The organism is Massilia sp. YIM B02769 (assembly GCF_030411995.1).
Taxonomy (GTDB): Bacteria; Pseudomonadota; Gammaproteobacteria; order Burkholderiales; family Burkholderiaceae_D; genus Telluria.
Map to the genome: position 1 here is coordinate 285,357 of NZ_JASNRC010000001.1, position 57,312 is coordinate 342,668.

At 63.6% G+C, this 57,312-nt stretch carries 53 protein-coding genes (1 of these 53 cut by a window edge); 44 read left to right on the plus strand and 9 right to left on the minus strand.

Translation table 11 applies throughout. From position 1 onward, the window contains the following. Window positions 1-1,656: the 5' portion of a glutamine--fructose-6-phosphate transaminase (isomerizing) gene (glmS, locus tag QPK31_RS01345; protein WP_290421142.1), read on the minus strand. It extends 174 nt beyond the left edge of the window; the window shows 1,656 of its 1,830 coding nt (coding positions 1-1,656); it begins with the start codon at window positions 1,654-1,656; its stop codon lies off the left edge, out of view. Between the two features lie 157 nt (window positions 1,657-1,813). Here glmS and QPK31_RS01350 point away from each other — a divergent pair, with 157 nt between their 5' ends. Continuing rightward, complete coding sequence (locus tag QPK31_RS01350) at window positions 1,814-2,284, plus strand: Lrp/AsnC family transcriptional regulator (RefSeq protein ID WP_290421143.1); 471 nt, start codon at window positions 1,814-1,816, stop codon at window positions 2,282-2,284. A 135-nt stretch (window positions 2,285-2,419) separates the two neighbouring features. On the opposite strand, the gene glmU is transcribed toward QPK31_RS01350, so the two are convergent. Then, complete coding sequence (gene glmU, locus QPK31_RS01355; RefSeq protein ID WP_290421144.1) at window positions 2,420-3,796, minus strand: bifunctional UDP-N-acetylglucosamine diphosphorylase/glucosamine-1-phosphate N-acetyltransferase GlmU; 1,377 nt, start codon at window positions 3,794-3,796, stop codon at window positions 2,420-2,422. A 27-nt stretch (window positions 3,797-3,823) separates the two neighbouring features. Between glmU and QPK31_RS01360 the strand changes: the two genes are divergently transcribed. The 6 genes from QPK31_RS01360 (at window position 3,824) to QPK31_RS01385 (ending at window position 7,690) form a co-directional block, all read left to right on the plus strand. Beyond that, window positions 3,824-4,720, plus strand: a complete 897-nt coding sequence (locus QPK31_RS01360; protein ID WP_290421145.1) for a DUF6279 family lipoprotein — start codon at window positions 3,824-3,826, stop codon at window positions 4,718-4,720. 31 nt (window positions 4,721-4,751) lie between these two features. Further along, window positions 4,752-5,393 carry a 16S rRNA (guanine(966)-N(2))-methyltransferase RsmD gene (gene rsmD, locus QPK31_RS01365; protein ID WP_290421146.1) on the plus strand — a complete coding sequence of 214 codons (642 nt, stop codon included), beginning with the start codon at window positions 4,752-4,754 and terminating at the stop codon, window positions 5,391-5,393. A gap of 112 nt (window positions 5,394-5,505) precedes the next feature. Beyond that, the gene (gene coaD, locus QPK31_RS01370; protein ID WP_229436264.1) at window positions 5,506-6,003 is read left to right on the plus strand and encodes a pantetheine-phosphate adenylyltransferase; all 498 of its coding nucleotides are present in this window, start codon (window positions 5,506-5,508) and stop codon (window positions 6,001-6,003) included. 45 nt (window positions 6,004-6,048) lie between these two features. Beyond that, window positions 6,049-6,309 (plus strand): YfhL family 4Fe-4S dicluster ferredoxin, encoded by a 261-nt coding sequence (locus QPK31_RS01375; protein ID WP_290421147.1) that lies wholly within the window; start codon window positions 6,049-6,051, stop codon window positions 6,307-6,309. Window positions 6,310-6,428: 119 nt separating this feature from the next. Then, window positions 6,429-6,965 carry a DUF1003 domain-containing protein gene (locus tag QPK31_RS01380; protein WP_290421148.1) on the plus strand — a complete coding sequence of 179 codons (537 nt, stop codon included), beginning with the start codon at window positions 6,429-6,431 and terminating at the stop codon, window positions 6,963-6,965. 137 nt (window positions 6,966-7,102) lie between these two features. Next, window positions 7,103-7,690, plus strand: coding sequence for a chalcone isomerase family protein (locus QPK31_RS01385; protein ID WP_290421149.1), 588 nt, complete (start codon window positions 7,103-7,105; stop codon window positions 7,688-7,690). A 79-nt stretch (window positions 7,691-7,769) separates the two neighbouring features. On the opposite strand, the gene QPK31_RS01390 is transcribed toward QPK31_RS01385, so the two are convergent. Further along, window positions 7,770-7,970, minus strand: a complete 201-nt coding sequence (locus QPK31_RS01390; protein WP_290421150.1) for a hypothetical protein — start codon at window positions 7,968-7,970, stop codon at window positions 7,770-7,772. Window positions 7,971-8,128: 158 nt separating this feature from the next. On the opposite strand from QPK31_RS01390, the gene QPK31_RS01395 reads away from it, so the two are divergent. Next, on the plus strand, window positions 8,129-9,085 hold the full coding sequence (locus QPK31_RS01395) for a LysR family transcriptional regulator (protein ID WP_290421151.1): 957 nt from the start codon (window positions 8,129-8,131) through the stop codon (window positions 9,083-9,085). A 274-nt stretch (window positions 9,086-9,359) separates the two neighbouring features. Here QPK31_RS01395 and QPK31_RS01400 read toward each other — a convergent pair whose 3' ends face one another. Beyond that, a complete protein-coding gene (locus QPK31_RS01400) occupies window positions 9,360-9,815 on the minus strand; it encodes an Lrp/AsnC ligand binding domain-containing protein (RefSeq protein WP_229436257.1) in 456 nt (151 codons plus the stop codon). Between the two features lie 211 nt (window positions 9,816-10,026). Between QPK31_RS01400 and putA the strand changes: the two genes are divergently transcribed. Together putA and ald are read left to right on the plus strand one after the other, a co-directional pair. Beyond that, window positions 10,027-13,671: a trifunctional transcriptional regulator/proline dehydrogenase/L-glutamate gamma-semialdehyde dehydrogenase gene (putA, locus tag QPK31_RS01405; protein WP_290421152.1), complete on the plus strand. Its 3,645-nt coding sequence runs from the start codon at window positions 10,027-10,029 to the stop codon at window positions 13,669-13,671. A 38-nt stretch (window positions 13,672-13,709) separates the two neighbouring features. Further along, entirely contained in the window at window positions 13,710-14,825 is a 1,116-nt protein-coding gene (gene ald / locus QPK31_RS01410; RefSeq protein ID WP_290421153.1) for an alanine dehydrogenase, read from the plus strand. Here the strand turns inward: ald and QPK31_RS01415 are convergent. Both QPK31_RS01415 and QPK31_RS01420 read right to left on the minus strand, forming a co-directional pair. Next, entirely contained in the window at window positions 14,795-15,589 is a 795-nt protein-coding gene (locus QPK31_RS01415; protein WP_290421154.1) for a 5'-methylthioadenosine/adenosylhomocysteine nucleosidase, read from the minus strand. The two genes, ald and QPK31_RS01415, sit on opposite strands and share 31 nt — an antisense overlap. Before the next feature lie 258 nt (window positions 15,590-15,847). Further along, window positions 15,848-16,036, minus strand: coding sequence for a hypothetical protein (locus tag QPK31_RS01420; protein WP_290421155.1), 189 nt, complete (start codon window positions 16,034-16,036; stop codon window positions 15,848-15,850). 299 nt (window positions 16,037-16,335) lie between these two features. Between QPK31_RS01420 and QPK31_RS01425 the strand changes: the two genes are divergently transcribed. Further along, window positions 16,336-16,941 (plus strand): hypothetical protein, encoded by a 606-nt coding sequence (locus QPK31_RS01425; protein ID WP_290421156.1) that lies wholly within the window; start codon window positions 16,336-16,338, stop codon window positions 16,939-16,941. 124 nt (window positions 16,942-17,065) lie between these two features. On the opposite strand, the gene QPK31_RS01430 is transcribed toward QPK31_RS01425, so the two are convergent. Next, window positions 17,066-17,284, minus strand: coding sequence for a hypothetical protein (locus QPK31_RS01430; protein ID WP_290421157.1), 219 nt, complete (start codon window positions 17,282-17,284; stop codon window positions 17,066-17,068). Between the two features lie 436 nt (window positions 17,285-17,720). On the opposite strand from QPK31_RS01430, the gene QPK31_RS01435 reads away from it, so the two are divergent. The 8 genes from QPK31_RS01435 to QPK31_RS01470 all read left to right on the plus strand — a co-directional run bounded on the left by QPK31_RS01435 (window position 17,721) and on the right by QPK31_RS01470 (window position 26,624). Next, window positions 17,721-18,755: a nitronate monooxygenase family protein gene (locus QPK31_RS01435; protein ID WP_290421158.1), complete on the plus strand. Its 1,035-nt coding sequence runs from the start codon at window positions 17,721-17,723 to the stop codon at window positions 18,753-18,755. A 13-nt stretch (window positions 18,756-18,768) separates the two neighbouring features. Then, the gene (locus tag QPK31_RS01440) at window positions 18,769-20,409 is read left to right on the plus strand and encodes a GMC family oxidoreductase N-terminal domain-containing protein (RefSeq protein ID WP_290421159.1); all 1,641 of its coding nucleotides are present in this window, start codon (window positions 18,769-18,771) and stop codon (window positions 20,407-20,409) included. A gap of 462 nt (window positions 20,410-20,871) precedes the next feature. After that, a complete protein-coding gene (locus QPK31_RS01445) occupies window positions 20,872-21,645 on the plus strand; it encodes an ABC transporter ATP-binding protein (RefSeq protein WP_290421160.1) in 774 nt (257 codons plus the stop codon). After that, the gene (locus tag QPK31_RS01450) at window positions 21,642-22,349 is read left to right on the plus strand and encodes an ABC transporter ATP-binding protein (protein ID WP_290421161.1); all 708 of its coding nucleotides are present in this window, start codon (window positions 21,642-21,644) and stop codon (window positions 22,347-22,349) included. The genes QPK31_RS01445 and QPK31_RS01450 overlap by 4 nt, the downstream gene beginning before the upstream one ends. Before the next feature lie 63 nt (window positions 22,350-22,412). Further along, window positions 22,413-23,624 (plus strand): ABC transporter substrate-binding protein, encoded by a 1,212-nt coding sequence (locus QPK31_RS01455; RefSeq protein WP_290421162.1) that lies wholly within the window; start codon window positions 22,413-22,415, stop codon window positions 23,622-23,624. A 226-nt stretch (window positions 23,625-23,850) separates the two neighbouring features. Continuing rightward, on the plus strand, window positions 23,851-24,735 hold the full coding sequence (locus QPK31_RS01460) for a branched-chain amino acid ABC transporter permease (RefSeq protein ID WP_290421163.1): 885 nt from the start codon (window positions 23,851-23,853) through the stop codon (window positions 24,733-24,735). 2 nt (window positions 24,736-24,737) lie between these two features. After that, window positions 24,738-25,760 (plus strand): branched-chain amino acid ABC transporter permease, encoded by a 1,023-nt coding sequence (locus tag QPK31_RS01465; protein ID WP_290421164.1) that lies wholly within the window; start codon window positions 24,738-24,740, stop codon window positions 25,758-25,760. Window positions 25,761-25,769: 9 nt separating this feature from the next. Next, the gene (locus QPK31_RS01470) at window positions 25,770-26,624 is read left to right on the plus strand and encodes an alpha/beta fold hydrolase (protein ID WP_290421165.1); all 855 of its coding nucleotides are present in this window, start codon (window positions 25,770-25,772) and stop codon (window positions 26,622-26,624) included. A 4-nt stretch (window positions 26,625-26,628) separates the two neighbouring features. Here the strand turns inward: QPK31_RS01470 and QPK31_RS01475 are convergent, their stop codons facing one another. Then, window positions 26,629-27,786 carry an iron-containing alcohol dehydrogenase gene (locus tag QPK31_RS01475; protein ID WP_290421166.1) on the minus strand — a complete coding sequence of 386 codons (1,158 nt, stop codon included), beginning with the start codon at window positions 27,784-27,786 and terminating at the stop codon, window positions 26,629-26,631. Between the two features lie 128 nt (window positions 27,787-27,914). Here QPK31_RS01475 and QPK31_RS01480 point away from each other — a divergent pair, with 128 nt between their 5' ends. The 23 genes from QPK31_RS01480 to QPK31_RS01590 all read left to right on the plus strand — a co-directional run bounded on the left by QPK31_RS01480 (window position 27,915) and on the right by QPK31_RS01590 (window position 55,391). Beyond that, window positions 27,915-28,685 (plus strand): TSUP family transporter, encoded by a 771-nt coding sequence (locus QPK31_RS01480; RefSeq protein WP_290421167.1) that lies wholly within the window; start codon window positions 27,915-27,917, stop codon window positions 28,683-28,685. A 251-nt stretch (window positions 28,686-28,936) separates the two neighbouring features. Then, a complete protein-coding gene (gene mnmG, locus QPK31_RS01485; RefSeq protein WP_290421168.1) occupies window positions 28,937-30,877 on the plus strand; it encodes a tRNA uridine-5-carboxymethylaminomethyl(34) synthesis enzyme MnmG in 1,941 nt (646 codons plus the stop codon). After that, window positions 30,874-31,530 carry a 16S rRNA (guanine(527)-N(7))-methyltransferase RsmG gene (gene rsmG, locus QPK31_RS01490; protein ID WP_290421169.1) on the plus strand — a complete coding sequence of 219 codons (657 nt, stop codon included), beginning with the start codon at window positions 30,874-30,876 and terminating at the stop codon, window positions 31,528-31,530. Before mnmG ends, rsmG begins: the two co-directional genes overlap by 4 nt. 97 nt (window positions 31,531-31,627) lie before the next feature. Then, window positions 31,628-32,398 (plus strand): ParA family protein, encoded by a 771-nt coding sequence (locus tag QPK31_RS01495; protein WP_290421170.1) that lies wholly within the window; start codon window positions 31,628-31,630, stop codon window positions 32,396-32,398. A 19-nt stretch (window positions 32,399-32,417) separates the two neighbouring features. Next, entirely contained in the window at window positions 32,418-33,287 is an 870-nt protein-coding gene (locus QPK31_RS01500) for a ParB/RepB/Spo0J family partition protein (protein ID WP_290421171.1), read from the plus strand. 543 nt (window positions 33,288-33,830) lie between these two features. Further along, window positions 33,831-34,169 (plus strand): ATP synthase subunit I, encoded by a 339-nt coding sequence (locus tag QPK31_RS01505; RefSeq protein WP_290421172.1) that lies wholly within the window; start codon window positions 33,831-33,833, stop codon window positions 34,167-34,169. A 2-nt stretch (window positions 34,170-34,171) separates the two neighbouring features. Next, entirely contained in the window at window positions 34,172-35,011 is an 840-nt protein-coding gene (gene atpB, locus QPK31_RS01510) for a F0F1 ATP synthase subunit A (RefSeq protein ID WP_290421173.1), read from the plus strand. Between the two features lie 86 nt (window positions 35,012-35,097). Further along, window positions 35,098-35,343, plus strand: a complete 246-nt coding sequence (gene atpE, locus QPK31_RS01515) for a F0F1 ATP synthase subunit C (protein WP_036253157.1) — start codon at window positions 35,098-35,100, stop codon at window positions 35,341-35,343. A gap of 73 nt (window positions 35,344-35,416) precedes the next feature. Beyond that, window positions 35,417-35,887, plus strand: coding sequence for a F0F1 ATP synthase subunit B (locus tag QPK31_RS01520; RefSeq protein WP_290421174.1), 471 nt, complete (start codon window positions 35,417-35,419; stop codon window positions 35,885-35,887). Between the two features lie 2 nt (window positions 35,888-35,889). Beyond that, a complete protein-coding gene (locus tag QPK31_RS01525; protein ID WP_290421175.1) occupies window positions 35,890-36,423 on the plus strand; it encodes a F0F1 ATP synthase subunit delta in 534 nt (177 codons plus the stop codon). 75 nt (window positions 36,424-36,498) lie between these two features. Next, entirely contained in the window at window positions 36,499-38,040 is a 1,542-nt protein-coding gene (gene atpA / locus QPK31_RS01530) for a F0F1 ATP synthase subunit alpha (RefSeq protein WP_290421176.1), read from the plus strand. A 65-nt stretch (window positions 38,041-38,105) separates the two neighbouring features. Continuing rightward, window positions 38,106-38,981: a F0F1 ATP synthase subunit gamma gene (gene atpG / locus QPK31_RS01535; RefSeq protein ID WP_290421177.1), complete on the plus strand. Its 876-nt coding sequence runs from the start codon at window positions 38,106-38,108 to the stop codon at window positions 38,979-38,981. A 33-nt stretch (window positions 38,982-39,014) separates the two neighbouring features. Continuing rightward, window positions 39,015-40,418, plus strand: coding sequence for a F0F1 ATP synthase subunit beta (gene atpD, locus QPK31_RS01540; protein WP_290421178.1), 1,404 nt, complete (start codon window positions 39,015-39,017; stop codon window positions 40,416-40,418). 27 nt (window positions 40,419-40,445) lie between these two features. Further along, window positions 40,446-40,868, plus strand: coding sequence for a F0F1 ATP synthase subunit epsilon (locus QPK31_RS01545; RefSeq protein ID WP_290421179.1), 423 nt, complete (start codon window positions 40,446-40,448; stop codon window positions 40,866-40,868). A gap of 279 nt (window positions 40,869-41,147) precedes the next feature. After that, complete coding sequence (locus QPK31_RS01550; protein WP_290421180.1) at window positions 41,148-41,441, plus strand: hypothetical protein; 294 nt, start codon at window positions 41,148-41,150, stop codon at window positions 41,439-41,441. 45 nt (window positions 41,442-41,486) lie between these two features. After that, window positions 41,487-41,996, plus strand: coding sequence for a phage tail protein (locus tag QPK31_RS01555; protein WP_290421181.1), 510 nt, complete (start codon window positions 41,487-41,489; stop codon window positions 41,994-41,996). A gap of 14 nt (window positions 41,997-42,010) precedes the next feature. Beyond that, window positions 42,011-42,532, plus strand: coding sequence for a phage tail protein (locus QPK31_RS01560; protein WP_290421182.1), 522 nt, complete (start codon window positions 42,011-42,013; stop codon window positions 42,530-42,532). Window positions 42,533-42,542: 10 nt separating this feature from the next. Further along, window positions 42,543-43,073: a phage tail protein gene (locus QPK31_RS01565; RefSeq protein ID WP_290421183.1), complete on the plus strand. Its 531-nt coding sequence runs from the start codon at window positions 42,543-42,545 to the stop codon at window positions 43,071-43,073. After that, the gene (locus tag QPK31_RS01570) at window positions 43,073-43,555 is read left to right on the plus strand and encodes a GNAT family N-acetyltransferase (RefSeq protein ID WP_290421184.1); all 483 of its coding nucleotides are present in this window, start codon (window positions 43,073-43,075) and stop codon (window positions 43,553-43,555) included. The genes QPK31_RS01565 and QPK31_RS01570 overlap by 1 nt, the downstream gene beginning before the upstream one ends. A 13-nt stretch (window positions 43,556-43,568) precedes the next feature. Continuing rightward, window positions 43,569-43,964 (plus strand): hypothetical protein, encoded by a 396-nt coding sequence (locus QPK31_RS01575; RefSeq protein WP_290421185.1) that lies wholly within the window; start codon window positions 43,569-43,571, stop codon window positions 43,962-43,964. 54 nt (window positions 43,965-44,018) lie between these two features. Continuing rightward, the gene (locus QPK31_RS01580) at window positions 44,019-51,734 is read left to right on the plus strand and encodes a YDG domain-containing protein (RefSeq protein ID WP_290421186.1); all 7,716 of its coding nucleotides are present in this window, start codon (window positions 44,019-44,021) and stop codon (window positions 51,732-51,734) included. 56 nt (window positions 51,735-51,790) lie between these two features. Continuing rightward, window positions 51,791-53,515 (plus strand): ShlB/FhaC/HecB family hemolysin secretion/activation protein, encoded by a 1,725-nt coding sequence (locus QPK31_RS01585; RefSeq protein WP_290421187.1) that lies wholly within the window; start codon window positions 51,791-51,793, stop codon window positions 53,513-53,515. A 205-nt stretch (window positions 53,516-53,720) separates the two neighbouring features. Beyond that, the gene (locus QPK31_RS01590) at window positions 53,721-55,391 is read left to right on the plus strand and encodes a serine hydrolase (protein WP_290421188.1); all 1,671 of its coding nucleotides are present in this window, start codon (window positions 53,721-53,723) and stop codon (window positions 55,389-55,391) included. Here the strand turns inward: QPK31_RS01590 and QPK31_RS01595 are convergent. Beyond that, complete coding sequence (locus tag QPK31_RS01595; protein ID WP_290421189.1) at window positions 55,372-56,013, minus strand: peptidoglycan recognition family protein; 642 nt, start codon at window positions 56,011-56,013, stop codon at window positions 55,372-55,374. The genes QPK31_RS01590 and QPK31_RS01595 overlap by 20 nt on opposite strands. Before the next feature lie 133 nt (window positions 56,014-56,146). Here QPK31_RS01595 and QPK31_RS01600 point away from each other — a divergent pair, with 133 nt between their 5' ends. Together QPK31_RS01600 and QPK31_RS01605 are read left to right on the plus strand one after the other, a co-directional pair. Further along, on the plus strand, window positions 56,147-56,569 hold the full coding sequence (locus QPK31_RS01600; protein ID WP_290421190.1) for a CoA-binding protein: 423 nt from the start codon (window positions 56,147-56,149) through the stop codon (window positions 56,567-56,569). 7 nt (window positions 56,570-56,576) lie between these two features. Continuing rightward, window positions 56,577-57,167, plus strand: a complete 591-nt coding sequence (locus QPK31_RS01605; RefSeq protein ID WP_290421191.1) for a glutathione peroxidase — start codon at window positions 56,577-56,579, stop codon at window positions 57,165-57,167. The last annotated feature ends 145 nt before the right edge of the window (window positions 57,168-57,312 follow it).

Below are 57,312 nucleotides of genomic sequence, written 5' to 3' on the forward strand. Positions count from 1 at the left end.
CGAGTCGACGTCGGCAAACACATACAGCTGGCCGCCACGGGCACGCACTTCCTGCATGTTCGACTTCAGCTTTTCCAGCAGCGCATCGTTCGGGGCGATGGTCACGACCGGCATCTCTTCGGTCACCAGCGCCAGCGGGCCGTGCTTCAGTTCGCCTGCGGGATACGCCTCGGCGTGGATGTACGAGATTTCCTTCAGCTTCAGTGCGCCTTCCAGGGCGATCGGGTAGTGCATGCCGCGGCCCAGGAACAGGGCGTTCTCCTTGCGCGCGAACTCTTCGGCCCAGGCGATGATCTGCGGCTCCAGCGCCAGCACCGAGGACAGGGCCACCGGCAGGTGGCGCATCTGCTTCAGGTGCTCGGCTTCTTCTTCATCGGTCAGGCGGCCGTTCACTTGCGCCAGGGTCAGGGTCAGCAGGAACAGGGCGGCCAGCTGGGTGGTAAACGCCTTGGTCGAGGCGACGCCCACTTCCACGCCGGCGCGGGTGATGTAGGCCAGTTCGCATTCGCGCACCATGGCGCTGGTCGAGACGTTGCAGATGGTCAGCGTGTGCGGCATGCCCAGGCTGCGCGCGTGCTTCAGGGCGGCCAGGGTGTCGGCGGTTTCGCCGGATTGCGAGATGGTGACGACCAGGGTCTTCGGATGCGGCACGCTGTCGCGGTAGCGGTATTCGCTGGCGATCTCGACGTTGACCGGCACCTTGGCGATGCATTCGATCCAGTACTTCGCGGTCAGGCCGGCGTAGTAGCTGGTGCCGCAGGCCAGGATCAGCACACGGTCGATTTCCTTGAACACTTTATAGGCATTGTCGCCGAACAGTTCCGGCATGATGCCGGTCACGCCCTCCAGGGTGTCGCCGATCACGCGCGGCTGCTCGAAGATTTCCTTCTGCATGTAGTGGCGGTAAGGACCGAGCTCGGCCGCGCCGGTGTGGGCGTGCACGGTTTTCACTTCGCGCTCGACCGGACGGCCTTCCGCATCGACGATCCAGTAGCGCGACAGTTGCAGGTCGACCACGTCGCCTTCTTCCAGGTAGATGATCTGGTTGGTGGTGCCGGCCAGCGCCATCGCATCCGAGGCGACGAAGTTCTCGCCCTCGCCCACGCCCAGGATCAGCGGCGAGCCCTGGCGCGCGGCGACCACGCGGTGCGGTTCTTCGCGCGAGAACACGGCGATCGCATAGGCGCCGTGCAGGCGCTTCACGGCTTGCTGGACGGTGTCGAACAGATCGCCGTTATACATGTGGTCGACCAGGTGGGCGATGACTTCGGTGTCGGTCTGGCTCTGGAAGACATAGCCGAGTTCGCTCAGTTCGCGGCGCAGCTCGTCGTGGTTCTCGATGATGCCGTTGTGGACCAGGGCGATGCGTGCGTTCTCTTCGCTCGGCGAGAAGTGCGGGTGGGCGTTGTGCGAGGCCGGGGCGCCATGGGTGGCCCAGCGGGTGTGGGCGATGCCGGTAAAGCCTTGCAGGCCGGTGCCCTGGATTTGCGTTTCGAGGTCGGCCACGCGCGAGGTGCTGCGCGAGCGCTGCAGGCGGCCATCCACGTGCAGGGCCACGCCGCAGGAATCGTAGCCGCGGTATTCGAGACGCTTCAGGCCTTCGATCAGGATGGGGGTGATGTTACGTTGCGCTACCGCGCCGACAATGCCGCACATGGAAAGACCTCGTGTAAAAAATTAGCAATAAAGCATATCCTATGGCAATGGGCATGAAATAAGCTTTCAGAATTCAATCGAAAACGTTATAAAATTTCATCCATACCTACAGATGAAATATTCTTTCATTTAGAACGAAATTCTTACGTTAAATTTCATGACCCAACCGACACCCTTGGACGAACTTGATCGTCGCATCCTGAACGCGCTCCAGACTGACGCATCGCAGACGAATGCCGAACTGGCTGAGTTGGTGCATGTGTCGCCGCCCACTTGTCTGCGCCGCGTCAAACAGCTGACCGATGCAGGTGTTATCGAGCGGCAAGTTGCAATCGTCGACCCAGGCAAGGTGGGTGCGCGCCTGACCGCCATCGTCGAGATCACGCTCGACGTCCAGGCGGCCGAGCGCATGGAAGCTTTCGAAAAACTGGCCGCGGCGGAAGAAGCGGTGCTGCAGTGCTACCGCGTGGCGCCCGGCCCGGACTTCGTGCTGGTGGTCCAGGTGGTCGACATGCCGGCCTATCATGCGCTGGCGCACCGCCTGTTCGCCACCCACGCCAACGTGCGCAACGTAAAGGCCTACTTTTCCACTTTCCGCAGCAAGTTCGACACCCGCATTGCGGTGTGACAAACTGCCGCGGCCTGTGGATAAACCAGTGGATGAGTATGTGGAATCGGTATGGGTATCCCGTGCATAAGCCGGTGGATACCCATGTGAATTGCCTGTGATTTCCTGGTGGATTTCCAGTGGACTGCCGGTGGATTACTTCTTCACTTTCACAGGGCGGGTCCAGCCGTCGAGCGTCATTTGCTTGGGCCGCGAGATGGTCAGCTTGCCGGCCGGCGCATCCTTGGTCAGCGTGGTGCCGGCACCGAGCGTCGCACCCTTGCCAACGGTCACCGGCGCCACCAGCTGGCTGTCGCTGCCGATGAAGGCGTCATCCTCGATCACGGTGCGGAATTTATTTGCGCCATCGTAATTGCAGGTAATCGTGCCGGCGCCGATGTTCACGCGCGAACCGACGGTGGCATCGCCCACGTAGGCCAGGTGATTCGCCTTGCTGTGCGCGGCGACCTGGCTGTTCTTGATCTCGACGAAGTTACCCACATGGACATCTTCGCCGAGCTCGGTGCCCGGGCGCAGGCGCGCATACGGCCCGATCTGCGACTTGGACCCGACGACCGCATCCTCGATGTGGCAGAAGGGCTTGATGTTGGCGCCTGCCGCCACTTTCGCATTCACCAGCACGCAATGCGGGCCGACCGTCACGCCATCCGCCAGTTCCACGCGGCCTTCGAACACGCAGCCGACGTCGATCACGACATCGCGTCCGCAAATCAGTTCCCCACGCACGTCGATGCGGGCCGGGTCCATCAGCGTCACGCCTTTCTCGAGCAGGGCCGTGGCGATGTTCAGCTGGTGGCGGCGCTCGAGTTCGGCCAGTTGCACCTTGCTGTTCACGCCCGCCACTTCCCACTCGGCCGATGGCGAGGCCGAGACCACTTCCACGCATTCGCTCACGGCCTGGGCCACGATGTCGGTCAGGTAGTACTCGCCCTGGGCATTGTTGTTCGACAGCGCGGCCAGCCAGCGCTTCAGGTGGCGCGTCGGGATGCACATGATGCCGCTGTTGATTTCGCGGATCGCGCGCTCGAGGTCGCTCGCATCCTTTTCCTCGACGATGCGCACGATGCGGCCGTTTTCGCGCACGATGCGGCCCAGGCCGAAGGGATTGGCCTGTTCGACGGTCAAAATGCCGAGCTTGTCGTTGCCGGCGGCCTCGACCAGGCTGCGCAGCGACTGTTCCGTGGTCAGCGGCACGTCGCCGTACAGCACCAAGGTCGGCGCATCTTCATCCAGCTGCGGCACGGCCTGCATCACGGCGTGACCGGTTCCCAGCTGCGGCTGCTGCAAGGCGGTGTCGATGGCAGCGCCGCTATCGAGCGCCAGCTTGCCGACCATCTCCGGCACCGCTGCGCCGCCGTGCCCGTAGATCACGCATAATTTACTCGGCGATAGGCGTCGCGCCGTATCGATGACATGCTGCAACAGCGGCTTCCCAGCCAGCGGATGCAGAACCTTAGGCAGAGCGGACTGCATCCGCTTTCCCATGCCGGCGGCAAGGATGACAACGTTCATAAGCCGATTTCAAAAAGAGTTAATAAGATGAAAAAGTTTAGCACGCATGACACCCTGTTCCAGCGCACACGCGCACTGTTCCTGATCGGGCTGCTGGCTGTATTGGCAGCCTGCAGCACCATCCGCTTCAGTTACAACCATGGCGACACCTTACTTTACTGGTGGCTGGACGCTTATGTCGATTTCGAAGGCGATCAGTCCGACGGCGTCAAACAGGACATCAAGGAACTCTTCCAGTGGCACCGTAAAACCCAGTTGCAGGATTATGCGGCGCTGCTCGGCAAGTACCAGCGGCAGCTGGCTGCCAATCCGACCCAGGCGGATTTGATTAACGCCTACAAGGAAATCCGCAGCCGTACCGAAACCCTGGCTTACCACGCCGTGCCCGACATGGTCGACCTGGCGCGTTCGCTCACGCCGGAGCAGATCAAGCAGATGGAAGAACGTTTCGAGAAGAAGAACCGGGAATACCGCAGCAAGTTCGTCAGCGGCAGCGTGGAAAAACGCAACGAGGCGCGTTACGACAAATCGATGGAACAACTGAAGCTCTGGTTCGGCAGCTTCAGCCGCGAGCAGGAAGCGACCTTGCGCCGCGCCTCCGACGCCCGTCCGCTCGATAACAATATCTGGCTCGAAGAGCGCATCCTGCGCCAGCGCAAGATCCTGGCGCTGGTACGCAAGATTCAGGCGGAAAAGCCGAGCAAGGAACAGACCACGGCCATGATCAATGGCCTGATCCGCGAATTCTTTACCCGCATGGATGCGCCGGAACGCAAGGCCTTCTACGACAGCTATACGAATGCGACCGTGAATTACATCCTCACCGCGATCCGCATCGCCACGCCGGAACAGAAAGCGCATGCCCAAAAACGCATGCAGGGCTGGATCGACGATTTCAACGCCCTCGCAAAAGAGGCCAAATAACCGGATAAACCAGCGTGGTATAGTGCGCGCCATGCAAAGAAAGCCAGCAAAACCACAGGGACAGCACGGGCGTCCGCGCCTGGCGCCCCAGCAAGTGCGCATCATCGGCGGCGAATGGAAACGGCGCCTGCTGCCGGTGCTCGACGCCCTCGGCCTGCGCCCCACGCCCGACCGCGTGCGCGAAACCGTCTTCAACTGGATCAACCACCAGGTCGCAAACGACTGGGACAACGTCGACTGCCTGGACCTGTTCGCCGGCAGCGGCGCCCTCGGCTTCGAGGCGGCCAGCCGCGGCGCCCGTTCGGTCGTCATGCTCGACTACCACGGTCCGGCCGCGCGCCAGCTCGAACTGAACAAGGAAACGCTGAAGGCGCAGAATGTCTCCGTGCTGCGCGGCGACGCCTTGACCGTAGCGCGCGATATGGCCGGGCGCGGCCAGCGTTTCGACGTGATCTTCCTCGATCCGCCTTACCAGCAGGATTTCGTCGCCAAGGCGCTGCCGCTGTGCATCGATCTGCTGAAAGAGGGCGGCATGGTGTACGTGGAAGCGGAATTCGCGCTGCCGCAGGGTGACGACACGCCCGACTGGCTCCTGCCCTGGGAACAGGTCCGCGCCGACAAGGCCGGCATGGTTTTCTACCACCTGCTGAAATTGCACGAAAACAAGGCATAATGCCTTTAATTTTGCTCAATTAACGGGCAAAGTGGCTCCGGGGGTGGGGCAACTGCCGGATTTTCATGCATAATGCGCCTTTAAACACAGGTGTTTCTCCCAGGGAGCCACAATGGTTGTAGCCGTTTATCCAGGTACCTTCGATCCGCTCACCCGCGGCCATGAAGATTTGGTCCGCCGCGCGTCGGGTCTGTTCGATACGCTCGTGGTCGGTGTTGCCGACAGCAAGAACAAGAAGCCTTTCTTCTCGCTCGAGGAACGCCTGGAAATCGCCAACGAAGTACTCGGCCATTACCCGAACGTGAAGGTCGAGAGTTTCTCCGGCCTGCTCAAGGATTTCGTGCGCAAGCACGATGCGCGCGTGATCGTGCGCGGCCTGCGCGCTGTGTCCGATTTCGAATACGAGTTCCAGATGGCGGGCATGAACCGCTACCTGCTCCCGGACGTCGAAACCCTGTTCCTGACCCCGTCCGACCAGTACCAGTTCATCTCCGGCACCATCGTGCGCGAGATCGCGATGCTGGGCGGCGACGTGTCGAAATTCGTCTTCCCTTCGGTGGACCGTTGGCTGCAAAAGAAAATCGCAGCGATGAACCTGCCGAAAGCCTGAGTCCGTCGATCCAGGCATTTAACAAGGCAATAAGCGAGCAGTATCATGGCCTTACTGATTACCGATGACTGCATCAATTGCGACGTCTGCGAGCCCGAGTGCCCGAACGACGCGATTTCGATGGGTCCAGAGTTCTACCAGATCGATCCGCATAAATGCACCGAGTGCGTCGGCCACTTCGACGAACCCCAGTGCGCTTCGCTGTGCCCGGTCGCCTGCATTCCCCTCGATCCGGCCTGGCGCGAAACGCGCGAGGAGTTGATGATCAAGTACGAGCGTCTGACAAGCGCGAAGAACGCCGCCTGACCATCCAGTTCCAGCATGCGCCGGCCACGAGCCGGCGTTTTCTTTGGCGCTGTCGTTTCATCGTCGCGCACGTTATGTGAGCAGTTTGGCAATCCATACGGCCATGCTATCCTGCTTTCATGGCTCCCCAGGACGATACCGATGCACGCAATGCGCTACCGCCCAGCGTCAGCGAAAACATCGACACGATCGCCGATTATTGCGAGCGCAACGAGGAGCAGGTCACCACGGCGCAGAAGATCGTGGAACAAGTCAGCCTGTTCCTGGGCAGCCCGACTTACTTCGCCGTCAATGTCACGTTTATCGTTTGCTGGCTCCTCTGGAACAGCCTGGCGCCGGTATTCGATCTCGAGCAGATCGACGAACCGCCTTTCTACTGGCTGCAGGGTTTCGTTTCCCTGAACGCCTTCATCATTTCCACGACCGTGCTGATCCGCCAGAACCGCATGTCCAAGCTGGCCGAACGCAATGCCCACCTCGATTTGCAGATCAGCCTGCTGTCGGACGAAAAGACCAGCAAGATCATTGCCATGCTGGAGGAAATCCGGCGCGAAAGTCCGAACCTGATGAACAAGCCCGACCGCCAGGCCGAGGAATTGTCACAGCCAGCCGATGCGCCCAGCGTCCTCAGCGCCATCGAACGCGAAACGAAATAAGCCGCGTTGTAATGTGCCTGTGCAGCATTGAAAAAGTCCGGGAGTGTTGATTCTCGTAAAGAATTCAGTGCTATATTCATATTGAAGTTTTAGCACGGTCATTCTTTTTTTTCGAGATCAATAACAAAGGAGACAGTATGAAAGCGTTGAAAACCCTTGCCACGGGCGCGGCCCTGGCACTCGCATTTGCCCTGCCGGCCATGGCCGCCATCGACGTGAATGGCGTCAAGTTCGACGACACGAATAAAGTCGGCGGGAAGGATCTGAAATTGAATGGCGCCGGCATGCGCACGAAGCTGATCATCAAGGTCTATGCCGCCGGCCTCTACCTGCCGGAGAAGAGCAAGAACGTGGCCGAGATCCTGAAAATGGAAGGTCCACGCCGCGTGACCCTGGTGATGGCGCGCGATCTTTCGTCGCAAGACCTGGCCAAGGCCTTCATGGACGGCATCAACGAAAACCTCGATAAAGCGGAAAAAGCGAAGATCGTCACCCAGATCGGCAAGTTCGGCGAGATGTTTGCCAGCGTCGACGACATCAAGAAGGGCGACGTGATGCACATGGACTGGATTCCGGGCACCGGCACCGTGTGCGAGTTGAACGGAAAGCGCATCGGCGACACCGCGTCGGACATCAATTTCTATAACGCCGTGCTGCGCATCTGGCTGGGCGACAAGCCAGCCGACAGCTCGCTGAAACCGGCGCTGCTGGGCGAAGCGAAGTAAGCGCTACAAGATAAACGGTATGAAAAAACGCGGCGCCGGTGATCCGGACGCCGCGTTTTTTTTATTCGATGCTTCGGTGTCAGGTACCGAGCGCGGTCCGGCCTGGCTTGGCGATGCGCGGACGCACGGTCAGTACCAGCGCGCGCACGATGCCGCTCAACAGCGGGCGGAAGAACATGACGAAGCCGGCGCCCAGCGCCAGCACCAGGGCCAGGCGCAGCACGTCGGCAATCGACAGGGCCGGGAAAGAAAACTGGGTGAGGGTGGCGACGAAAGACATGATCAGGTTCGGTTGATGTTGTTTTTTTCAACTATAGTGCAGTGCAGCATATAAATCTAATTCCGTTCAATGATGGCACTTATATAGTTGGTGAATGAAATGCGTTACACTGACAGACAGACTTAAAAAGTGGCTACAGCGCCTAACGAGACGAGATCATGAGCTTTCTGACCCTGGACCTGAATTTGCTGCGCGTATTCGACGCAGTGATGACCGAGCAAAACCTGACACGTGCCGCTGGCCATCTTGCGATGACCCAGCCGGCGGTATCGAATGCCATCAAGCGCCTGCGCGAAAGCCTGGGCGACGAGTTGCTGATCCGCACCGCTTATGGCGTGAAGCCGACGCCGCGCGCCGAAGCCTTATGGCCATCGGTACGCCAGGCGCTGGCGGCGCTGGAAGCGGCGGTGATGCCGGAAACCTTCGATGTCTCGAAAGCCCAGGCCACTTTCCGCATGGCGATGGCCGATGCCACCGCCGCCTACTGGCTGCCGTCGCTGATGCGTTCGATCGAAGCCGAGGCGCCGGGCGTGAACATCCGCATGGTGCCGCTGACCACGCGCGAACCGCGTCCGATGTTGCTTCGTGGCGACATCGACCTGGCGGTGGGGTTCTTCCCGGGTGTTGCGGCGCAACTGTCGTACGAAACCGGCTCGCCGATCCGCCACGAGCGCCTGTATTCCGGGCAGTACGTGTGCGTGATGCGCAAAAAGCATCCGCTGGCCGAAGGCAAGCTCGACCTCGATGCCTACTGCAAGGCGAATCACCTGCTGGTGAGTTTCTCGGGCCGCGCGCATGGCCTGGTCGACGAAGCCCTGGCGCAGATCGGGCGCGAACGCCGCATTCTGCTGACCGTGAACCAGTTCTTTACGGCGGGAAGGGTAGTGGCGAATTCGGATTTGATTACGGTGCTGCCGAAACACCTGATGGTCTCGACCGGCATGACCGAAGCGCTGGTGTGGCGCGAACTGCCGTTCGCGCTGCCGGCCGTGCACCTGGATATGCTGTGGCATGAACGCGATGGGCGTAGTCCGGCGCATCGCTGGTTGCGGAGTAATCTGGAAAAGACGGCGGCTGCGGCGACGAAACCTTTAATGGAACGCCAAGCAGCGTAAAGGTTTGTTTTTCGTAGGGTGGGCACTTGTGCCCACGCGGTGCAACGCATCCAGACACGGAACGTGTGACAACACCTTGCGGCGTTGATGAGATACCGGCCGAGCAAAAAAGCACACCCCTATCTCAAACGCCGCGTGTCTGCATCAGGGCACGCCGTTTCAGCTCATCCGCTTCGATATAAACAGCGCCAACTCGACGCACCGTTCCGCGTGGGCACGGCGTGCCCACCGTACGATTTAAACAAGCGCCAGCGGTCTGCAAGCGCCAGCCACATCACCGGATCGGCAACTTCGTCGTATTCTTCACCTCTTCCATCACCGCATACGTGTGCGTCTCCCGCACCCCCTTCTGCAGCAGCGTCTTGCCCAGGAATTCGCGATACGCCGCCATGTCCTTCACGCGCGCTTTCACCAGGTAGTCAAAACCGCCCGCCACCATGTGGCATTCCAGTACTTCCGGAATCAATTGCACACTCTGCTTGAAGGCATCGAAGACTTCCGGCGTGGTGCGGTCGAGCACGACTTCGATGAAGACCAGCAGCGACACATCCAGCAGTTGCGGATTGAGCTGGGCCGTGTAGCCCGTGATGTAGCCGGATTCGTGCAGCTTGCGCACACGCTCCAGGCAGGCGGCCGGCGACAAATTGACGCGCGCTGCCAGCTCGACGTTGCTGATGCGTCCATCGTTCTGCAACTCGGCCAGTATCTTCTTCGAAATCTTGTCCAGCATGGCGTCTCCGCTCCCACCGTAAATATTATTTGGTCGAATTCTCGCACCAAAAACTATCTATTGCTAGTGCCCGTTAAAAACAGAATTAATCCAGAAGAATTCCTTCTACAATCAAACGATTGAAGCACGTACAAAAACGCGCGCCGCCTGTTCCCCAGGACGGCGCGTTTTGCTGTGCGCTTTCCTTTCCCTGACCTTTAAAGACCCCGTCATGCAGATCGCCGCTCCGGCCACCACCTTCGTCCCCTTCGATACCTTCCAGGCAGAAATCAAGCAGGAGCAGACGCCGCTGCGCTCCGCCATTACCGCCGCCTACCGCCGCGACGAAACGGAGGCGGTGCAATGGCTGCTGGCCCAGGGCGCGCAGCCGAGCGCGGACGCGAAACCGCTGGCGCACCGCCTGGTCTCGAACGTGCGCACGAAACGTACGCGCGCCTCGGGCGTCGACGCGCTGATGCATGAATTCTCGCTGTCGTCGGAAGAGGGCGTCGCCCTGATGTGCCTGGCCGAAGCGCTGCTGCGCATTCCCGACAGCGCCACCGCCGACCGCCTGATCGCCGACAAGATCAGCAAGGGCGACTGGCGCAGCCACCTGGGCGAATCGCCGTCGCTGTTCGTGAACGCGGCCACCTGGGGCCTGCTGGTCACCGGCAAACTGGTGTCGAGCAACAGCGAGCGCGGCCTGGGCTCGGCCCTGACGCGCCTGATCGCCAAGGGCGGCGAACCATTGATCCGCAAGGGCGTCGACATGGCCATGCGCATGCTGGGCAACCAGTTCGTTACCGGCCAGACCATCGAGGAAGCGCTGAAGAACAGCCAGGCCAACGAGTCGCGCGGCTACCAGTATTCCTACGACATGCTGGGCGAAGCGGCACTCACGGAAGCCGACGCGCAAAATTACTATGCCTCGTATGTCGCCGCCATCCACGCGATCGGCAAGGCCTCGAATGGCCGCGGCATCAAGAACGGCCCCGGCATCTCGATCAAGCTGTCGGCCCTGCACCCGCGCTACAGCCGCGCCCAGTATGCCCGCGTGATGGGCGAGCTGCTGCCGCGTGTGCGCAACCTGGTGCTGCTGGCGAAGAGCTACAACATCGGCATCAACATCGATGCGGAAGAAGCAGACCGCCTGGAAATTTCTCTCGACATGCTGGAAGCGCTGGCCTTCGACGCCGAGATCGCCGGTTTCGAGGGCATCGGCCTGGTGGTGCAGGGCTACCAGAAGCGTTGCCCCTTCGTAATCGACTACGTGGTCGACCTGGCGCGCCGCAGTGGCCAGAAGTTCATGGTGCGCCTGGTCAAAGGCGCCTACTGGGACGCCGAGATCAAACGCGCCCAGGTGGACGGCATGCCGGGTTATCCGGTGTACACGCGCAAGGTGTACACGGATGTGTCTTACCTGACTTGCGCGCAAAAGCTGCTGGGCGCGACCGACGTCATCTACGCCCAGTTCGCCACCCACAACGCGCACACCTTGTCGGTGATCTACACCTGGGCCAAGGAACGTGGCGTCGACAACTACGAATTCCAGTGCCTGCACGGTATGGGCGAAACCCTGTACGACCAGGTCGTCGGCAAGGATAACCTGAACAAGGCCTGCCGCATCTACGCCCCGGTCGGTTCGCACGAAACCCTGCTCGCCTACCTGGTGCGCCGCCTGCTGGAAAACGGCGCGAATTCCTCGTTCGTGAACCAGATCGTCGACGAAAAGATCCCGGTCGACTCGCTCCTGAACGATCCGTTCGAGGTGGCGCGTGCCTCGGGCGGCTTGCCGCATACCGGCATCGCCCTGCCGCGCGCCATGTTCGGCGCCGAGCGCAAGAACTCAAGCGGCATCGACCTGACGAACGAAGACGCGCTGCGCGTGCTCGGCACGGAACTGTCGCGCCAGCGCGAGTATGCCGCCGCACCTTTGATCGCAGGTAATGTGCAAGGCGCCGAGTCGCTGAACGTGGTCAATCCGGCGCAATCGGCCGATATCGTCGGCAAGGTGCTGGAAGCATCGAAAGCCGACGTCGATACCGCCCTGGCAGCCGCCGCTGACTTTGCCGGTGCATGGCAGGCCAGCGCCAACGGCGAGCGTGCCGCCATCCTGGTGCGCGTCGCCGATCTGTTCGAGGAAAACATTGCCGAGCTGATGGCCCTGGCCGTGCGCGAAGCCGGCAAATCGCTGCCGAACGCGATCGCCGAGATCCGCGAAGCGGTCGACTTCCTGCGCTACTACGCGGCCCAGGCGAAAGACGCCACTGCGGCCCAGGCGCTCGGTCCGGTCGCGTGCATCAGCCCATGGAACTTCCCGCTGGCCATTTTCACCGGACAGGTCGCCGCGGCCCTGGCTGCCGGCAACGTCGTGCTGGCCAAACCGGCCGAGCAGACCCCGCTGATCGCTTACCGCGCGGTGCAACTGTTCCACGAAGCCGGCATTCCGGCCGCCGCGCTGCAGCTGCTGCCGGGCCGCGGCGAAGTGGTCGGCGCCGCCCTCACCGGCGATGCACGTGTAAAAGGTGTGATCTTCACCGGCTCGACCGAAGTGGCGCAACTGATCAACCGCACGCTGGCCAAGCGAGGCGAAGTCGAAGGCGTCGACATTCCGCTGGTGGCGGAAACCGGCGGCCAGAATGCGCTGATCGTGGATTCGTCGGCGCTGCCGGAGCAGGTGGTGCAAGACGTGCTCAGCTCGGCCTTCGACAGCGCCGGCCAGCGCTGCTCGGCGCTGCGCGTGCTGTTCCTGCAAGACGATATCGCCGACAAGACCATCCGCATGCTGAAGGGCGCGCTGGGCGAACTGCGCGTGGGCAGCCCGGACCGCCTGGCCACCGACATCGGCCCGGTCATCGATGCGGAAGCCCAGCGCAATTTGCTGGCCCACATCGAGCGCATGAAAGCGACCGCGAAAAACCATTTCGCGCTCGACTTGCCGGCCAGCGTGACGGCGCAGGGCACCTTCGTGCCGCCAACCGTGCTGGAAATCGGATCGCTCGATGAGCTGAAGCACGAAGTCTTCGGTCCGGTACTGCACATCGTGCGCTACCGCCGCGCCGACCTGGGCAAGGTCGTCGATTCGATCAACGCCACCGGCTATGGCCTGACCCTGGGCGTGCATTCGCGCATCGACGAGACCATCGATTTCATCACCACCCGCGCCCACGTCGGCAACATCTACGTGAACCGCAACATCGTCGGCGCCGTGGTCGGTGTGCAGCCTTTCGGCGGCGAGGGTAAATCCGGTACCGGCCCGAAAGCCGGCGGCCCGCTCTACCTGAAGCGCCTGCAGCGCGGCGCGGCGCCGCTGCTGGAGCACAACCGCAAGGCTTGCCCGGCGCTGGTGTCGCTGCTGGTCTGGGCCCGTACCCATGGCCACGGGCACATTGTCCAGCTGGGCGAAAGCTATACCCGCACCCAGCTGAACGGCAGCGAACTCGTCTTGCCGGGCCCGACCGGCGAACGCAACACCCTGGCCTTCTGCCCGCGCGGCGCCGTGCTGTGCGCGGCCGATACCCTGCCGGCGATGCTGAATCAATTGGCAGCAGCCCTGGCCACCGGCAACCGCGCCTATGTGCTGGCCGGCGCCGGCTTGCCTGTGCCGGACGATCTGCCGGCCGAAGTGAAAGACCGCATCCGCTTCGTCGGTACGGCCGATGTGGCGCAGTGCGATTTCCAGATTGCGCTGGTGGAAACGGGCCTGAAAGGTGCACTGCGTTCGCAACTGGCGGCGCGTCCGGATGCGATCGTCGGCATTGTCGATACCGATGGCACTGCGCCGGTGGATTTGTGGCGCCTGGTGGCCGAGCGCGCGCTCTGCGTCAACACGACCGCGGCTGGCGGCAACGCAAGCCTGATGACGCTGGGGCTGTGATCATGTAGGGGTTTTATTCATAAAAATTGGAGGAAGACATGCTTGTTGGCGTTCCAAAAGAGATCAAGAACCATGAGTACCGGGTCGGCTTGACCCCGCCTTCCGTGCACGAGCTGGTCGCACGGGGGCACCAGGTGATAGTCCAGACGAACGCCGGCAGCGAGATCGGTCTGTCCGACGAGCAGTACCTGGCCGCCGGCGCCAGCATCGTCGAGACGGCGAAAGAAGTCTTCGCACGGGCCGACATGATCGTCAAGGTCAAGGAGCCGCAGCCGCAAGAGTGCGCGATGCTGCGCGCAGGCCAGATCCTCTACACCTATCTGCACCTGGCGCCCGATCCCGAGCAGACCGCGGCGCTCATTCATTCCGGCGCCGTTTGCATTGCCTACGAAACCATCACCGGGCAAGGGGGCGGCTTGCCGCTGCTCGCGCCGATGAGCGAAGTGGCGGGGCGCATGGCCATCCAGGCCGGCGCGGCCCACCTGGAAAAGTCGAAAGGCGGCATGGGTTTGCTGCTGGGCGGCGTGCCGGGCGTGGCGCCAGGCCACGTGGTGATCATCGGCGCCGGCGTGGTCGGCACGAATGCGCTGCAGATGGCGGTGGGCACCGGCGCCCGCGTCACCGTGCTCGACAAGAACATCGACCGCCTGCGCCAGCTGGACCTGGTCTACGGCAACCGCATTTCCACCCTGTATTCGACTGCCCATGCGATCGAGGAAGCCGTCTTGTCGGCCGACCTGGTCATCGGCGGCGTGCTGGTGCCGGGTGCGGCGGCGCCGAAACTGGTCACGCGCAGCATGATTTCGCGCATGAAAAAGGGTTCGGTGGTGGTGGACGTGGCCATCGACCAGGGCGGCTGCTTCGAAACCTCGCATCCGACCACGCACGCCGATCCGACCTTCGTGGTCGACGGCGTCGTGCATTACTGCGTGGCGAACATGCCGGGCGCCGTGGCGCGCACCTCGACCTTTGCGTTGAACAATGCAACCATCGCCCACGCCGTGGCCTTGGCCAGCAAGGGCTGGCGCCAGGCGCTGGCGGACGATGTCCACCTGCGCAATGGCCTGAACGTTTGCCAGGGCAAGGTCACCTACCAGGCCGTGGCCGAGGCCTTGAACTACGACTACACGCCAGCCGATTCCCTGCTCGACTGAATCACTGCACCTTCCGTCTCCAGGCAGAAGCGCCTGACGATGTGAAAGGCATACCGCGCGGCCACTGATTTCACGAAACGCATGAAATCATGGGCCGCGTTTTCATTGGCGTTGTCGGAAATCGTCCTGATCACGCCAAACGGCACGCCCAGCTCGTAGCAAACCTGGGCCACTGCCGCTCCTTCCATTTCCACTGCCACCAGCCCGGGCAGGGCCGCATTCAGTCCATTGATGTGTTCGGCATCGTTGATGAACTGGTCGCCGCTGGCAACCAGGCCGCGGTAGATACGCGGCCGAGACAGGCCGAATACCGCTTTCTCGAGCGGATCGATGGCGGACGCGAAATCGCTTTCCAGGAACAGGTGGGCCGCATCCACCAGGCGCGTGCCCAGCTGATGGTCGGCAGGGAAGTGCGTCAGGCCGGTCAGCGGGACTTCGAAGCGCGGAAACAAGGGACTGGCATCCATATCGTGCTGGACCAGCGATTCGGCCACCACGATATCGCCAACCTGCACTGTTTTGTCGCCAGCGCCGGCAACGCCGGTAAACAGGATGTGCGTAACTCCGAACTTCTCCACAAGCGTGGTCGCTGTCATGGCAGCTGCAACCTTGCCTATACGCGATAAAACGCACACAGCGTCGATTTCCCAGAGTTGTCCGAGCCAGTACTCGCGCTGACCATGGATGAGCTTGTAGGGGCTCTGCATGGCTTCCACGAGCCCCTGCTGTTCTTCGTACAGCGCACTGATGATCCCTAGACGCATGTTTTCGCTTGTTTTCAGGTTGAAAAAGAGTCGCTCAGACAGGCTGGAAGCTGTTGTTCAGGCACTTATGCCTGCTGTTCGCAGTTCTTACTGTTTACAGTAGTAAACGTATATATAAAACTGGTAGTGATAGTAAACGATGATGTTCTTGTGGATAAGAAGAGTTTTCTCTACAAGATCAGCGGTTTACGTCAGCGCGAACTGGCTGGACAAGGATTGTATCCAGCTTGCACGGATGTTGGAGAAAAAACGGCTGGTCTACAGAAAAGTCGCTTTTGCACATCCGATCCTGTGCATATCCAGCGGCTTTTCCACAGATGAGCTGCCTGTAAACCGCTTTTTGCTGGCAAAAATGACTTTGAACAGTGCTTCCATCCCTGGAATCGCTTGCTGACAAAGCAGCAGGCTGGGCGAGCAAAGCGCCAGGAGCCACGCGATAGTCAGCAACAGTCATCGTTGTCAGTTATGCAGCCTAATTCGATGTCGGCAGGATGTCGAACGATTCAAAACGCATTCAGCTTCCGGCCAGCCTGTTCAAGCGGTTGCCGCCAACCACTTTCGTTTCCGTAGTCGACAACGCGCGCGACTTCGTGACTTTCTGCCGAACAATTCATCCGTTGAATTTCGATAGCGCTTGCAGCATGGCGAAGCCTTCAAATGGCTTTTTCCCGACCGTTTGCGTACATCATCTTCTTAATAAGTAGGTATATATAAAGTTGGTAGTAGTAGTAAACGCCTCTTCAACTGTGGATAAAGTCGTTTTTCTTCACAACGTCAACGGTTTACGCGCTTTCGGATGTGCTGGACAAACCTTGCGTCTGGCTTGCACCGATCTTGTACAAATTTCGGAAGCGTGCGGAAGGCAGTCGTTCTGCACATTCGTTCCTGTGGATATGCATGGGTTTGTCCACAGTCGACGCCAGCTGGTGCGTGCGGGTTGTCGCTGCCAGCCTGCAGCCAGCGAGCGCGAGCGGTTTTCGGATGTGGCGAACCAGTCCATGACATGGCCAAGCCGGAAGTGCGGCTTCCAGCCAACAGATGAGGCATCGAACGAAAAAAAAATTTTCGGCCGCACAGCGCGCAGCACCTCAGGTTTACAACCAAAATCTGTATACAAGGATAGTAGTAGTGTTAACAACTGCCACTTTCTGTGGATAAGCCTGTTAACAGACAAAAAATCAGTTGTTTACGCACGGTATAAGCCAGTGGTTTGGCGCTGTATGTTCTTGGTGGCAAATCTGGACAAAAATCGTGAGCGTGGAAAAAGCCGCGTTTTTGCACAAACCGTTCCTGTGGATATCAAGAAGTTTATCCACACTTGGCCCTCTGGCGTATCGTTTACGATCTGGTAAGCTTGCTGCTCTGAACTGACATGCAGGGTCCGGCAAGGCTGCGCCGTGGCTGTACGCGTCTGTTTCCAGGAAGTGCTGGGTGGAGCACATCCATGGGACAGGTGCGCAGCCAACGACGATCAGGTCAGGACCACGTCCGCTGCCGGGACATAGCCAACGCCCCAGGCCGTTTCCAGTAGCCGAGGCTGGTTGAAATCGCGGTGTCTTGTGTGCCGAACAGCCGGCGTTGTTCGGCATCGAAAATGCATTCGCCGCAATGGTAGCGGGCCGGCGACAAGGTGGGCCGCGTTTCCATTACCGCCAGGTCGTCGTGCCGCAATTGCGCTGCCAGGCCGGCGCGCACTTCATCGTCCTACAACACGGTCGGCGATGGGCGCCGGGTGTGGATTGGGTTGAATAACAGCTTCTGATCGTTGGCGTCTGATTGAGCCAGGGAGAATGCTCCTGTAGGGTGGGCACCCCGTGCCCACGCGGAACGTCGCGTCATCGGCGGCGGGCGCTATAGACGCATTGTGTGATGAGCGTTGCAAGTTCCAGAAGCAAACCGATAACGTTTCGGGCCAGGTTCGACGTTAAAGGCTGAGCCCCTGTTTGACAGGCCGCAGGTTTGCATTGGTCACGCGTGGGCACGGAGTGCCCACCCTACGGTTTTGGCCGCAGGCCAAATCCAAGCTGCTAGCTAATCAGGCGGGAACTAATATCGCCAACCACATTTCCGCCACCCGTTTTGCGATCTGGTAAGCTTTGCTTAATTGAATCGTTTTGCGGAAGGATGCCGTATGGAGTTCAGTTCGCTGTTCAAGCTGCCGATCATCCAGGGTCCGATGGCCGGCGGCGCCACCACGCCCGAGCTGGTGGCTGCCGTGTCGAATGCCGGCGCCCTCGGTTCCTTCGCCGGCTCGCTGCTCGCCCCGGCCGCCCTGCGCACCGCGGTCGAGCGCATCCGCGGTCTCACCACCCAGCCCTTCCTCCTGAATTTCTTCGTCCAGCGCACCCCCACGCCTTCCCCTGACGAAATCCGGCAAGGCGCCGAACTCCTGCGCCCGGTCTGGGAAAGCCTGGGCTGGACCGAATTGCCCCAGCCGAAGCAATGGTGCGAAGACTTCGACGCCCAGTTCGACACGCTGCTCGAACTCCGCCCAGCCGCCGCCAGCTTCACCTTCGGCATCCTCGACGCCGTCCAGGTCGAGCGCCTGCATGCGGCCGGCATCCTGACGATCGGCACCGTCACCACGGTCGAGGAAGCGCTGGCCTGGCAAAGCATCGGCGCCGACGCCGTGATCGCCTCCGGCATCGAGGCAGGCGGCCACCGCGGCACCTTCATCGGCCGCCAGGAAGACGCGACTCTCACTGCCCACGAACTCTGGCCGGCCGTGGCGCAGGCGGTAAGCATTCCCGTCATCGCCGCCGGCAACATCATGAACGGCGCCGACATCCGCCAAGCGCTGGCGCTGGGCGCCTCGGCGGTGCAGATGGGCACGGCCTTCCTCGTCACCGACGAGTCCGGCATCCACCCGGCCTACAAGCAACGACTGATCGAGGCCGAAGGCCAGCCGACCCGCCAGACGCGCAGCTTTTCCGGCCGCTACGCGCGCGGTATCGAGAACCGCTTCATGCGCCAGATGGCATCGGTGGAAGCGCAAGTGCCGCCTTACCCCGTCCAGAATGCGCTGACCGGCAGCATCCGCGCAGCGGCCGCCAAGAACAACGACACCGAGCTGATGTCGCTCTGGGCCGGTACCGGCGTGGCACGCGCGCGGCCCATGCCGGCTAAACAATTGATCGAACTATTGGCATCCGAACTGCAGTCCTGACAGGAGACCCTGCGTGGAATCGGCTGGAGAATACGACTACATCATCGTCGGCGGCGGCACCTCGGGCTGCGTACTGGCGAATCGCCTGACCCGCAACAAGGACGTCAACGTGCTGCTGATCGAAGCAGGCGCGCGCGACGATTACCTGTGGATCCATATCCCGGTCGGCTACCTGCACTGCATCGGCAACCCGCGCACCGATTGGCTGTTCAATACTGAACCCGACCCGGGCCTGGGCGGACGGGCGCTGATCTATCCGCGCGGGAAAGTACTCGGCGGCAGTTCCTCGATCAACGGCATGATCTACATGCGCGGCCAGAAGGGCGACTATGAGCGCTGGGCCGATGCATGCGGCGACGATTCCTGGCGCTGGAACGAGGTGCTGCCGCTGTTTAAAAAGAGCGAAGACCATTACCGCGGGGCCAGCGAACTGCATGGCGCCGGCGGCGAGTGGCGCGTGGAAAAGCAGCGTCTGTCGTGGAAGATCCTGGATGCCTTCCGCGATGCGGCGGCAGAGGTCGGCATCGAGAAGGTCGAGGATTTCAATACCGGCGACAACGCCGGTTCCTCGTATTTCGAAGTCAACCAGCGCCGTGGCATCCGCCTGAACACGGCGAAAGCCTTCCTGAAACCGGCGGCCCAGCGCACCAACCTCACCATCATGACGGGCTGCCACGTGGAACGTCTGCTGATCGAGGAAGGCGAGGGCGGCAAGGTCTGCCGTGGCGTGCAGTTCACCGGCGGCGGGCGTGCCTTCACTGCCACCGCGCATCGCGAAACCTTGCTGGCGGCGGGGGCGATCGGTTCGCCGCATATCCTGCAATTGTCGGGTATCGGGGCGGCGGCGAGTTTGCAGCGCCACGGCATTGCGCCGCTTGTCGATTTGCCGGGTGTCGGCGAGAACCTGCAAGACCATCTGCAGCTGCGCATGGTCTACAAGGTGACGGGCGTGAAGACGCTGAATACGTCGGCCGCGAACTGGTTCGGCAAGATGAAGATCGGCATGGAGTACGCGTTGTTCCGCAGCGGGCCGATGTCGATGGCGCCGTCGCAGCTGGGTGCGTTTGCGCGTTCGCATGCCGACGAAGCGACGCCGAACCTGCAGTACCACGTGCAGCCGCTGTCGCTGGAAAAGTTCGGCGATCCGCTGCACGGTTTTCCGGCATTTACGGCGAGCGTGTGCAATCTGCGGCCGACCTCGCGCGGGCATGTGCGGATTGCCTCGAACGACAGTTACGCGGCGCCGAAGATCACGCCGAATTATTTGAGCACGGATGCCGACCGGCGCACGGCGGCGCAGGCACTGGCGCTGACCCGGCGCATCGTGGCGGCGCCGGCATTGGCGCAATACCGTCCGGAAGAGTTCAAGCCGGGGCCGCATTACCGCACCGAGGAAGAACTGGCGGAGGCGGCGGGGCTGATCGGGACCACGATTTTTCATCCGGTGGGGACCTGCCGCATGGGGCGGCGCGAGGATCCGCAGGCGGTGGTCGACAGCGAATTGCGCGTGATCGGAGTGGAGGGCTTGCGCGTGGTGGATGCGTCGATCATGCCGTTCATTACGTCGGGGAATACGAATTCGCCGACCTTGATGATTGCGGAAAAGGCGGCGGAGATGATCGTGAAGCGGGCGGGCGCGTTAACGACGGCGTGAAGATTGCCACTAGCTGAACAAGGTACGGTGGGCACTCCGTGCCCACGCTGTTACGTGCATCTCCGATAGACGTGGGCAGAGACTTGTCGCTCGCGGTGTCTCGCCAGGCCATCTCGTGCAAATGAGGCGACTGGCGGTGGAGCTGGTGGGCGATCAATCGCGGCCGCAGGTGCAAGCATGCGCACGTAACCGCGTGGGCACGGAGTGCCCACCGTACGACTAACGCACCGTCAAAGTGCATATATCACTGGTTTTCTGATATTCCGTCCGCACCGCGAAACATCCGACCCAACCGTGCAAATATGCACACCGGGTGCGCAAAACTACCCAGCCTGTGCAGCGGTGCACAAAGGCCGTGTTGTATTGTGGGCCACAACTCTTCTGTGTAATATCTATTAAGAGTCTACAAAGATAGACCCAGCGGTTCTCGAGGCAGCACGTGTAAAACGTACCGGAGACACAATGACAGACGTCATTCTTGAGACTAAGCGCCTCACCAAGGAGTTCAAGGGTTTCACTGCCGTCAATGGCGTCGACCTGCAGGTGCAGCGTGGCCATATCCACGCCCTGATCGGTCCGAACGGCGCCGGCAAGACCACCTGTTTCAACCTGCTCACCAAGTTCCTGATCCCGTCGTCAGGCCAGATCCTGTTCAACGGCAAAGACATCACGGGCCTGAAACCCGCGCAGATCGCGCGCATGGGCATCATCCGTTCCTTCCAGATTTCCGCCGTCTTCCCGCACCTGACCGTGCTGCAGAATGTGCGCATCGGCTTGCAGCGCGGGCTCGGCACCAGCTTCCACTTCTGGCGCAGCGAAAGTTCGCTCGACCGCCTGAACGAACGCGCGATGGCGCTGCTGGCCGAGGTCGACCTGGAAAGCTTCGCCGACACCGTCACCGCCGACCTGCCCTACGGCCGCAAGCGCGCACTCGAGATCGCCACCACGCTGGCGATGGAACCGGAATTGATGCTGCTCGACGAACCGACCCAGGGCATGGGCCACGAAGACGTCCACCGCGTGACCGAGCTGATCAAGAAGGTCTCGGCGGGCCGCACCATCCTGATGGTCGAACACAACATGAACGTCGTCTCCGGCATCTGCGACCGCATCTCGGTGTTGCAGCGCGGCGCCATGCTGGCCGAAGGCAGCTATGCCGAGGTCTCGAAAAACCCGCAAGTGATGCAGGCCTACATGGGCACGGCCGATGGCGAACTCGAAGGAGCACATGGATGACGGCAGCGCTTGACATTCGCAACCTGCAGGCCTGGTACGGCGAATCGCACATCCTGCACGACATCGGCTTCACGGTGGCGCAGGGCGAAGTCGTGACCCTGCTGGGCCGCAACGGGGCAGGGCGTACCACCACGCTGCGCGCCATCATGGGCCTGACCGGGCGCCGCACCGGCTCGATCAAGGTCAACGGCGTCGAGTCGATCGGCATGCCGACCCACCGCATCGCCCACCTCGGCGTCGGTTATTGCCCGGAAGAGCGCGGCATCTTCGCTTCGCTGTCGGCCGAGGAAAACCTGCTGCTGCCGCCGGTATTACCGAAGGCCGGCACCGCGATGTCGCTCGACGAGATCTACGAGATGTTCCCGAATTTGTACGAGCGCCGCCACAGCCAGGGCACGCGCCTGTCGGGCGGCGAGCAGCAGATGCTGGCGGTGGCGCGCATCCTGCGCACCGGCGCGCGCCTGCTGCTGCTCGACGAAATCTCGGAAGGACTGGCGCCGGTCATCGTGCAGACCCTGGCGCGCATGATCACGACGCTCAAGAACAAGGGCTACACGATCGTCATGGTCGAACAGAATTTCCGCTTCGCCGCACCGCTGGCGGACCGGTTCCACGTGGTCGAGCACGGGCAGATCGTCGAGACCATCGCATCAAGCGAACTCGACGCACGCATGCCCGTCCTCACCGAACTGCTCGGAGTCTAGACCACCCGGGCAGCTTTTTACGCTTTCATGCTTCAACGCTTCACATACAACAACGGAGACAAGATGAAACGCACAACCCTCGCCCTCGCCACCGCCGCCGCATTCGCCACCGCAGGCCTTGCTCTTCCTGCGCACGCCCAGATCAGCGGCGACACCATCAAGATCGGCATGATCACCGACCTGTCCGGCGTCTATTCCGACGTCGACGGCAACGGCGGCGCCGAAGCCGTGCGCATGGCGATCGCCGACCTGGGCGGCGCCGTGAACGGCAAGAAGATCCAGTTCATGGTCGCCGACCACCAGAACAAGCCGGACATCGCCGCCTCGAAAGCGCGCGAATGGTTCGACCAGCAGGGCGTCGACATGCTGATCGGCGGCACCAACTCCGGCGCCAGCCTGGCGATGGCGAAGGTCGCAGCCGAGAAGAAGAAAGTCTTCATCTCGATCGGCGCCGGCACCGCGCAACTGACCAACGAACAATGCTCGCCCTACACCGTGCACTACGCCTACGACACCGTGGCGCTGGCGCGCGGCACCGGTTCGGCCGTGCTGAAGCAGGGCGGCAAGAGCTGGTACTTCCTCACCGCCGACTACGCCTTCGGCCAGTCGCTCGAAGGCGACACCACGGCCGTCGTGAAAAAGAACGGCGGCACTGTGCTGGGCAGCGTGAAGCATCCGCTGTCGGCCTCGGACTTCTCGTCCTTCCTGCTGCAGGCGCAATCCTCGAAAGCCCAGGTGCTGGGCCTGGCAAACGCCGGCGGCGACACCATCAACTCGATCAAGGCCGCCAACGAGTTCGGCCTGACCTCGAAAATGAAGATCGCCGGCCTGCTGGTGTTCATCAACGACGTCCACACCCTGGGCCTGAAAACGACACAGGGCATGTACCTGACCGACGGCTGGTACTGGGACCAGAACGCCGACACCCGCGCCTGGTCGAAGCGCTACTTTGCCAAGATGAAGAAGCAGCCGTCGATGCTGCAGGCGGCCGACTACTCGGCGACCACCAACTACCTGAACGCGGTGAAGGCAACCGGCACCGACGATTCGACCAAGATCATGGAACACCTGAAGGCGACCAAGATCAACGACATGTTCGCCAAGAACGGCGTGATCCGTCCGGACGGCCGCATGGTGTACGACATGTACCTGATGCAGGTGAAAACGCCGAAGGAATCGAAAGGGCCGTGGGATTACTACAAGGTCGTGTCGACGATTCCGGGCGATCAGGCGTACACGACCAAGGCCGAGACCAAGTGCGCGGCGTGGAAGTAAGTCATATCGATTGAACGTCGCGTTGTCGCAAACGTGATTTGAACGCGTGGGCACAGGGCGCCCACCCTACCTGTTTTAAGCCAGTGGCCTGGATGTACGTAGGGTGGGCGCCCCGTGCCCACGCGTTCAATGGACGTTCGCAATACCCGGCGCTATGTTGGCCAATACCACGCATGCGCGCCGACAGTATCTGCATGACCCCTATCCGACTTTACCCCTGGTGCCTATGGAAATCTTCGGAGTCCCCCTGCAAGCCCTGATGTCCCAGCTGCTGCTGGGGCTGGTCAACGGCTCCTTCTACGCGATGCTCTCGCTCGGCCTGGCCGTTATCTTCGGCCTGCTGAACGTCATCAACTTTTCCCACGGCGCCCTGTACATGATGGGCGCCTTTATCGCCTTCATCGGCGTCAATAACTACGAGCTGAACTACTGGATGATGCTGGTGCTCGCACCGCTCGTCGTCGGCGCCTTCGGCATCGCGGTCGAGAAGACCATGCTGCGCTGGCTCTATAAACTCGACCATTTGTATGGGCTGCTGCTGACCTTCGGCATCACGCTGCTGCTGGAAGGCGTGTTCCGCTCCTTCTTCGGCGTCTCTGGCCAGACCCTGGACGTGCCCGAGCAACTGGCCGGCGCCACCGACCTCGGCTTCATGATCCTGCCGAACTACCGCGCCTGGGTGGTCGGCTGCTCGCTGGTGGTCTGCCTCGGCACCTGGTTCGTGATCGAAAAGACCCGCCTCGGCGCCTACCTGCGCGCCGGCACCGAGAACCCGAAACTGGTCGAAGCCTTCGGCATCAACGTGCCGCGCATGGTCACGCTGACCTATGGCTTCGGCGTCGCGCTGGCCGGCCTGGCCGGTGTGCTGGCCGCACCGGTAATCAACGTCACGCCGCTGATGGGCTCGAACCTGATCATCGTCGTCTTCGCCGTGGTCGTGATCGGCGGCATGGGTTCCATCCTCGGCTCCATCGTCACCGGCCTGATGCTGGGCGTGATCGAAGGCCTGACCCGGGTCTTTTATCCGGAAGGTTCCGAGGTGGTGGTCTTCGTGGTGATGGTCATCGTGCTGCTGCTGCGCCCGGCCGGCCTGTTCGGGAAGGAGAAGTAAGCATGAACAAGAAAATCCTGTACGCGATCGCCTTTGCCATTGCACTGGCGGCGCCGTTCTTCGGCTACCCGGTGTTCCTGATGAAGCTGCTGTGCTTTGCCCTGTTCGCCTGCGCCTTCAACTTGCTGATCGGCTTCACCGGGCTGCTGTCGTTCGGGCATGCCGCCTTCTTCGGCAGCGCGGGTTACGTCACCGGCCACCTGCTGGCGAATGTCGGCCTGTCGCCCGAACTCGGCATCCTGGCCGGCGTCGCGGCCAGCGCCGTGCTGGGGCTGGTGATCGGTTCGCTGGCGATCCGCCGCCAGGGCATCTACTTCTCGATGATCACGCTGGCGCTGGCGCAGATGGTGTACTTCGCCGCGCTGCGCAGCCCCTATACGCACGGCGAGGATGGCCTGCAGGGCGTGCCGCGCGGGAAGTTGCTGGGCCTGATCGATCTGTCGAGCGACCTGACTTTGTACTATGTGGTGCTGGCGATCTTCGTGCTCGGCTTCGCCCTGATCGTGCGCACCGTGCATTCGCCGTTCGGCCAGGTGCTGAAGGCCATCAAGGAAAATGAGCCGCGCGCCATTTCGCTGGGGTACGACGCCGACCGTTACAAGCTGCTTGCCTTTGTCCTGTCGGCTGCACTGACCGGCCTGGCCGGCGCCACCAAGACCCTGGTGCTGGGCTTCGAGACCCTGACCGACGTGCACTGGACCATGTCGGGCCTGGTCGTGCTGATGACCCTGGTCGGCGGCATGGGCACGATGGCCGGTCCGATCATCGGCGCCTTCATCATCGTGGCGCTGGAAAACAAGCTGGGCGACGTCGGCACGGCACTGGCCGAGACCACCGGCATCGAATGGTTCTCGTCGCTGGGCGAATCGGTGGGCATGGTCACCGGCCTGATCTTCATCGTTTGCGTGCTGCTGTTCCGCCGCGGCATCGTCGGCGAAATCGGCGCGCTGTTCGAGCGCCGTGCTCGTGCGAAGCCGGGCACAATGAAGCCGAGTGTCGTGAATGCCGACAGGGAAATTGCATAAGGAGTGTCCATGAAGGAAACCTCGCAGATTCTGAGCGTGAACGGCTTACGCATGCATGTCATGACTGCGGGGGAGGGGCCGGCCGTGCTGCTGATGCACGGCTTCCCCGATACCCATCTGGTCTGGCGCAAGCAGGTCGGCCCGCTGGTGAACGCCGGCTACCGCGTGATCGTGCCCGACATGCGCGGTTACGGCCAGACCGATGCGCCGACGGCCGTGTCGGCCTATCGCACCAGATACATCTGCGACGACATGCTGGCGCTGCTCGACCAGCTCGGCATCCAGGAGGCGCGCCTGGTCGGCCACGACTGGGGCGCATTGATCGGCTGGCTGCTGTGCATGCGTGCGCCGGAACGCTTCACGCAATATGTGGCGCTGTCGGTCGGCCACCCGGCCGCGTTCGCGCGCGCCGGCATCATGCAGCGCCTGCGCAGCAGCTACATGCTGTGGTTCATGGTGCCTTTCCTGCCCGAGCAATCGCTGAGCTTCAACGACTTCCATGCGATGCGTAACTTCACCAAGGAACCGACGCAATACGATGTCTGGCGCCGCAGCCTGCGCGAGCCGGGCCGCCTGACGGCAGCGCTGAACTATTACCGCGCGAATGTGCCGCGCATGATGCTGCCAGGTGGGAAGGCCGATCCGGTCTCGGTGCCGGTGATGGGGGTGTGGAGCAGCCGCGACGTGGCGCTGACCGAAGAGCAGATGCGAGACTCGGCGCAATACGCGACAGGCGGCTTCCGTTTCGAGCGCATCGATGGCGCCGACCACTGGCTGCAGCTGACGGCGGCCGATCGCCTGAATGCGCTGCTGCTCGATTTCTTTGCGGCCGTGCCGCAGCCTGCCGCGGCAGCGTCCGTCTGATCTTTTACAGCGCGGCGGCGTAGATCGCCCGCGCATCCGCACGCGTCAGGTTGCGCGGATTATTCCCCAGCAAGCGCGTCTGGAGCATGGCGTCATCCGCCAGACGGTCCAGGTCGCTCTCCGCAATCCCTACCTGTTGCAGCGTCGTCTGGATGCCGGTGATGCGGGCCGTCTGCTGCATTGCCGCGATCAAGGCTTCGGTACGCGCTTCTGCGCTGCCGCTCGCCTGCGGCACGGCGATCGCCGCCAGCTCGGCATACAGCGGCGCCGCCTCGGGCGCATTGAAGCGCAGCACATGCGGCAAGACCAGCGAGTTCGACAAACCGTGCGGCACATGGAAGATGCCGCCCACCGGATAAGCCAGCGCATGCACGGCCGCGACCGGCGCATTCGAAAATGCCTGGCCGGCCAGGCAGGCGCCGAGCAGCATGGCCTGGCGTACTTCGAGCCGGCTGCCGTTTTCGCAGGCGGGGATCAGGTTCTTCGACAGCAGGTCCAGCGCCTGGCGGGCGAGGGTGTCGGACAGCGGGTTTTTCTTGTGCTTGCTGGTATAGGCCTCGATGGCGTGGACCATGGCGTCGATGCCGGTGGCGGCGGTGACCATGGCCGGCAATCCCAGGGTCAGGGTCGCATCGAGGATGGCGAGGTCGGCATAGAGCTGGGGTGCGACCACGCCCATCTTGGTGGTGGCGCCGGTGGTGACGATGGCGATGTTCGTCACTTCGGAACCGGTGCCGGCGGTGGTCGGCACCTGCACCAGCGGCAGGCGTTTGCCGCTGACCTTGCCGATGCCGTAGATGTCGGCCAGTTGCTGCTCGCCGGTCGCGAGGATGGCGATCAGTTTCGCGACGTCCATCGAGCTGCCGCCGCCGAGGCCGACGACCAGGTCGACATCGTGTTGCTGGGCAAAGCGCACGGCGTCCATGACCACGTCTTCCGGCGGGTCGGCCACCACGCCGGAGTACACGCTGACCCTGAAACCGTTGCGCTGCAAATCCAGGCAGGGCAGTTCGGCCAAGCCGGTGCGCAGGAAGCCTGCGTCGGTGACAACCAGTGCGCGGCGCGGACCGGGAAAGCGCTCGCGGACGATTTCGCCGAGGCGGGCCGCGGCCCCGGGTTCGGAAACGATGTTGGCAACGGTGCTGAAAGCAAAGGCAGTCATGGTCTCATCCAGGGTGTTGTTGTCCGATTAGCTTACACCAGAACGGCCGGGCAGCGGCAGTAGGCCAGCGGCCACAGCCGCCTGCAAACATGCGTACAATTTCGCTTTTCCAAGTTTCGAGAGCAGTGATGATTGACTTCGTATGGCTGGGCGGCGCGGCCTTCCTGGCAGGGCTGGTGGATGCGGTGGTCGGTGGTGGCGGGCTGATCCAGGTGCCGGCGATCTTTTCCGTCTTGCCCAAGGAAGTGCCGGCGACACTGCTGGGCACCAACAAGCTGGCCAGTATCTTCGGTACCGGTGCGGCGGCCGTGAAATATGCCCAGCGTGTACGGGTGGCGTGGAGCGCGGCGGCGCCGGCGGCCCTGGCGGCTTTCGCCTTGTCGTTTGTCGGCGCCTGGACCGTGACGCGCGTACCCGGCGACTTCGTGCGCAGCCTGCTGCCGCTGATCCTGCTGGCGGTGGCGATCTATACCTTCCGCAAGAAAGACCTGGGTTCGGTGCATGCGCCGGTGCACAGCGGTTCGGCGGAACGCTGGTGGGCGATCGGCATGGGCGCCGCCATCGGTTTCTACGACGGCTTCTTCGGTCCCGGCACCGGCAGTTTCCTGATCTTCCTGTACGTGCGTTTCTTTGGCTTCGACTTCCTCAGTGCGTCGGCGGCAGCCAAGATCGTCAACATGGCCTGCAACCTGTCGGCACTGATGTGGTTCGGTTACAGCGGTCACCTGATCTGGCAGCTGGGTCTGATGATGGCGGTGTGTCAGATCGCCGGTTCGCTGGTCGGTACCAGGCTAGCGATCCAACACGGCAGTGCCTTTGTACGTAAATTGTTCCTCGTCGTGGTCTCGGTCTTGATCGTCAAGACAGGCTTCGATGCCATCGTCAGATGGTTCAGCTAAACGTTGAGCTGTGTTGTTTCACGTGGAACAAAAGCCGGGTTCGCCCGGCTTTTTTCATGGCTGAACGTAGAAGTTTTTCTTTTTGTTTCACGTGAAACAACGATGACACTTCGTCCAGCTGTGTTCCACGTGAAACAAAAACCGTCGTGTTTTCGGCCCTCGCTGAGTCTGAGCAAGGAAATGCTTCTATAATCCGATCCTATACTCCGCATTGACACCCGAGATTAGTTTCTCGCTCCACCTATCTCATCATGCTATTTCCAACTGAATTCGACGTCATCGTCGTCGGCGGCGGCCATGCCGGTACCGAGGCTGCGCTTGCGTCTGCGCGCACGGGGCAGAAGACGCTGCTCCTCACCCACAACATCGAGACCCTGGGTCAGATGTCCTGCAACCCTTCGATCGGCGGCATCGGCAAGGGCCACCTGGTCAAGGAAGTCGACGCCCTGGGCGGCGCGATGGCGATTGCCACCGACGAGTCCGGCATCCAGTTCCGCATCCTGAACTCCTCGAAAGGCCCGGCTGTGCGTGCGACGCGCGCCCAGGCCGACCGCATCCTGTACAAGCAGGCGATCCGTTCGCGCCTGGAAAACCAGCCGAATCTGTGGCTGTTCCAGCAGGCTGTGGACGACCTGATGGTGGAGGGCGACCGCGTGGTTGGCGCCGTGACCCAGATCGGCCTGCAGTTCCGCGCCCGTGCTGTCGTGCTGACGGCAGGTACTTTCCTGGACGGGAAGATCCACGTCGGCCTGCAAAACTACTCGGCTGGCCGCGCCGGCGACCCGCCAGCCTTGTCCCTGTCCGCCCGTTTGAAGGAACTCAAGCTGCCGCAGGGCCGCCTGAAAACCGGCACGCCGCCACGCATCGATGGCCGCAGCATCGACTTCTCCGTGCTGGCCGAGCAGCCGGGCGACCTCGATCCGGTCCCGGTGTTCTCGTACATGGGCAACGCCGCCATGCACCCGAAACAGGTGCCGTGCTGGGTCACGCACACGAATGCCCAGACCCACGACATCATCCGCAACGGCCTGGACCGTAGCCCGATGTACACCGGCGTCATCGAAGGCGTCGGCCCGCGTTACTGCCCGTCGATCGAAGACAAGATCCACCGCTTCGCCTCCAAGGAATCGCACCAGATCTTCCTGGAGCCGGAAGGCTTGACGACCAACGAGTTCTACCCGAACGGGATCTCGACCAGCCTGCCATTCGACGTGCAGCTGGCCCTGGTGCGCTCGATGAAGGGCATGGAAAACGCCTTTATCTTGAGACCGGGTTACGCCATCGAATACGATTATTTCGACCCGCGCGGCCTGAAATCGACGCTCGAAACCCGCGCCATCAAGGGCCTGTTCTTTGCCGGCCAGATCAACGGCACCACCGGCTACGAGGAAGCCGCAGCCCAGGGCCTGCTCGCCGGCCTGAACGCCGCGCTGCAAACCAAGGGCGAAGAGGCCTGGACCCCGGGCCGCTCGGAAGCCTACCTCGGCGTGCTGGTCGACGACCTCACGACCCAGGGTGTGGCCGAGCCCTATCGCATGTTCACCAGCCGTGCGGAATATCGCCTGTCGCTGCGCGAAGACAATGCCGACATGCGCCTGACCGAGATCGGCCGCAAGCTAGGCGTGGTAGGCGACGCGCAGTGGGAAGCGTTCGAGACCAAGCGCGAATCCGTGGCGCGCGAGCTGGAGCGCCTGCGTTCGACCTGGGTGAATCCACGCATCCTGGCCGCCGCCGAGTCCGAGCGCGTGGTGGGGCAGGCGATCGAGCGCGAGTACAACCTGGCCGATCTGCTGCGCCGTCCGGGCGTCGAATACGACACCCTGATGAGCATGAACGGCATGGAAGGACAGCCGCTCGCCGGCCCTGGCGTGGGAGATCCTGCGGTCAAGGAACAGGTTGAAATCCAGCTGAAATACGCGGGCTACATCGACCGCCAGGCGCGCGAAGTCGAGCGTCACGACTACTACGAGAACCTGAAATTGCCGGAAAACCTGGACTACCTGGAGATCGCGGCCCTGTCGATCGAGGTGCGCCAGAAGCTGGATAAACAGCGTCCGGAAACCCTGGGGCAGGCCTCGCGCATCTCCGGCGTGACGCCGGCGGCGATTTCCCTGCTGCTGGTACACCTGAAAAAACGCGGCGCCAAGGGCTTTACGAGCGCACCAAGCACCACCGAGGAGGCAGCGCAGTGAGGGGTTTTGACCGAGAAAAACTGACCGCGGTGCTGAACGACGGCATCGACGCCATGGATTTGCCGCTCTGGGCCGCCCAGCGCGAGCAACTCATGGATTACCTGGCCCTGATGGCGAAGTGGAATGGCGTCTACAACCTGACCTCGCTGCGCGACCCGATGCAGATGGTGACCCACCATCTGCTCGATTCGCTGGCGGCCGTTTCCGCCTTCAAGGGCGCGAAAAACGTGCTCGACGTCGGGGCAGGGGGCGGTTTACCGGGCATCGTGCTGGCGATTGCACGCCCGGACATGCAGGTATCCCTGATCGACACCGTGCACAAGAAGACCGCCTTCCTCACGCAAGTAAAGGCGGAACTGGGCCTGAAAAACGTCACCGTCTACACGATGAAGGTGCAGGACCTGAAAGCAGGGCCTTTCGACGTCATCACTTCGCGTGCTTTTGCCGACCTGTCGGATTTCGTCAACTGGTCCGGGCACCTGCTGGAAGAGGGCGGCAAATTCATCGCCTTGAAAGGCACGGCCCCGCCAGACGAACAGGAGCGGCTGCCGAGCGAATGGAAGGTAGCGGAATTGAGGCCGATCAAAGTGCCGAAAGTGGAAGCGGAACGGCACCTGGTTTTCATCGAAAAATCAGATTCCAACAAACAATAACGTAAACGGTATATATCGTTTAAACAGAATAAATCGTTTATACGGTTTAAACGGAATGAACGATATGTATCGATTAAAGTAGGACCGGATGAAATAGATGGCAAAGATATTTTGCGTAGCAAACCAGAAGGGTGGCGTCGGCAAGACGACCACCAGCGTCAACCTGGCGGCAGGCCTGGCCAAGCTCGAACAGCGCGTGCTGCTGGTCGACCTCGACCCCCAGGGCAATGCCACCATGGGAGCGGGGATCAACAAGGCCACGCTGGAAGCGTCCACCTACCACGTGCTGCTGGGCGAGGCGGAAGTGACTGAAGCGCGCGTGCGCTCGGAAGCAGGGCGCTTCGATGTGCTGCCGGCGAACCGCGACCTGGCCGGCGCCGAAGTGGAGATGGTGGAACTCGACAACCGCGAGCGCCGCCTGAAGAACGCGCTGGCCAAGGTGGATGCGGACTACGACTTCATCCTGGTCGATTGCCCGCCGGCGCTGTCGATGCTGACCCTGAACGGCCTGTGCGCCGCGCATGGCGTGATCATCCCGATGCAGTGCGAGTACTACGCACTGGAAGGCTTGTCGGATCTGGTGAACACCATCAAGAAGGTGCACGCCAACCTGAACACCGACCTGAAGATCATCGGCCTCCTGCGCGTGATGTTCGATCCGCGCATGACCCTGTCGCAGCAAGTCTCGGCGCAACTGGAGCAGCACTTCGGCGGCAAGGTCTTCAAGACCATCATCCCGCGCAACGTGCGCCTGGCCGAAGCGCCGTCGTACGGCATCCCGGGCGTGACCTTCGATCCTTCGTCCAAAGGGGCGCAGGCGTATATCGCGTTCGGGGCCGAAATGGTCGAGCGCATCAAGACGATGTAACCAGCGGAGATCATTACAAATGGCTACCAAGAAATTCAAAGGCCTCGGCCGCGGTCTTGATGCATTGTTGGGCGGCGACCTGGACGCGGTGCCGGCGCCGGCCCACGCACCATCGACCCTCGCCATCTCGCAGCTGCAGGCGGGCAAATACCAGCCGCGTACCCGGATGGACGAGGGGGCCTTGCAGGAGCTGGCCGCCTCGATCAAGACCCAGGGCGTGATGCAGCCGGTATTGGTGCGTCCGGTCGAGGGCGGGCGCTACGAGATCATCGCCGGCGAACGCCGCTTCCGCGCGGCGCAGCTGGCCGGGCTGGACGAGATCCCGGTGCTGGTGCGCGAAGTCGACGACCAGGCCGCCGCCGCGATGGCCCTGATCGAGAACATGCAGCGCGAAGACCTGAACCCGCTCGAAGAAGCGCAGGGCATCGCACGATTGATCTCGGATTTCGATTTCACCCATGAACAGGCGGCGGGCGCGGTCGGCCGCTCGCGCAGCGCGGTGTCGAACCTGCTGCGCCTGGTGAACCTGGCCGGACCGGTGCAGACCATGCTGATGGCAGGCGATATCGACATGGGCCATGCACGTGCGCTGCTGTCTGTGGATAACGCCAGCCAGATCGCCCTGGCCACGCAGGTGGTGGCCAAGCGCCTGTCGGTGCGCGAGACCGAGAAGCTGGTGGCGCGTGCGATCGAGGAGCAGAACGCCCCGGCCGCCGCCGCGCGCCAGAAGGAAAAGTCGGGCGACATCGTGCGGCTGGAAGAGGAACTGTCCGACAAGCTGGCGACGCCGGTCATGTTCAAGATGGGGCCGAAGGGGAAGGGGCAGATGATCATCGACTTCTCGAACCTGGATGTGCTCGAAGGTGTCCTTGCCCGACTGCGTGCCTAAACCGAAACGGTTGGCTGGTAATACCGACTGCTACATGCTCGGAGTTAGCGACGTGGAGCGGGTAGGGTGGGCGCCCTGTGCCCACGCGTGAACTGTGAACATGGTTGGCTTAACTCCGCGGCAACTTCACGCGAGCGTTCGCGTGGGCACGGTGCGCCCACCCTACGGTATCCTACGTGCGGTGCCTAAACAACTGTCGCATCTACCCAACAATAGTTGAACGCGTGGACGGCCAAGCCGTCCACCCTACGCGCCAGGTTCACAGGCCGCCTCCGCATCCGACTTCCAAACCTCTGCAACACCCCATTCTCCCCGGGTAAATCCCCCTCCGCAGCACCCTTTCCGCATACGTATTCCGCCCCGCGAACTGCACGTAAAACCTGCCGATCTATCAAGATTTATGTGACATTTCAAGCCCTTGCGCACTACCACCGCACAGCCGGAATCGTTTGACTCAAATGCACTAACGAACTTATAATCCCGCTGATTCATGTAATTACCACACCGTAACTCGGTTCAAACGGCCAAGGCAGAAGAAAAAAAATGTTGCGCCTGGTCTCCCTGCAATTGATCGCAACAGCTGTCGCCGGCCTCATCGCCGCACTGCTGGGGGGATGGCCTGCGATGTTTTCGGCGGTACTGGGCGGTATTTGTTGCGTCTTACCCAACGGCATCATGGCGCTGCGCTTGTTCGCCGCCGCACACCAGCCGGGCGGGACCAACCCGTTCACGTTTTTCATCTGGGAATTTATAAAAATTGCTTTAACGCTTGCCCTACTGGCGGCAACTGCGTGGCTGTACCGTGACCTGAACTGGCTGGCGCTCCTCGCCGGGTTCATCGTGGCGCTGAAAAGTTACATATTCTTATTATTTAGGCACTGAAAATGGCGACGACAACCGTAGAAGGCGCGCACCACGCTGCGCCAACCGCGTCGGAATACATCCGACACCACTTGGCCCACCTGTCGAACACCCACCAGCAGGGTCCGGTCGACTTCAGCGTGCTCCATTACGACACCCTGTTCTGGTCGATCGCCATGGGCGTGATCGGCTGCCTGGTCATGTGGATGGCGGCGCGTAAAGCGACCGCCGGCGTACCGGGCCGCTTCCAGGCTGCCGTCGAGATGCTGGTCGAGATGGTGGAAAACCAGTCGAAGACCATCGTCCACGGCGACCGCAGCTTCATCGCGCCGGCCGCCCTTACCGTGTTCGTCTGGGTCGCCCTGATGAACTCGCTGGACTTCCTGCCGGTCGACATGTTCTCCGAAGCCTTCAAGTATTTCGGCGTCGAGCACCTGTTCCCTTACCACCGCGTGGTCCCGACCGCCGACCTGAACGGCACCATCGGCATTTCGCTGGGCGTGCTGATCCTGATGCTGTACTACGGCATCAAGATCAAGGGTTTCGGCGGCTGGCTCCACGAACTGTTCGCAGCACCGTTCGGCATCTACATGGCGCCGTTCAACCTGCTGCTGAACATCATCGAATACGCAGCAAAAATGGTGTCGCTCGGTATGCGACTGTTCGGCAACATGTTCGCCGGCGAGCTGCTGTTCCTATTGATCGCTTTGCTTGGTTCGACCGCCACCGTCTTCGGTTTCGTCGGCCACGTAATCGCAGGCTCGATCTGGGCGATCTTCCACATCCTGATCGTGTTCCTGCAGGCATTCATCTTCATGATGCTGACGCTGGTGTACCTCGGTCAGGCCCACGAAGGCCACTGATCGGCGCCGCAAGCATCGAACTAGATAGTGGTTGTAACGAAGTTGTAGTTTTTAATCTGTTTTTAAATTAACTTTTTGGAGTAATCATGACTGACGTTTCTTTTGTTGCACTGGCTTGCGGTTTGATCATCGGCCTCGGCGCTATCGGCGCATGTATCGGTATCGCTATCATGGGCGGTAAATACCTCGAAGCTTCGGCACGTCAGCCAGAACTGATGAACACCCTGCAGACCAAGATGTTCCTGCTGGCTGGCCTGATCGACGCGGCATTCCTGATCGGCGTTGGTATCGCCATGCTGTTCGCATTCGCAAACCCATTCACCCCGACCTAAGCGCCGGGCAGTCTGGATTTGAAGGGCCGAACCATCGCGGTTCGGCATCCGTTTTTGTGAGAAGGGAAAAACCGTGGATCTTAACGCAACTCTGTTTGCACAGCTCGCCGTCTTCCTCGTCCTGGCACTCTTCACGATGAAATTCGTGTGGCCGCCACTGATGAAAGCGCTCGACGAGCGCGCCGAGAGGATCGCGAATGGTCTGGCTGCTGCAGACCGCGGCAAGGCCGACCTGGCCGCCGCCGAAAAGCGTGTGCAGGCCGAACTGGCCGGCGCCCGTGACGAAGGCCAGAAGCGCATCGCCGACGCCGAAAAGCGCGCCGCGCTGATCATCGACGAAGCCAAGAAGACCGCCGCTGAAGAAGCCGCCCGTATCGTCGCCAACGCCAAGGCCGACGCCGAGCAGCAAGTAACGCGCGTGCGCGAAGAACTGCGTGGCCAGGTGGCCGCTCTGGCAGTGCAAGGCGCCGAGCAGATCCTGAAGCGCGAAGTGAACGCAGAAGCGCACGCCGCCCTGCTGTCGCAACTGTCGGCCGAGCTGTAATCATGGCTGAACTCGCAACCGTCGCCCGTCCCTACGCCGAAGCGCTGTTCCGCGTTGCCCAATCGGGCAACATGGCAGCCTGGTCCGAACTCGTGTCCGAACTGGCACAAGTCGGCGCCAACCCTGATGTGCAGGCGTTTGCCGCCAATCCGAAACTGACCGCAACCGACCTGGTCGCTACGCTGACCTCGCTGGTGAAGTCGCCGGTGACCCCGGAGGCGTCGAACTTCCTGGCGATGCTGGCCGAAAACGGCCGCATCAGCCTGCTGCCGCAGATCGGCGCGCAGTTCCAGGAACTGAAGAACGCGCAGGCAGGTGCTGCCGACGCGACCATCTTCAGCGCCTTTGACCTGACCGACGCGCAAACCGCGCAGCTGGTCGGTACGCTGGAAAAGAAATTCGGCCGCAAGCTCAACCCAACGGTGACCGTCGATCCGTCGCTGATCGGTGGTGTGCGCGTGGTGGTTGGTGATGAAGTGCTCGATACCTCGGTACGCGCCAAGCTGCAACAGATGCATGTTGCGCTGGTGTCGTAAGCGACCCATCGCACGATTCTCCGGCGCCTCTCGCCCTTGCCCTACGCATCAAGAAACTATTAGGAGTTAGCACTCATGCAACTTAATTCATCTGAAATCAGCGAACTGATCAAGAGCCGGATCCAGGGCCTCGAAGGTTCGGCTGACGTTCGCAATCAAGGCACGGTGATCTCCGTCGCCGACGGTATCTGCCGCATCCATGGTCTGTCGGACGTGATGCAGGGCGAGATGCTGGAATTCCCGGGCAACACCTTCGGTCTGGCGATGAACCTCGAGCGCGACTCGGTCGGCTCGGTCATCCTGGGCTCGTACGAGCACATCTCGGAAGGCGACACCGTCAAGACCACCGGCCGCATCCTGGAAGTGCCGATCGGTCCTGAACTGCGTGGCCGCGTGGTCAACGCTCTGGGCCAGCCGATCGACGGCAAGGGCCCGATCGACGCCAAGCTGACCGCCCCGATCGAAAAGATCGCGCCAGGCGTCATCGCCCGCGAATCCGTGTCGCAGCCTATGCAGACCGGCATCAAGTCGATCGACGCGATGGTGCCGATCGGCCGCGGCCAACGCGAGCTGATCATCGGCGACCGCCAGACCGGTAAATCGGCTGTCGCAGTCGACGCGATCATCAACCAGAAGGGCCAGGGCGTAACCTGCGTGTACGTCGCAATCGGCCAGAAGGCTTCGACCATCAAGAACATCGTGCGTTCGCTGGAACAGCACGGCGCGATGGAGTACACCATTGTTGTCGCAGCATCGGCGTCGGAATCGGCCGCCATGCAGTACATCTCGGCCTACTCGGGCTGCGCGATGGGAGAATACTTCCGCGACCGCGGCGAAGACGCGCTGATCGTGTACGACGACCTGTCGAAGCAGGCTGTTGCCTACCGCCAGATCTCGCTGCTGCTGCGCCGCCCACCAGGCCGCGAAGCTTACCCAGGCGACGTGTTCTACCTGCACAGCCGTCTGCTCGAGCGCGCAGCACGCGTGAACGCCGACTACGTCGAGAAGTTTACCGACGGCGCCGTGACCGGCAAGACCGGCTCGCTGACCGCACTGCCGATCATCGAAACCCAGGCGGGCGACGTCTCGGCCTTCGTGCCGACCAACGTGATTTCGATTACCGACGGCCAGATCTTCCTGGAGACCTCGCTGTTCAACGCCGGTATCCGTCCTGCGATCAACGCCGGTATCTCGGTCTCGCGCGTCGGTGGCGCAGCCCAGACCAAGGTCATCAAGAACCTGTCGGGCGGTATCCGTACCGACCTGGCCCAGTACCGTGAACTGGCTGCGTTCGCGCAGTTCGCATCGGACCTGGACGAATCGACCCGCAAGCAGCTGGACCGCGGTGCACGCGTGACCGAACTGCTGAAGCAGCCGCAGTTCTCGCCGCTGCCGGTGTCGCTGATGGCCGCTTCGCTGTACGCCGTCAACAAGGGCTATTTCGACGACATCGAAGTCAAGCAAGTGCTGGCATTCGAGAGCGGCCTGCATGGCTACCTGAAGACCAAGCAGCCGGCGCTCCTGTCGAAGATCGAAGAAACCAAGCAACTGGACAAGGACGCCGACGCAGCACTCGCGGCCGCCATTGCTGATTTCAAAAAGTCCGGCGCATTCTAATTGAAATGAAGGATCCGGCAGCGCTTGCTGAAAGCGCTGCCGGTGACCGGAAGGAGTAAGGACTCATGGCAGTAGGCAAAGAGATTCGTGGCAAGATCAAGAGCGTAGAGAATACGAAGAAGATCACCAAGGCGATGGAAATGGTCGCCGCATCGAAAATGCGCAAGGCGCAGGACCGTATGCGCGCCGCCCGTCCCTACAGTGAGAAAGTTCGGAATATCACCGCCAATCTGGCCGGCGCAAATCCGGAGTACACCCACGTGTTCATGGCGCAAGCCAAGCACGTGCAGGCAAAAGCTGTCGGCTTCATCGTCGTCACGACCGACAAGGGTCTGTGCGGCGGCATGAACACCAACATCCTGCGCCAGGTGACGCAGAAGTCGCGCGAACTGGAAGCGGCGGGCAACCGCATCGAGGCGGTTGCCATCGGCAACAAGGGCCTGGGCTTCCTGAACCGCATCGGCGCCAAGGTCGTGTCGCACGCCACCCAGATCGGCGATACGCCGCACCTGGAAAAGCTGATCGGCCCGATCAAGGTCATGCTCGACGCATACCAGGACGGCCAGCTGGACGCGGTTTACCTGTGCTACACCAAGTTCATCAACACGATGAAGCAGGAACCGGTCGTCGAGCAGCTGCTCCCGCTGCCGGCCAAGCACCTGGAACAGGAAAAGGGCGGCATCTCGTGGGATTACATCTACGAGCCTGAAGCGCAAGTCGTGATCGACGAACTGCTGGTGCGTTACGTCGAGGCCCTGGTGTACCAGGCTGTCGCCGAAAACCTGGCGTCCGAGCAATCGGCACGCATGGTCGCGATGAAGGCCGCGAGCGACAACGCAGGCAGCGTCATCAGCGATCTGAAGCTGGTCTACAACAAGACCCGCCAGGCAGCGATTACCAAAGAACTCTCCGAGATCGTCGCCGGCGCGGCAGCGGTCTAAAACACGAATTTAACTATATCTGAAGGAACGAACATGGCTGATGGCAAAATCGTTCAGTGTATCGGCGCAGTGGTCGACGTGGAATTCCCGCGTAACGCCATGCCGAAGGTCTACGACGCACTGAAAATGGAAGGCTCCGCACTGACCCTGGAAGTGCAGCAGCAGCTGGGTGACGGCATCGTCCGTACCATTGCGCTGGGCTCTTCGGAAGGCCTGCGTCGCGGCATGACCATCCAGAACACCGGCAACCCGATCATGGTTCCGGTTGGCGTGGCCACCCTGGGCCGCATCATGGACGTGCTGGGCAACCCGATCGACGAATGCGGTCCTGTGAGCAGCGAGCGCACCGCCTCGATCCACCGCTCGGCCCCGGTGTACGACGAACTGTCGCCATCGACCGACCTGCTGGAAACCGGCATCAAGGTCATCGACCTGGTCTGCCCGTTCGCCAAGGGCGGTAAGGTCGGCCTGTTCGGCGGCGCCGGCGTCGGCAAGACCGTCAACATGATGGAACTGATCAACAACATCGCCAAGGCACACTCGGGTCTGTCCGTGTTCGCCGGCGTGGGCGAGCGTACCCGCGAAGGTAACGACTTCTACCACGAAATGGCCGATGCCAAGGTCGTCGACCTGGAAAACCCGACCAACTCGAAGGTCGCGATGGTCTACGGCCAGATGAACGAACCACCAGGCAACCGTCTGCGCGTCGCGCTGACCGGCCTGACCATGGCCGAAGCCTTCCGTGACGAAGGCAAGGACGTGCTGTTCTTCGTCGACAACATCTACCGCTACACCCTGGCCGGTACCGAAGTGTCGGCACTGCTGGGCCGTATGCCGTCGGCGGTGGGCTACCAGCCTACCCTGGCCGAAGAAATGGGCCGTCTGCAAGAGCGCATCACCTCGACCAAGACCGGTTCGATCACCTCGATCCAGGCCGTCTACGTTCCTGCGGATGACTTGACCGACCCGTCGCCGGCAACCACCTTCGCCCACCTGGACTCGACCGTCGTTCTGTCGCGTGACATCGCCTCGCTGGGTATCTACCCTGCGGTCGATCCACTGGACTCGACCTCGCGCCAGCTGGACCCGCTGGTCGTCGGCCAGGAACACTACGAAACCGCGCGCGCTGTCCAGGGCACCCTGCAGCGTTACAAGGAACTGCGCGACATCATCGCGATTCTGGGCATGGACGAACTGGCGCCGGAAGACAAGCTGACCGTGGCACGCGCGCGTAAGATGCAGCGTTTCCTGTCGCAGCCTTTCCACGTCGCTGAAGTGTTCACCGGCGCACCGGGCAAGTACGTTTCGCTGAAAGACACGATCAAGGGCTTCAAGATGATCGCATCGGGCGAACTGGACCACATGCCGGAGCAGGCGTTCTACATGGTCGGCACCATCGAAGAAGCAATCGAAAAAGCCAAGAAACTGGCTTCCTAATCGGTTTCTTCAACCTGAAGGACACACATGGCAAACATTTTTCACGTTGACGTGGTCTCGGCCGAAGAGCAGATCTTCTCCGGCGAAGCGACTTTCGTCGCGTTGCCGGGTGAAGCGGGCGAGCTGGGTATCTACCCGAAGCACACCCCGCTGATCACGCGGATCCGTCCGGGCGCCGTGCGCATCCAGACGACCGCGGGCAATGAAGAGTTCGTCTTCGTCGCCGGCGGCATCCTCGAGGTGCAGCCGAACGGCGTGACCGTGCTGGCCGACACCGCGATCCGCGGCGGCGACCTGGATGAAGCGAAAGCCCAGGAAGCCAAGCGCCAGGCGGAAGAACTGATGCAGAACCAGGATTCGACGATCGACTACGCGAAAGCCCAGGCGGAACTCGCCGCGGCGATCGCGCAGCTGGCGGCGATCCACAAGCTGCGCTCGAAGGGCCGTTAAGCCCTTCCGGTGGTGGCAGACAGAAAGGCAGGGCTTCGGCTCTGCCTTTTTTTTTGGTGCACGCATGCGGCTTGCATGCGCACCCAGCCTGACTTCATGTCAAACCAGATGTTGTCTCAACAATATGGAACAGCAGGTCGTCTTGCCATTTTTGATAGCACGACAGGTAATAAAGTGTTGTAACGTAACAAATTAAGTATTGATATAGAACAATATGATTTCTCCAGAGGAATGGAGTACGTACAATCTGGTGCATAACGATAAAAATCAAAGGCACCCATGTCCATTCCCTCTCCCCAGCTCACGTTGCCAGCCTTTGCCGCCGTGTGCAATTCTGTCTTCGCCGTTAGCGGACTCGACGGCGTTGCACTGACGCTGTACGAAGCGCTTCCCCTGGCCGGCGCCGCGCCGGACGAACATCGCTTTTCCCTGGGCTTCCGCAGCTCCGCCGCCGTGCAGCTGGAGCAAGGCACTTATACGCTCGACCATGCCGTCCTTGGCACGCTGGCCATCTTCCTGGTGCCCGTCGGCCGCGACGCCGGCGGCGTGCAATACCAGGCCATCTTCAACTGATACCGATCACGGCCGGGACCCCGGTCCTCACCCGCAAGGAGCCTCATGTCAGACGCTTATCTCGGCGAGATCCGTGCGATCTCGTTCAACTTCCCGCCCAAAGGCTGGGCCTTCTGCAATGGGCAGCAACTGCCCATCAACCAGAACCAGGCCTTGTTCGCCCTGCTCGGCACCACCTATGGCGGCAACGGCCAGACCACCTTCGCACTGCCCGACCTGCGCAGCCGCATGCCTGTCCACTTCGGCAACGGCTTCACGCTGGGCCAGGCCGGCGGCGAACAGGCGCACACCCTGACGCAGGCGGAAATGCCCCAGCACACCCACGTGCTGGAAGCGAATACCGGGCTGGCCACCTCGGCCAGTCCGGCCGGCGCCCTGCTCGGCAAGAAGGGCCGCCTGGGACGCGACGTGTACGCTCCGGCCGGCAACCTGACCAGCCTGCACCCGGCCAGCGTCACCTCGGCCGGCGGCAACCAGCCACACGACAACATGCAGCCCTTCCTCGCGCTGAATTTCGTGATCGCCCTGACCGGCATTTTCCCTTCTCAAAACTAACCTGGAGTCTATCGATGCCTTATGTCGGTGAAATCCGTATCTTCGCGGGAAACTTTCCTCCAGCCGGCTGGGAATTCTGCCGGGGCCAGGTCCTACCCATCTCGGAAAACGAGACCTTGTACCAGCTGATCGGCACCACTTATGGTGGCGATGGCCAGGAAACCTTCAATCTGCCCGACCTGACCAGCCGCGTGCCGGTGCACAGCGGGAACAGCGCCGGGTCCGGCCTGAGCCAGCGCATGCTGGGCGAAAGCGGCGGCGTCGAAGAAGTCACGCTGTCGATGAACCAGGTGCCGCTGCACACGCACGGCGTCATGGCCTCGCGCAACCCGGCCTCGAGCAGCGCCACCGCCGCCAACGGCGTGCCGGCCAGCGTCGCCGCCACCAGCATCTACGGCCCCATGGGCACGCCCGGCGCGATGACGGCGAATGCCATCGGCAGCGCCGGCGGCAGCCAGCCGCACACCAACATGGCGCCCTACCTGGGCGTGAACTTCATCATTTCGCTGTACGGCATCTTCCCGTCGCAAACCTGAGGACACAGCAATGAGCGATCAATTCGTGGGCGAGATCCGCATCTTCGCCACCAACTTCGCCGCGCGCGGCTGGGCCCATTGCAATGGCCAGCTGCTGCCGATCTCGCAGAACACGGCGCTTTTCTCGATCCTGGGCACCACCTATGGCGGCGACGGCAAGACCACCTTCGCCCTGCCCAACCTGCAAGGCCGCGCGCCGCTGCAGGCCGGCTACTCCGGCGGCGGCAATGGCCTGTCGACACGCGAACTGGGCGAGATGGGCGGCGAAGCCGCCGTCAGCCTGCTCGCCAGCGAGATCCCGGTCCACACCCACCAGCTGATGCATTCGGGCGGCGCCGCCACCGCGGCCACCCCGGACGCTTCGCTCGCCCTGGCGCGCACCGCCACGGCCCAGGTGTACACGCCGGGCGACAGCAGCGCGCCCGCCTCGCTGCAGGCGCTGGCGCCGGCCGGGTCCAGCCTCCCGCACAACAACATGCAGCCCTACCTGACGCTGAACTTCTGCATCGCGTTGCAGGGCGTCTTCCCGCCGCGTCACTGATGCACGCCGAACTGCGGCTGCGCGCCAGCGAAACGGACGACGAGGCCTTCCTGCGCCGCGTGTATGCCGGGACGCGCACGCACGAGATCGCGCTGGCGGGCTGGGATGCCGCCGGCGCCGACGCTTTCCTGCGCATGCAGTTCGACGCCCAGCAGCGGCATTACCGCGCGTATTACCCGCAGGTCCGCTTCGACATCGTCGAGCGCGCCGGTGAAGCGATCGGCCGGCTCTACGTAGCCAGGCATGCCGACGCCATCCATGTGCTCGACATCGCCCTGCTGGCGCCCTGGCGCGGCCAGGGCATCGGCGCCGCTTTGCTGCGCGCCCTGCAGGAAGAGGCTGCCCGCGAAGGACACCGCCTCACGCTCCAGGTCGCGCTGAACAACCGCGCCCACGCGCTGTATGCGCGCCTGGGCTTTACGAATACCGCACTCCAGGGCCTGCACCAGGCAATGGAGTGGCGAGCTCCCTCCACCGCTTGATCCCGCACCTACGATGAAACGACGAATCTTCCTGAAATCCGCCAGCGCCACGCTGGCAATGGGCGGGCTGGGCCTGCATGCTGTGCTCGCCACCGCTGCCGACGGCGCCGATGCCTTCGCATGGAGCCGCGCCCGCGCCGACACGCTGGTCGGCCAGTCCTTCTGGCTGAACCACCCGGAGTCGGGCGCCATGGCCGTGACCCTGGCCGCCGTGCTGGCGCCGGCACGTCTCGACCCGCACCTTGACCAGTTCTCGCTCGTGTTCCGCGCAGCGGGCAAGCCGCTCGTCGTCGACGGCATCTACGACATGGACCACCCGGCCATCGGCCGCTTCGCCCTGCACCTGACGCCGGCAGGCGTGGACGCCAACGGCGCCAGCTTCCGCTCCGACTTCACCCTCCTGACCTGACCAACCCGATGGCCGCGCGCGCGGCCCTTCTTTTGCCTGCCCCCGGATCCCGCCATGCATAAACATGCTTCCACCAACCGTTACTACCGGCTCGTCTGGAGCCATGTCCATTCCTGCTGGGTCGCCGTCGCCGAAGGCGCGCGCGGGCGCGGCAAGAGCGCCTCGCGCAAGCTGACCGCGCTGCTGGTCGGCGGCATGGTGTCGGGTGCGGCCCTGGCCGCGTCTCCCGGACCGGCCGGCATCGCCGCGCCGGCGCCCAGGGCGCTGCCGGCCGCGCCGGCGGCCAACGCCCTCCCGACCGGTCCGCAAGTGGCGGCGGGCCAGGCCAGCGTCACGGCGAACGGCAGCCAGATGACGGTGCACCAAGGGAGCGACAAGGCGATCCTGAACTGGCAGAGCTTCGACATCGGCGCCAACGCCGGCGTGCGCTTCGTGCAGCCCGGCAGCGGGTCGGTGGCCCTGAACCGGGTGCTCGGCAACGACCCTTCGCGCATCTATGGCCAGCTGCAATCGAACGGCAAGGTATTCCTGGTGAACGGCAGCGGCGTGATGTTCGGCGCCAGCGCCCGCGTCGACGTCGGCGGCCTGGTCGCCTCGAGCCTGGCGCTGCCGGACGGCGACTTCCTCGCTGGCCGCTACACCTTCAGTGGTTCGTCGGAAGCCGGCGCGGTGCGCAACGAAGGCGTGATCCGCACCTCGAACGGCGGCTACGTGGCCCTGCTGGGGCCGGACGTGAGCAATGCCGGCAGCATCATTGCCGGCAAGGGCAGCGTGGCGCTCGGCGCCGGCGAGCAGATCGGCGTCGACCTGCGTGGCGACGGCTTGATCACCCTGCGCGTGGACCGTGGCGCGCTGCAGGCGATTGCCGACAACAGCGGCCTGCTGCAGGCCGACGGCGGCCGCGTGGAACTGAACGCAAAGGGCGCCGATGCGCTGGCGCGCGCCACCGTGAACAACACCGGCATCGTACAGGCGCGCGGCCTGGTGGCCGACGGCGGCAGCATCCGCATGGCCGGCGACGGCGACCTGCGCGCCGGCACGCTGGACGTGTCGAGCAGCCAGGGCCAGGGTGGCCAGGTCGCCATCGAAGGCGACTTCGTGGCGCTGGACGGCGCCATCGATGCGAACGGCGTGCGCGGCGGCAGTGTCGCGGTGACGGCGGGAACCCGCCTGTCGGCGGCGGCGGCGACGAGTGCGGCCGGCCGCAACGGCGCCGGCGGCGACATCAGCTACCGCAGCGGCGGCAGCGTCATCGAAAGCAGCAGCGCCGCAGCGAATGCGAACGGCCTGAGCGCGGGCGGCAGCATCGCCGTCAGCGGCGCTGGCGGCGTGCTGTCCTCGGCCAGCTACAGCGCCAGCTCGGCGCAAGGGAAGGGCGGCCGCATCGACGTCTCCGGCGCCGACGTGCGCCTGCTCGGCGCACAGCTAGACGCCAGCGGCAATACCCAGGGCGGCCTGGTGCGCATCGGCGGCGCTTTCCAGGGCGGCGCCGTGCGCGCCGACGCGCCCGACCTGGCGCGCTTCGTTACGCGCTGGGGCCAGACCGCGCCGATCGCGAACGCAGCCAGCACCTTTGTGGGCGACAACACGGCGATCCGCGTCGACGCCACCGGCCGCGCTGGCCAGGGCGGCACTGCCGTGGTCTGGTCCGACAAGCAGACCACCATGCTGGGCAGCATCGACGCGCGCGGCGCGGGCGCCGCCGGCACGGTGGAGATCTCGTCGAAGGACGAACTGCGCCACGTGGGCCTGGACAAGATCGCCCTGGGCAGCGGCGGCCAGCTGCTGCTCGACCCGAAGAACATCACCATCGGCGGCAGCGGCCCGGCCACCGGTGACTGGACCTACCAGGCGGTCATGGGCAAAGGCTATGCCGGGGGCATGGGCAGCGACCCGGGCAACCTGGACGTGGAGGACGGTTTCGGCACTGCCGTGGCGCTGAACGCCGCCGGCGACCGCATGGCGGTCGGTGCGCACTATGACGATGGCGCCGCCGGCACCGCGACCAACAGTGGCGCGGTCCACCTGTTCAGCTTCAGCGGCGCCAACTTCAGCGGCGCCACGCTGCAGGGCACGATCGGCGCCGGCTACATCGGCGGCAAGAACCTCGATGTGGCATTGCCGGACGGCGCCGAGTTCGGCAGCGCCGTGGCGCTGAACGCGGACGCGACCCGCCTGGCGGTGGGCGCGCCACTCGACGGCAGCGGGGCGGTGCGCCTGTTCAGCTTTGCCGACACGGCGTTTTCCACGCCCACGCTGACCCATACCATCGGCGTCGACTACGGCAGCGCCAACCTGCAGAATGCCGGCGCCTTCGGCTCGGCGGTCGCCCTGAACGCGGCCGGCGACCGGCTCGCCGTCGGCGCCCTGGGCGACACCGGCAACGGCGCCTGCGGCGCCTGCGGCGCGGTCTACCTGTACAACAACGCCATTTCCAGCCCGACCTTCGTGAAGGCGATCGGCGCCGGTTACGGCGCCAATATCGCGTTGCCGCTGGACGCCCAGTTCGGCACCTCGGTCGCCTTCGACGGCGCCGGCGACAAGCTGGCCGTCGGCGCTTATGGCGTCGATGACGGCAGCGGCGCGGTCTACCTGTTCACCGATGCCTATGGCGCGACCAACCGCGTCGCCACGATCGGCAAGGGCAAGGACCTGGACGTGGCGCTGGCTCCCGGCGAAGGCTTCGCGGCAGTCGCCCTGAACAGCGCAGGCACCCGCCTCGCGGTGGGCGCGACGGGCAGCGGCGACACCGGCAGCGTGCGCATCATCGATTTCGCCGACAATCAGTTCGGTTCGCCCTACGTCAGCGCGGTGCTCGGTAGCGGCAATACCGATGGCCCCGGCGCCGCGCCCGGCCTGGAAACCGGCGAATCCTTCGGTTATGCCGTCGCCCTGAACGGCGCCGGCGACCGCCTGGTCGTCGGCTCGCCGTTCAGCGACGGCAACCTGAGCGACAACGGCGGCTACGGCACCGTGCGCGCCTTCAAGCTGAACATGGCCAACGTCGGCTTCGGCAAGACTCCCGGCGCCAGCGTCACCGTGACCACCGCCATGCTGAATGCGGCCCTCGATAGCGGCACCTCGATCACCCTGCAGGCCAACAACGACATCACCCTGGCCGCCGGCAACGCCATCGCGATGAGCGACGGCAGCGGCAACGGTAACCTGACCCTGCAGGCCGGGCGCAGCATCACCCTGGATTCGAGTATCAACACCGGCAATGCCAACCTGACCCTGGTCGCCAACGAAACGGCCGCCAACGGCGTGGTCAATGCCTACCGCGACAGCGGCAACGCCGCCATCACGGTCGCCGCCGGCACCAGCATCAATGCCGGCAGCGGCCAGGTGCGCATGACGATCGCGAACGGCGCCGGCAAGACCAATTTCGGCAGCGGCGCGATCAGCATCAACGGCAACGTGGCGGCCGGCAGCGCCAGCATCCGGAACCTCGGCACCAGCGCCAACAGCAACGTCGTCATCGGCGCCACCGGCGCCATCACCGGCACCGGCAGCGGCCTGATCGAGGTCGTGGCCAGCAACGGCACCTTCACCAACAGCGCGGGCGCCACCGGCATCAACCCGGGCACCGGCCGCTACCTGGTGTACTCGAACAACCCGAATGCCACCACCGAGGGCCTGAGCGGCTACAACAAGCATTACAACCAGACCTACATCGGCTCGGCGCCGGGCTATGCCGCCGGCGGCAACTGGTTCCTGTATTCGATCGCGCCGGTCCTGACCGTGACCGCGGCCTCGGCCAGCAAGACCTACAACGGCAGCGCCGCGCTGCCGGCAATGGGCTATAGCCCGGTCGGTTTCATCGACGGCGACAACGGCACGGTGCTGACCGGCTCGCTCGGCGTGACCGGCTTGCGCAAGGACGCCGGCACCTATGCCATCAATGCCGGCACCCTGGACAACAGCCTGGGCTACACGATCAACTTCATCGGCGCCAACCTGACCATCAATCCGCGCCTGCTGACCGCCACCGTCAGCGGCGTGAACAAGACCTACGACGGCAACAACATTGCCAGCGTGACGTATGGCGACGACCGCATCGGCGGCGACAGCCTGGCGATCAGCGGCACCGCCCGCTTCAGCGACAAGATGGCGGCCGACGGCAAGACGGTCAGCGTCACCGGCATGGGCCTGAGCGGCACCGATGCCGGCAACTACGTGCTGGCTTCGAACACCGGCAGCACCAGCGCCAGCATCTTCAAGCGCGTACTGAACGCCAGCGCCATCGGCCTGAACAAGACTTACGACGGCAGCACCGCCGCCAACGTGGTGCTGGACGACGACCGCCTGTCGGGCGACGTGCTGGCGCTGAGCGCCGGCAGCGCCAGCTTCGCCACCAAGGACGCGGCAAACGGCAAGACCGTGACCGTCACCGGCATCGCTGTCGGCGGCGATGACGCCGCCAACTACTCGCTGGCCTCCACCAGCGCCAGCACCACGGCCAATATCGACCGCCGCGTGCTGAATGCGAGCGCCACGGGCCTGGACAAGACCTACGACGGCAGCAACGCCGCCAACGTGATCCTGAACGACGACCGCGTTTCCGGCGATGTGCTGTCGGTAACGGCCGGCAGCGCCAGCTTCGCCGACAAGGCGGCCGGCGACAACAAGGCGATCGCGGTGGCCGGTATCGCCATCGACGGCCGCGACAGCGGCAACTATCTCCTGGCGTCGAACACCGCCGGCACCAGCGCCACCATCCACAAGCGTACGCTGAACGTCACGGCGGCCGGCGTGGACAAGACCTATGACGGCAACGCGAATGCGACGGTCAACTTCGGCGACAACCGCGTCGGCGGCGACGTGCTGGCGCTCAGCGGGGCGGCCAGCTTCGGCGACAAGCTGGCCGCCGATGGCAAGACAGTCACGGTGACGGGCATCGCGCTGGCCGGCCAGGACAGCGCGAACTACACGCTGGGTTCGACGGACGCCAGCACCACGGCGAATATCGCCAAGCGCGTGCTGACCGTGAGCGCCGGCGGCGGCAACAAGACCTACGACGGCAGCACCGCCGCGAACGTGGCCCTGAGCGACAACCGCGTCTCGGGTGACGTCCTGTCGCTCGGCTACACCGGCGCCAGCTTCGCCACCAAGGATGCCGGCAACGGCAAGACCATCACCGTCACCGGTCTCGCGGCAGGCGGCGGCGACGCCGCCAACTATACGCTGGCTTCGAACAGCGCCAGCACCACGGCCAACATCGCCAAGCGCGTGCTGAACGTCGGCGCCACCGGCCTGGACAAGACCTACGACGGCAGCAATGCCGCCAACGTGATCCTGGGCGACGACCGCGTGGGCGGCGATATCCTGGCGGTGACGGCGAGTACCGCCAGCTTCGCCGACAAGGCGGCTGGCGACAACAAGACGATCGCGGTGACCGGTATCGCCCTCGATGGACAGGACAGCGCCAACTACACGCTGGCTTCGAATACCGCCGGCACCAGCGCCAACATCGGCAAGCGCGTGCTGAACGCCACGGCGGTCGGCGTGAACAAGACCTACGACGGCAACGCCAACGCGACGGTTACCTTCAACGACAACCGCGTGGCAGGCGACCTGCTGGACATCAGTGCGGGCGCCAGCTTCGGCGACAAGTTGGCCGCCGACGGCAAGACCGTCACCGTGACCGGCATTACGCTGGGCGGCAACGACGCCGCCAACTACACGCTGGCGGCGGATAGCGGCAGCACCAGCGCGAACATCGCCAAGCGCGTGCTGACCGCCACCGCCACCGGCGCCAACAAGATCTATGACGGCAACGACCTCGCCAGCGTGACACTGGGCGACAACCGCGTGACCGGCGATATCCTCAGCGTGAGCGCCACGAGCGCTACCTTCGCCGACAAGAATGCCGGCGACGCCAAGGCGATCACTGTCAGCGGCCTGGCGCTCGACGGCCTTGATTCCGCCAACTATACGCTGGCATCGGCCACGGCCGGCGCCAGCGCGAACATCGCCAAGCGCACCCTGCACGCCAGCGCGAATGCGCTCGACAAGGTTTACGATGGCACCACGGCGGTGCAGTTCGGCCTGGACGACGACCGCGTGACCGGCGACCAGTTGGCGCTGACTGCCCTTGGCGCAAGCTTCGGCGACAAGGACGTCGGCCATGCCAAGCTGGTCACCGTGTCGGGCCTGAGCCTGGCCGGCCAGGATGCCGGGAATTATGAGCTGAACGCGACGGTCGGTTCCACCACCGCCTCGATCACGCCACGCACCCTGCACGTCAGCGCCACCGGCATCGGCAAGGTCTACGACGGCGGCACCGCGGCCAGCGTGACGCTGGGCGACGACCGCGTCGGCGGCGACCTGCTGAGCGTCAGCAAGGGCGGCGCCGCCTTCCTCGACAAGAACGCCGGCACCGCCAAGGCGATCCTGGTGGACGGTATCGTAGTCGAGGGCCAGGACGCCCATAACTACGTGCTGGCTTCGACCAGCACCGGCGCCAGCGCCGACATCGCCCAGCGCACCCTGCACGTGAACGCCAGCGGCGTCGACAAGGTCTACGACGGTGGCCTGCTCGCCAGCGTGACCCTGGACGACGACCGCCTGGCCGGCGACCGGTTCGCCATCGCGCGCGACGCCAGCTTCGCCGACAAGAACGCCGGCGGCGCCAAGGCCGTCACGGTGGGCAACCTGTCGTTGTCGGGCCAGGATGCCGGCAACTATGCGCTGGCCGGCGGCACGCTGCACACCAGCGCGGCGATCACGCCGAAGGCCCTGGTGGCAAGCCTGAACGGCAGCGTCGGCAAGGTTTACGACGGCAATACCGGTATCGTGCTGGCGGCCGGTCAAACGGCACTGAACGGCTTCGCGGCGGGCGAGGGCGCGGCGGTCGGCGCGCTGGACGCCCATTTCGGCAGCGCCAACGTGCTGCAGGCAAACGGCGTGCAGGCCCTGCTGCCGGCAGGCGCGGTAAGCGCCGCCGACGGCACCCTGCTGTCCAACTACGTGCTGCCGGCTTCCGTCAGCGGCAACGCCAGCATCACGCCGAAGGCCCTGGCGGTGGTCGGCATGCACGCCAACGCCAAGGTCTACGACGGCACCACCACGGCCAGCCTGGCCAGCATCGGCGCCCTGGACGGCCTGGTGGCCGGCGAAAGCCTGCAGCTGAGCGGCCCGGCCACCGGCCAGTTCGACAACCGCAACACCGGCAGCGGCAAGACGGTCACCGCCAGCGGCTACGCGATCGCCGATGGCGCGAACGGCCTGGCTTCGAACTATGCGCTGGCGAACAGCACCAGCGCAACGGACGGCGTGGTGACCCAGGCGACCCTGACCGTGAAGGCGAACGACGCCAAGCGCTCGGCCGGCCTGCCCAACCCGGCCTTCGGCTACAGCGTCAGCGGCCTGATGGCGGGCGACTCGCCGGCGATCCTGCCGCAGTTCACCACCGCCACCGAGGCCAACCTGCAGTCGGCGCCGGGCAGCTATGCGATCACCGTCAGCTCGCCGGCCACCCTGCAGAACTACAAGCTGGCCTATCTCGACGGCGTGCTGGACGTGACCGGCGCCGCGCCGGAACTGATCCGCGCGATCCGCTCGGCCATCGCACCGGCGCTGCCGGTGGAAGTGGCGGGCGGCGCCAATGTCGCCAGGCAGGAGCAGCGCGAGCTGCCGCGCGTGGAAGCGGTGAATGCCCCAGCCGCGCCGGCCCCGGCCAGCGTCCCGCGCGTCGGCGCCACCTCCGTGACCCTGTCCGGCGGCACCGAAGTCTTTACCCGTAACGGCGGCGTGCGCACCGCGCAATGAACACCATGACCCTATTCGAAACCGGAGCGATCCCTGTGCCAACCCGCCCACATTCCTTGACCTTGCGCCCGCTGGCGCTGGCCGCACTCCTGCTGCCGGCCCTGGCCTGCGCCCAGACCGTGCAGCCGCCGCAGACGCCTGTGCCGGATGCCGGCCGCATCCTCGAATCGAACCGTCCGCCGGCGCTGATCGCGCCGCCCGGTCCGGCGCCGAAGGTGTTGCCGGACACCGCGCCGGTGCACGGCGCCACCCTGGCCGGCGACCAGCGCGTGCTGGTGCGCGGCTTCGTATTGAAGGGCGTGAGCGCGGTGCCGGAAACGGCCCTGCAAGCCTTGCTCCAGCCGTATACCGGGCGCGAGCTGAGCTTCGCCGAGCTGTCGGCCGCCGCCGCCGCCGTCTCCAATTACTACCGGGGCCAGGGCTACTTCCTGGCCTCGGCCACGCTGCCGGCCCAGGACCTGGGCGCCGGCCAGGTGACGATCCAGGTGCTGGAAGGGCGCGTCTCGAACGTCGAGCTGCGCCCGGACGCCAGCGTGCGCCTGGACGCCGCGCGTGCGCGCCGCTACCTCGACGCGCTGGTGCCGCCCGGCCAGCCGGTGCAGGAAGACAGCCTGGAACGCGCGCTGCTGCTGACCCAGGACCTGCCGGGCGTGCGCGCCCGCGCCGAACTCAGTCCGGGTGCGGCGCTGGGCGAAACCGCGGTCGCGGTCGACCTGAGCGAGGGTGACCTGGTCGACGCCAGCATCGGCCTGGACAACTCCTCGAACCGCTACACCGGCCGCCTGCGCGCCACCGCCGGCATCAACTTCAACGACCCGAGCGGCAACGGCGACCAGGTCTCGCTGCTGGCATCGAGCACCGGCTCCGACTTCAAGTACGCGCGCGCCGGCTACGTGATCCCGGTCGGGTCGAGCGGCACGCGCCTCGGCATCTCGTATGCCGGCCTGCGCTACCACCTGGGCGAGGAATTCGAGGCGCTGGATGCGCGCGGCACGGCCAAGGTCGGCCAGGTGCTGGTGACCCATCCGCTGCTGCGCACGCGCCGCGCCAGCCTGCAGCTGCGCGTCGCCTACGAGGACAAGCGCTACGTGAACAGCGCCAGCGGCGCGGAGCTGAGCGACAAGCTGGTGCGCACCCTGCCGGTGGGCCTGGTGTTCGGCGCCCAGGACGCTTGGCAAGGCGGCGGCTACACCAGCGCCTCGCTCGACTTCACGCCGGGTCACCTCGACCTGTCGGGGAATGCCGCCAACGAGGCGGCCGATGCGGTGTCGGAGCGCAGCGCCGGCCGCTTCCTGCGCACCAACTACCTGCTCAGCCGCCAGCAGCGCCTGGCCGGCCCGGTCAGCCTGCTGGCCAGCATCAGCGGCCAGTTCGCCACCAGCAACCTGGAGTCGGGCGAGAAGATCTCGCTGGGCGGCCCGGGCCGCGTGCGCGCCTATGCCGCCGGCGAAGCCAGCGGCGACGAAGGCCATGTGGCCACCCTCGAAGCCCACTACGAGCTGGCGGCGGCGAACGCCGACCTGAGCGCCTTTGTCGACTATGGCCGCATCACGCTGAACCACAGCGTGTACCCGGCCGCGCTGGCGCTGGGCGGCGAGAACAACTATGCGCTCAAGGGCGCCGGCCTGGCCCTGAGCTGGCGTCCATGGACCGGCACCGTGGCCCAGTTCACGGTGGCGCGCAAGATCGGCAGCAACCCCGGCCTGAACGCGAATGGCCGCGACGTCGACGGCAGCAGTTCGCGCACGCGCGCCTGGTTCCAGCTCATGCATTACTTCTGATGCATTACTTCTGATAGGCGAGGCCTGACCTGCTCGCAGGCGCAAGCCCGGTCCGTGGACCGGGCTTTTTTATTCCCACCACGACTTCACGCGCCGGATTGCCGCATCCGTCGCCAAAATCCGCAGTCCGTCGCATCGATAAACACAGGCATGCGCGGCTGGGTTAGAGTTTCCGCACTCTTACTTTCCGAAAAAGGTGCCTGCCATGCCGAAGCTGTCCGCCGTTTGCGTCGCCGTCCTCGTCCTGCTGGGCGCCCCTGCCGTTCATGCGCAGGAAGCGGCAAAGTCCGCCCAGGCCGCGCCCTCGCTGGAAGCGCGTCTCGACGCCCTTGTCGGCGCCAGCTACAAGCCGAACGAACCCGGCGCCACCGTCATCGTGGTCAAGGACGGCAAGACCCTGCTGCGCAAGGCCTACGGCATCGCCGACACGAAGGGCATGAAGCCGATGGAGGCCGGCATGGTGCTGCGCCTCGGCTCGATCACCAAGCAGTTCACGGCGGTGGGCATCCTGATGCTGGCGGAAGAAGGCAAGCTGGCGCTGACCGACGACATCACGCGCTTCTTCCCCGACTATCCGGCCAAGGGCAGGAAGATCACGGTCGAGCACCTGCTGACCCATACCTCGGGCATCGCCAGCTACACCAGCCGTACCGACTATCCGCTGACCATGGGGCGCGACGTGACGCCGGCGCAGATGATCGACTCCTTCAAGAACGACCCGCTCGATTTCGAGCCCGGCACGGCCTACCGCTACAACAACTCCGGCTACTTCCTGCTCGGCGCCATCATCGAAAAGGTGTCGGGCATGCCGTATGCAAAGTTCGTCGAACAGCGCATCTTCGTGCCGCTGGTGATGAAGGACACGGCCTATGAAGGCTACGAGCGCAGCAAGACGGCGCATGCGGCCGGCCATACGCAGGGAGCGCAAGGCTACGAGCACAGCACGCCCCTGAGCATGAGCCAGCCGTATGCGGCCGGTTCGCTGGTCTCCTCGGTCGACGACCTGGCGCGCTGGGACGCCGCCGTTTCGCAGGGCAAGCTGCTGAAGCCGGCCAGCTGGAAGCGCGTCTTTACGCCCTATACGCTGGCCGACGGCAAGTCGACCGGCTATGGCTATGGCTGGCAGGTGGGCAGCTTGCAGGGCGTACCGGTGGTCTCGCATGGCGGCGGCATCAACGGCTTTTCCACCTACGCGCTGCGCCTGCCCGAACAAAAGGTGTTCGTCGCGGTGCTGAGCAATGCCGACGGCGGCGTGGCGAATCCGGGCGTGGTGGCCAGCAAGGCGGCGGCCCTCGCCATGGGCAAGCCCTTCCGCGAATTCCGGGAAATCGCGCTCGACGCGGCCACGCTCGACCGCTATGTCGGCGTCTACGAAGTGGAAAAGGGCATCACGCGCAGCTTCCGGCGCGAGGGAGAGGTGCTGGTCATGCAGCGCAGCGGCCGTTCGCCGATGCGACTGAAAGCCTTTTCGCCGAACGGTTTCTATCTACCGGACGGGTACGACTGGTTCGAGTTCGTCCTCGACGACAAGGGCCGGGCCGCGAGCGTGAACCAGTACTTCGACGGCAAGGAGCTGAAGCAGCCGCGCATCGGCGACGCGCCGGCCGTACGCACGGCCGTGAAGATCGCCAACGAGGCCTACGACAAGCGCGTCGGCCGCTACCAGCTGGCGCCGGGCTTCATCCTCGAACTGAGCCGCGAGGGCGACCGTTACTATGCCCAGGCGACGGGGCAGGGCAAGCTCGAGATCTTCGCGGCCAGCGACACCGTGTTCTTCGCGCGTGCGGTCGATGCCGAGGTGCGCTTCGACGGCAGCGACAGCAGCCAGCTGGTGCTGCACCAGAACGGCCAGCAGATCAAGGCGCCGCGCCTGTAAGCCGGGTTGACCTGGCGGCGAGCTTTGCCGCCACCTGCTCGCGGAAATACCCGCTCTGGACATAGCGGTACAGGTTGGCGCCGGGGCAGACTGTCTTGTCGGAGTGGTCGCGGTGGCTGGCGATGCGTTCGACCGGCACGTCGTACTTCGCCGCGAGGGTCGCCATCAGCGCCACCACGGCGTCGAGCTGGGCCTGGTTCGGCTCGACCTCCTCGAAATTGCCGACCACTTCGATCAGGGCGTGGCCCTTGGGGTCGTACTCGGTGTTGGTGTCGCCGGCAAAGGCGATGTCGCGTGCGGCATAGGTGCGGCCTTCGAGATCGATCACGTAGTGGTAGGGGATGTCGAGCCAGCCCTTGGTGTTGCGCGACCAGGTTTGCAAATTACGCAGGTACTGGTGCACGTCGGTGCCGGGCTTGAAGGTCTCGCCCTGGTGGTGCAGGGTGATGTGGGTGATGGTGTGCCGGCGCGCGCGGCTGGCATCGGCCGGGGTGCCGCCCCATTGCGCCACCGGGACGATGGTGGGCGCGGTGGCGGCAGGCGGTTTCACGGCGCAGCTGGCGCAGGCCAGGGCGATGGCGACGGCGGCGAGGGTGCGTTGGGCGTGGCGGCGAAGGGTCATGGATGGGCTCGCTGTGGAAAACATGCCATCTTTCCACAGGCCCGCGCGCTTGACCATCCCCCATGCAAGCGTGCTCGCAGCAGGGGATGCTTTCCTGTTAAGCTAGGGGCGATACCGCTACCATACCAACCCCATGAGAACCATTGCCCAGATCCTCAAGGACAGCAAGACGATCGCCGTCGTCGGCCTGTCGAACAAGCCCGAGCGCGCCAGTTTCGGCGTGGCCGAGTACCTGCAGCAGCAGGGCTACCGCATCATTCCCGTGAACCCAGCCTACGACGGCCAGGAAATCCTGGGCGAGCGCGTGTACGCCGACCTGCAGGCCGCCGCCGACGCGCTGGCGACGAGCGGCACCCGCATCGACATCGTCGACTGCTTCCGCAAGTCCGAAGACATTCCGCCGCTGGCGCGCGACGCCATCGCCATCCGCGCCGGCTGCCTGTGGATGCAGCTCGAGATCGAGAACCAGGCCGCCGCCGACCTCGCGCGCGCCGCCGGCCTCGACGTGGTGATGAACCACTGCCTGAAAATCGAACACCGTTCGCTCAACGCCTAAGCCCATCATGCTGAAATCCATCCCGCTCTTCCTCGGCCTGGCCGCCGCTTCCCTGTCCGCCATGGCGCAGACGCCAGCCGCGCCCGCACGCGCCGCCGCGCCAGCCGCAAATGCCGCGCCTGCCTCCTGCCCGGCCCTGCTGCACCAGAACTTCAAGCGCCTGCAGGACGAAGCGCCCCAGGACCTGTGCCAGTACGCCGGCAAGGTGGTGCTGGTGGTGAACACCGCCAGCTACTGCGGCTACACCAAGCAGTACGAAGGCCTGGAAAAACTGAACGCGAAATATGCCGCGCGCGGCCTGGTGGTGCTGGGCTTCCCGTCGAACGACTTCAAGCAGGAATCGGCGAACGCCAAGGAAATCGCCGACCTCTGCTACAACACCTATGGCGTGAAATTCCCGATGTTCGCCAGCACCGTGGTCAGCGGGCCGAACGCCAATCCGCTGCATGCGAGCCTGGCCAAGCTGACCGGCAAGGAACCGAAGTGGAACTTCACCAAGTACCTGATCGGGCGTGATGGGAAGGTGATCGAACACTTCCCGAGCAAGGTGGCGCCGGAAGATCCTGCGCTGGTGAGCAAGATCGAAGCGGCGCTTTGATATTGGCGATGCGGTGATTTCGTTACTGCAGTCGATAGCGTGACATCCGTAGGGTGGGCGCCCCGTGCCCACGCGTGAAATGTGAACATTGTTGGCCTCTTTTTGCGTCAACACTATGCAAACTTCACGCGTGGGCTCGGGGCGC

Bases quoted from the DNA above. Each gene is read 5' to 3' on its own strand.
- QPK31_RS01565 (WP_290421183.1), top strand. From the start codon at position 42,543: ATGAGCGATCAATTCGTGGGCGAGATCCGCATCTTCGCCACCAACTTC.
- QPK31_RS01505 (WP_290421172.1), top strand. From the start codon at position 33,831: ATGTTGCGCCTGGTCTCCCTGCAATTGATCGCAACAGCTGTCGCCGGC.
- QPK31_RS01460 (WP_290421163.1), top strand. From the start codon at position 23,851: ATGGAAATCTTCGGAGTCCCCCTGCAAGCCCTGATGTCCCAGCTGCTG.
- QPK31_RS01435 (WP_290421158.1), top strand. From the start codon at position 17,721: ATGGAGTTCAGTTCGCTGTTCAAGCTGCCGATCATCCAGGGTCCGATG.
- glmU (WP_290421144.1), bottom strand. From the start codon at position 3,796: ATGAACGTTGTCATCCTTGCCGCCGGCATGGGAAAGCGGATGCAGTCC.
- QPK31_RS01575 (WP_290421185.1), top strand. From the start codon at position 43,569: ATGAAACGACGAATCTTCCTGAAATCCGCCAGCGCCACGCTGGCAATG.
- QPK31_RS01555 (WP_290421181.1), top strand. From the start codon at position 41,487: ATGTCAGACGCTTATCTCGGCGAGATCCGTGCGATCTCGTTCAACTTC.
- QPK31_RS01570 (WP_290421184.1), top strand. From the start codon at position 43,073: ATGCACGCCGAACTGCGGCTGCGCGCCAGCGAAACGGACGACGAGGCC.
- atpA (WP_290421176.1), top strand. From the start codon at position 36,499: ATGCAACTTAATTCATCTGAAATCAGCGAACTGATCAAGAGCCGGATC.
- QPK31_RS01390 (WP_290421150.1), bottom strand. From the start codon at position 7,970: ATGTCTTTCGTCGCCACCCTCACCCAGTTTTCTTTCCCGGCCCTGTCG.
- QPK31_RS01600 (WP_290421190.1), top strand. From the start codon at position 56,147: ATGAGAACCATTGCCCAGATCCTCAAGGACAGCAAGACGATCGCCGTC.
- QPK31_RS01385 (WP_290421149.1), top strand. From the start codon at position 7,103: ATGAAAGCGTTGAAAACCCTTGCCACGGGCGCGGCCCTGGCACTCGCA.
- atpE (WP_036253157.1), top strand. From the start codon at position 35,098: ATGACTGACGTTTCTTTTGTTGCACTGGCTTGCGGTTTGATCATCGGC.
- QPK31_RS01400 (WP_229436257.1), bottom strand. From the start codon at position 9,815: ATGCTGGACAAGATTTCGAAGAAGATACTGGCCGAGTTGCAGAACGAT.
- QPK31_RS01360 (WP_290421145.1), top strand. From the start codon at position 3,824: ATGAAAAAGTTTAGCACGCATGACACCCTGTTCCAGCGCACACGCGCA.
- QPK31_RS01550 (WP_290421180.1), top strand. From the start codon at position 41,148: ATGTCCATTCCCTCTCCCCAGCTCACGTTGCCAGCCTTTGCCGCCGTG.
- QPK31_RS01455 (WP_290421162.1), top strand. From the start codon at position 22,413: ATGAAACGCACAACCCTCGCCCTCGCCACCGCCGCCGCATTCGCCACC.
- QPK31_RS01475 (WP_290421166.1), bottom strand. From the start codon at position 27,786: ATGACTGCCTTTGCTTTCAGCACCGTTGCCAACATCGTTTCCGAACCC.
- rsmD (WP_290421146.1), top strand. From the start codon at position 4,752: ATGCAAAGAAAGCCAGCAAAACCACAGGGACAGCACGGGCGTCCGCGC.
- QPK31_RS01595 (WP_290421189.1), bottom strand. From the start codon at position 56,013: ATGACCCTTCGCCGCCACGCCCAACGCACCCTCGCCGCCGTCGCCATC.
- putA (WP_290421152.1), top strand. From the start codon at position 10,027: ATGCAGATCGCCGCTCCGGCCACCACCTTCGTCCCCTTCGATACCTTC.
- QPK31_RS01350 (WP_290421143.1), top strand. From the start codon at position 1,814: ATGACCCAACCGACACCCTTGGACGAACTTGATCGTCGCATCCTGAAC.
- QPK31_RS01560 (WP_290421182.1), top strand. From the start codon at position 42,011: ATGCCTTATGTCGGTGAAATCCGTATCTTCGCGGGAAACTTTCCTCCA.
- atpD (WP_290421178.1), top strand. From the start codon at position 39,015: ATGGCTGATGGCAAAATCGTTCAGTGTATCGGCGCAGTGGTCGACGTG.
- QPK31_RS01375 (WP_290421147.1), top strand. From the start codon at position 6,049: ATGGCCTTACTGATTACCGATGACTGCATCAATTGCGACGTCTGCGAG.
- QPK31_RS01465 (WP_290421164.1), top strand. From the start codon at position 24,738: ATGAACAAGAAAATCCTGTACGCGATCGCCTTTGCCATTGCACTGGCG.
- QPK31_RS01580 (WP_290421186.1), top strand. From the start codon at position 44,019: ATGCATAAACATGCTTCCACCAACCGTTACTACCGGCTCGTCTGGAGC.
- mnmG (WP_290421168.1), top strand. From the start codon at position 28,937: ATGCTATTTCCAACTGAATTCGACGTCATCGTCGTCGGCGGCGGCCAT.
- QPK31_RS01395 (WP_290421151.1), top strand. From the start codon at position 8,129: ATGAGCTTTCTGACCCTGGACCTGAATTTGCTGCGCGTATTCGACGCA.
- coaD (WP_229436264.1), top strand. From the start codon at position 5,506: ATGGTTGTAGCCGTTTATCCAGGTACCTTCGATCCGCTCACCCGCGGC.
- QPK31_RS01500 (WP_290421171.1), top strand. From the start codon at position 32,418: ATGGCTACCAAGAAATTCAAAGGCCTCGGCCGCGGTCTTGATGCATTG.
- ald (WP_290421153.1), top strand. From the start codon at position 13,710: ATGCTTGTTGGCGTTCCAAAAGAGATCAAGAACCATGAGTACCGGGTC.
- atpG (WP_290421177.1), top strand. From the start codon at position 38,106: ATGGCAGTAGGCAAAGAGATTCGTGGCAAGATCAAGAGCGTAGAGAAT.
- QPK31_RS01590 (WP_290421188.1), top strand. From the start codon at position 53,721: ATGCCGAAGCTGTCCGCCGTTTGCGTCGCCGTCCTCGTCCTGCTGGGC.
- QPK31_RS01470 (WP_290421165.1), top strand. From the start codon at position 25,770: ATGAAGGAAACCTCGCAGATTCTGAGCGTGAACGGCTTACGCATGCAT.
- QPK31_RS01545 (WP_290421179.1), top strand. From the start codon at position 40,446: ATGGCAAACATTTTTCACGTTGACGTGGTCTCGGCCGAAGAGCAGATC.
- atpB (WP_290421173.1), top strand. From the start codon at position 34,172: ATGGCGACGACAACCGTAGAAGGCGCGCACCACGCTGCGCCAACCGCG.
- QPK31_RS01495 (WP_290421170.1), top strand. From the start codon at position 31,628: ATGGCAAAGATATTTTGCGTAGCAAACCAGAAGGGTGGCGTCGGCAAG.
- QPK31_RS01380 (WP_290421148.1), top strand. From the start codon at position 6,429: ATGGCTCCCCAGGACGATACCGATGCACGCAATGCGCTACCGCCCAGC.
- QPK31_RS01450 (WP_290421161.1), top strand. From the start codon at position 21,642: ATGACGGCAGCGCTTGACATTCGCAACCTGCAGGCCTGGTACGGCGAA.
- QPK31_RS01605 (WP_290421191.1), top strand. From the start codon at position 56,577: ATGCTGAAATCCATCCCGCTCTTCCTCGGCCTGGCCGCCGCTTCCCTG.
- QPK31_RS01480 (WP_290421167.1), top strand. From the start codon at position 27,915: ATGATTGACTTCGTATGGCTGGGCGGCGCGGCCTTCCTGGCAGGGCTG.
- QPK31_RS01525 (WP_290421175.1), top strand. From the start codon at position 35,890: ATGGCTGAACTCGCAACCGTCGCCCGTCCCTACGCCGAAGCGCTGTTC.
- QPK31_RS01445 (WP_290421160.1), top strand. From the start codon at position 20,872: ATGACAGACGTCATTCTTGAGACTAAGCGCCTCACCAAGGAGTTCAAG.
- QPK31_RS01415 (WP_290421154.1), bottom strand. From the start codon at position 15,589: ATGCGTCTAGGGATCATCAGTGCGCTGTACGAAGAACAGCAGGGGCTC.